The 57,671-nt window shown below is 69.0% G+C and carries 54 protein-coding genes (2 of these 54 cut by a window edge); 24 read left to right on the top strand and 30 right to left on the bottom strand.

Annotated elements, in window-relative coordinates; translation table 11 throughout:
- The 3 genes in view from EXE57_RS16995 to EXE57_RS16985 are tightly spaced (each overlapping or abutting the next) and all read left to right on the top strand, a layout consistent with a single transcriptional unit that may run on beyond the window.
- Positions 1-479, top strand: partial view of a CitMHS family transporter gene (locus tag EXE57_RS16995; protein WP_135079553.1) — the 3' end only. Its footprint begins 961 nt before the window's first position; only the last 479 of its 1,440 coding nucleotides appear in the window; the start codon falls outside the window, past its left edge; its stop codon occupies positions 477-479.
- Positions 476-1,801, top strand: a complete 1,326-nt coding sequence (locus EXE57_RS16990; protein WP_208542895.1) for an acyclic terpene utilization AtuA family protein — start codon at positions 476-478, stop codon at positions 1,799-1,801. The genes EXE57_RS16995 and EXE57_RS16990 overlap by 4 nt, the downstream gene beginning before the upstream one ends.
- Positions 1,802-2,113 (top strand): AtuA-related protein, encoded by a 312-nt coding sequence (locus tag EXE57_RS16985; protein ID WP_135079549.1) that lies wholly within the window; start codon positions 1,802-1,804, stop codon positions 2,111-2,113.
- A gap of 7 nt (positions 2,114-2,120) precedes the next feature.
- On the opposite strand, the gene prfB is transcribed toward EXE57_RS16985, so the two are convergent.
- The 3 genes from prfB to EXE57_RS16970 all read right to left on the bottom strand — a co-directional run bounded on the left by prfB (position 2,121) and on the right by EXE57_RS16970 (position 5,334).
- The gene (gene prfB / locus EXE57_RS16980) at positions 2,121-3,242 is read right to left on the bottom strand and encodes a peptide chain release factor 2 (protein WP_135079547.1); all 1,122 of its coding nucleotides are present in this window, start codon (positions 3,240-3,242) and stop codon (positions 2,121-2,123) included.
- Positions 3,243-3,312: 70 nt separating this feature from the next.
- The gene (locus tag EXE57_RS16975; RefSeq protein WP_208542894.1) at positions 3,313-3,768 is read right to left on the bottom strand and encodes a CAP domain-containing protein; all 456 of its coding nucleotides are present in this window, start codon (positions 3,766-3,768) and stop codon (positions 3,313-3,315) included.
- Between the two features lie 69 nt (positions 3,769-3,837).
- Positions 3,838-5,334, bottom strand: coding sequence for an MDR family MFS transporter (locus EXE57_RS16970; protein WP_244246882.1), 1,497 nt, complete (start codon positions 5,332-5,334; stop codon positions 3,838-3,840).
- Positions 5,335-5,538: 204 nt separating this feature from the next.
- Between EXE57_RS16970 and EXE57_RS16965 the strand changes: the two genes are divergently transcribed.
- The 4 genes from EXE57_RS16965 to EXE57_RS16950 all read left to right on the top strand — a co-directional run bounded on the left by EXE57_RS16965 (position 5,539) and on the right by EXE57_RS16950 (position 10,621).
- Positions 5,539-6,273 carry a class I SAM-dependent methyltransferase gene (locus EXE57_RS16965; protein ID WP_167305955.1) on the top strand — a complete coding sequence of 245 codons (735 nt, stop codon included), beginning with the start codon at positions 5,539-5,541 and terminating at the stop codon, positions 6,271-6,273.
- A gap of 22 nt (positions 6,274-6,295) precedes the next feature.
- The gene (locus EXE57_RS16960; RefSeq protein ID WP_135079540.1) at positions 6,296-7,930 is read left to right on the top strand and encodes an esterase/lipase family protein; all 1,635 of its coding nucleotides are present in this window, start codon (positions 6,296-6,298) and stop codon (positions 7,928-7,930) included.
- 103 nt (positions 7,931-8,033) lie between these two features.
- Positions 8,034-9,197, top strand: a complete 1,164-nt coding sequence (locus tag EXE57_RS16955) for an NAD(P)/FAD-dependent oxidoreductase (RefSeq protein WP_135079538.1) — start codon at positions 8,034-8,036, stop codon at positions 9,195-9,197.
- Between the two features lie 11 nt (positions 9,198-9,208).
- Entirely contained in the window at positions 9,209-10,621 is a 1,413-nt protein-coding gene (locus EXE57_RS16950) for an amidase (protein WP_135079536.1), read from the top strand.
- Positions 10,622-10,682: 61 nt separating this feature from the next.
- Here EXE57_RS16950 and EXE57_RS16945 read toward each other — a convergent pair whose 3' ends face one another.
- The 7 genes from EXE57_RS16945 to EXE57_RS16915 are packed head-to-tail and all read right to left on the bottom strand — an operon-like array spanning position 10,683 to position 14,212.
- A complete protein-coding gene (locus EXE57_RS16945; protein ID WP_135079534.1) occupies positions 10,683-11,138 on the bottom strand; it encodes a pilus assembly protein TadG-related protein in 456 nt (151 codons plus the stop codon).
- Positions 11,138-11,575 (bottom strand): hypothetical protein, encoded by a 438-nt coding sequence (locus EXE57_RS16940; protein ID WP_135079532.1) that lies wholly within the window; start codon positions 11,573-11,575, stop codon positions 11,138-11,140. The genes EXE57_RS16945 and EXE57_RS16940 overlap by 1 nt, the downstream gene beginning before the upstream one ends.
- Complete coding sequence (locus EXE57_RS16935) at positions 11,572-11,961, bottom strand: TadE/TadG family type IV pilus assembly protein (RefSeq protein ID WP_135079530.1); 390 nt, start codon at positions 11,959-11,961, stop codon at positions 11,572-11,574. The genes EXE57_RS16940 and EXE57_RS16935 overlap by 4 nt, the downstream gene beginning before the upstream one ends.
- 2 nt (positions 11,962-11,963) lie before the next feature.
- Positions 11,964-12,158, bottom strand: coding sequence for a hypothetical protein (locus tag EXE57_RS16930; protein ID WP_135079528.1), 195 nt, complete (start codon positions 12,156-12,158; stop codon positions 11,964-11,966).
- Positions 12,159-12,177: 19 nt separating this feature from the next.
- Complete coding sequence (locus EXE57_RS16925; RefSeq protein ID WP_135079526.1) at positions 12,178-13,119, bottom strand: type II secretion system F family protein; 942 nt, start codon at positions 13,117-13,119, stop codon at positions 12,178-12,180.
- Positions 13,116-13,967, bottom strand: a complete 852-nt coding sequence (locus tag EXE57_RS16920) for a type II secretion system F family protein (protein WP_135079524.1) — start codon at positions 13,965-13,967, stop codon at positions 13,116-13,118. Before EXE57_RS16920 ends, EXE57_RS16925 begins: the two co-directional genes overlap by 4 nt.
- Complete coding sequence (locus EXE57_RS16915; RefSeq protein ID WP_167305954.1) at positions 13,967-14,212, bottom strand: hypothetical protein; 246 nt, start codon at positions 14,210-14,212, stop codon at positions 13,967-13,969. Before EXE57_RS16915 ends, EXE57_RS16920 begins: the two co-directional genes overlap by 1 nt.
- 190 nt (positions 14,213-14,402) lie before the next feature.
- On the opposite strand from EXE57_RS16915, the gene EXE57_RS16910 reads away from it, so the two are divergent.
- Both EXE57_RS16910 and EXE57_RS16905 read left to right on the top strand, forming a co-directional pair.
- Positions 14,403-15,878 (top strand): recombinase family protein, encoded by a 1,476-nt coding sequence (locus EXE57_RS16910; protein ID WP_167305953.1) that lies wholly within the window; start codon positions 14,403-14,405, stop codon positions 15,876-15,878.
- A 202-nt stretch (positions 15,879-16,080) separates the two neighbouring features.
- Positions 16,081-16,314, top strand: a complete 234-nt coding sequence (locus EXE57_RS16905) for a hypothetical protein (protein WP_135079518.1) — start codon at positions 16,081-16,083, stop codon at positions 16,312-16,314.
- A 602-nt stretch (positions 16,315-16,916) separates the two neighbouring features.
- Here the strand turns inward: EXE57_RS16905 and EXE57_RS16900 are convergent.
- Positions 16,917-17,564 (bottom strand): hypothetical protein, encoded by a 648-nt coding sequence (locus tag EXE57_RS16900; RefSeq protein ID WP_135079516.1) that lies wholly within the window; start codon positions 17,562-17,564, stop codon positions 16,917-16,919.
- 149 nt (positions 17,565-17,713) lie between these two features.
- On the opposite strand from EXE57_RS16900, the gene EXE57_RS16895 reads away from it, so the two are divergent.
- The 3 genes from EXE57_RS16895 to EXE57_RS16885 all read left to right on the top strand — a co-directional run bounded on the left by EXE57_RS16895 (position 17,714) and on the right by EXE57_RS16885 (position 19,939).
- Positions 17,714-18,205 (top strand): TIR domain-containing protein, encoded by a 492-nt coding sequence (locus tag EXE57_RS16895; RefSeq protein WP_135079514.1) that lies wholly within the window; start codon positions 17,714-17,716, stop codon positions 18,203-18,205.
- Complete coding sequence (locus tag EXE57_RS16890) at positions 18,202-19,143, top strand: HIT family protein (protein WP_167305952.1); 942 nt, start codon at positions 18,202-18,204, stop codon at positions 19,141-19,143. The genes EXE57_RS16895 and EXE57_RS16890 overlap by 4 nt, the downstream gene beginning before the upstream one ends.
- A 100-nt stretch (positions 19,144-19,243) precedes the next feature.
- Complete coding sequence (locus tag EXE57_RS16885) at positions 19,244-19,939, top strand: DUF3800 domain-containing protein (RefSeq protein ID WP_135079510.1); 696 nt, start codon at positions 19,244-19,246, stop codon at positions 19,937-19,939.
- Between the two features lie 373 nt (positions 19,940-20,312).
- Here the strand turns inward: EXE57_RS16885 and EXE57_RS16880 are convergent, their stop codons facing one another.
- The 3 genes from EXE57_RS16880 to EXE57_RS20450 form a co-directional block, all read right to left on the bottom strand.
- Entirely contained in the window at positions 20,313-21,542 is a 1,230-nt protein-coding gene (locus tag EXE57_RS16880) for a site-specific integrase (RefSeq protein ID WP_135079508.1), read from the bottom strand.
- Positions 21,542-23,065, bottom strand: a complete 1,524-nt coding sequence (locus EXE57_RS16875) for a hypothetical protein (RefSeq protein ID WP_135079506.1) — start codon at positions 23,063-23,065, stop codon at positions 21,542-21,544. The genes EXE57_RS16880 and EXE57_RS16875 overlap by 1 nt, the downstream gene beginning before the upstream one ends.
- A 160-nt stretch (positions 23,066-23,225) precedes the next feature.
- Positions 23,226-23,576, bottom strand: coding sequence for an SWIM zinc finger family protein (locus EXE57_RS20450; RefSeq protein WP_425271690.1), 351 nt, complete (start codon positions 23,574-23,576; stop codon positions 23,226-23,228).
- A 258-nt stretch (positions 23,577-23,834) separates the two neighbouring features.
- Between EXE57_RS20450 and EXE57_RS16870 the strand changes: the two genes are divergently transcribed.
- From EXE57_RS16870 to EXE57_RS16860, 3 genes are all read left to right on the top strand, one after another.
- On the top strand, positions 23,835-25,733 hold the full coding sequence (locus EXE57_RS16870; RefSeq protein WP_135079504.1) for an AAA family ATPase: 1,899 nt from the start codon (positions 23,835-23,837) through the stop codon (positions 25,731-25,733).
- Between the two features lie 23 nt (positions 25,734-25,756).
- Positions 25,757-26,650: a S1 family peptidase gene (locus EXE57_RS16865; protein WP_167305951.1), complete on the top strand. Its 894-nt coding sequence runs from the start codon at positions 25,757-25,759 to the stop codon at positions 26,648-26,650.
- Between the two features lie 325 nt (positions 26,651-26,975).
- The gene (locus EXE57_RS16860) at positions 26,976-28,121 is read left to right on the top strand and encodes a hypothetical protein (RefSeq protein ID WP_135079500.1); all 1,146 of its coding nucleotides are present in this window, start codon (positions 26,976-26,978) and stop codon (positions 28,119-28,121) included.
- Between the two features lie 692 nt (positions 28,122-28,813).
- Here EXE57_RS16860 and EXE57_RS16855 read toward each other — a convergent pair.
- On the bottom strand, positions 28,814-29,707 hold the full coding sequence (locus EXE57_RS16855; protein WP_135079497.1) for a hypothetical protein: 894 nt from the start codon (positions 29,705-29,707) through the stop codon (positions 28,814-28,816).
- Between the two features lie 1,055 nt (positions 29,708-30,762).
- Between EXE57_RS16855 and EXE57_RS16845 the strand changes: the two genes are divergently transcribed.
- Entirely contained in the window at positions 30,763-31,761 is a 999-nt protein-coding gene (locus EXE57_RS16845; RefSeq protein ID WP_135079495.1) for a DUF4238 domain-containing protein, read from the top strand.
- A gap of 15 nt (positions 31,762-31,776) precedes the next feature.
- Here EXE57_RS16845 and EXE57_RS16840 read toward each other — a convergent pair whose 3' ends face one another.
- Entirely contained in the window at positions 31,777-33,234 is a 1,458-nt protein-coding gene (locus tag EXE57_RS16840) for a YopA family protein (protein WP_135079493.1), read from the bottom strand.
- Between the two features lie 299 nt (positions 33,235-33,533).
- Here EXE57_RS16840 and EXE57_RS16835 point away from each other — a divergent pair, with 299 nt between their 5' ends.
- From EXE57_RS16835 to EXE57_RS16825, 3 genes are all read left to right on the top strand, one after another.
- Positions 33,534-33,839: a hypothetical protein gene (locus EXE57_RS16835; RefSeq protein WP_135079491.1), complete on the top strand. Its 306-nt coding sequence runs from the start codon at positions 33,534-33,536 to the stop codon at positions 33,837-33,839.
- A complete protein-coding gene (locus EXE57_RS16830) occupies positions 33,836-34,084 on the top strand; it encodes a hypothetical protein (protein WP_135079489.1) in 249 nt (82 codons plus the stop codon). The genes EXE57_RS16835 and EXE57_RS16830 overlap by 4 nt, the downstream gene beginning before the upstream one ends.
- Positions 34,085-34,430: 346 nt before the next feature.
- A complete protein-coding gene (locus EXE57_RS16825) occupies positions 34,431-35,090 on the top strand; it encodes a hypothetical protein (RefSeq protein WP_135079487.1) in 660 nt (219 codons plus the stop codon).
- An 890-nt stretch (positions 35,091-35,980) separates the two neighbouring features.
- Here the strand turns inward: EXE57_RS16825 and EXE57_RS16820 are convergent.
- Complete coding sequence (locus EXE57_RS16820) at positions 35,981-36,451, bottom strand: very short patch repair endonuclease (RefSeq protein WP_135079485.1); 471 nt, start codon at positions 36,449-36,451, stop codon at positions 35,981-35,983.
- Between the two features lie 115 nt (positions 36,452-36,566).
- Here EXE57_RS16820 and EXE57_RS16815 point away from each other — a divergent pair, with 115 nt between their 5' ends.
- Positions 36,567-37,568: a DNA cytosine methyltransferase gene (locus tag EXE57_RS16815; RefSeq protein WP_135079483.1), complete on the top strand. Its 1,002-nt coding sequence runs from the start codon at positions 36,567-36,569 to the stop codon at positions 37,566-37,568.
- A 373-nt stretch (positions 37,569-37,941) separates the two neighbouring features.
- On the opposite strand, the gene EXE57_RS16810 is transcribed toward EXE57_RS16815, so the two are convergent.
- Both EXE57_RS16810 and EXE57_RS16805 read right to left on the bottom strand, forming a co-directional pair.
- Positions 37,942-38,736, bottom strand: coding sequence for an NgoMIV family type II restriction endonuclease (locus tag EXE57_RS16810; RefSeq protein WP_135079481.1), 795 nt, complete (start codon positions 38,734-38,736; stop codon positions 37,942-37,944).
- The gene (locus tag EXE57_RS16805) at positions 38,733-39,590 is read right to left on the bottom strand and encodes an HNH endonuclease (RefSeq protein ID WP_135079479.1); all 858 of its coding nucleotides are present in this window, start codon (positions 39,588-39,590) and stop codon (positions 38,733-38,735) included. The genes EXE57_RS16810 and EXE57_RS16805 overlap by 4 nt, the downstream gene beginning before the upstream one ends.
- 84 nt (positions 39,591-39,674) lie before the next feature.
- Here EXE57_RS16805 and EXE57_RS16800 point away from each other — a divergent pair, with 84 nt between their 5' ends.
- Positions 39,675-40,076: a hypothetical protein gene (locus EXE57_RS16800; RefSeq protein ID WP_135079477.1), complete on the top strand. Its 402-nt coding sequence runs from the start codon at positions 39,675-39,677 to the stop codon at positions 40,074-40,076.
- Between the two features lie 346 nt (positions 40,077-40,422).
- Here EXE57_RS16800 and EXE57_RS16795 read toward each other — a convergent pair whose 3' ends face one another.
- The 4 genes from EXE57_RS16795 to EXE57_RS16780 are packed head-to-tail and all read right to left on the bottom strand — an operon-like array spanning position 40,423 to position 48,334.
- Positions 40,423-41,484 (bottom strand): Wadjet anti-phage system protein JetD domain-containing protein, encoded by a 1,062-nt coding sequence (locus EXE57_RS16795; RefSeq protein WP_135079475.1) that lies wholly within the window; start codon positions 41,482-41,484, stop codon positions 40,423-40,425.
- Positions 41,481-45,968 carry a hypothetical protein gene (locus EXE57_RS16790; RefSeq protein WP_135079473.1) on the bottom strand — a complete coding sequence of 1,496 codons (4,488 nt, stop codon included), beginning with the start codon at positions 45,966-45,968 and terminating at the stop codon, positions 41,481-41,483. Before EXE57_RS16790 ends, EXE57_RS16795 begins: the two co-directional genes overlap by 4 nt.
- A gap of 3 nt (positions 45,969-45,971) precedes the next feature.
- Entirely contained in the window at positions 45,972-46,832 is an 861-nt protein-coding gene (locus tag EXE57_RS16785; RefSeq protein WP_208542893.1) for a hypothetical protein, read from the bottom strand.
- Positions 46,829-48,334, bottom strand: a complete 1,506-nt coding sequence (locus EXE57_RS16780; protein WP_208542892.1) for a hypothetical protein — start codon at positions 48,332-48,334, stop codon at positions 46,829-46,831. Before EXE57_RS16780 ends, EXE57_RS16785 begins: the two co-directional genes overlap by 4 nt.
- A 312-nt stretch (positions 48,335-48,646) precedes the next feature.
- Between EXE57_RS16780 and EXE57_RS19845 the strand changes: the two genes are divergently transcribed.
- Positions 48,647-48,814, top strand: coding sequence for a hypothetical protein (locus tag EXE57_RS19845; protein ID WP_167305950.1), 168 nt, complete (start codon positions 48,647-48,649; stop codon positions 48,812-48,814).
- A 108-nt stretch (positions 48,815-48,922) separates the two neighbouring features.
- Here the strand turns inward: EXE57_RS19845 and EXE57_RS16775 are convergent, their stop codons facing one another.
- The gene (locus EXE57_RS16775) at positions 48,923-50,119 is read right to left on the bottom strand and encodes a TadA family conjugal transfer-associated ATPase (protein ID WP_244246881.1); all 1,197 of its coding nucleotides are present in this window, start codon (positions 50,117-50,119) and stop codon (positions 48,923-48,925) included.
- 101 nt (positions 50,120-50,220) lie between these two features.
- Positions 50,221-51,612, bottom strand: coding sequence for a M1 family metallopeptidase (locus EXE57_RS16770; protein ID WP_208542891.1), 1,392 nt, complete (start codon positions 51,610-51,612; stop codon positions 50,221-50,223).
- A gap of 293 nt (positions 51,613-51,905) precedes the next feature.
- On the opposite strand from EXE57_RS16770, the gene EXE57_RS16765 reads away from it, so the two are divergent.
- Complete coding sequence (locus EXE57_RS16765) at positions 51,906-52,427, top strand: hypothetical protein (RefSeq protein ID WP_135079467.1); 522 nt, start codon at positions 51,906-51,908, stop codon at positions 52,425-52,427.
- A gap of 323 nt (positions 52,428-52,750) precedes the next feature.
- Positions 52,751-53,230, top strand: coding sequence for a PKD domain-containing protein (locus EXE57_RS16760; RefSeq protein WP_135079465.1), 480 nt, complete (start codon positions 52,751-52,753; stop codon positions 53,228-53,230).
- 154 nt (positions 53,231-53,384) lie between these two features.
- On the opposite strand, the gene EXE57_RS16755 is transcribed toward EXE57_RS16760, so the two are convergent.
- The 5 genes from EXE57_RS16755 to ligD form a co-directional block, all read right to left on the bottom strand.
- Positions 53,385-54,593: a thiolase family protein gene (locus EXE57_RS16755; RefSeq protein ID WP_244246880.1), complete on the bottom strand. Its 1,209-nt coding sequence runs from the start codon at positions 54,591-54,593 to the stop codon at positions 53,385-53,387.
- Between the two features lie 70 nt (positions 54,594-54,663).
- The gene (locus EXE57_RS16750; protein ID WP_135079462.1) at positions 54,664-55,839 is read right to left on the bottom strand and encodes a sensor histidine kinase; all 1,176 of its coding nucleotides are present in this window, start codon (positions 55,837-55,839) and stop codon (positions 54,664-54,666) included.
- Entirely contained in the window at positions 55,832-56,521 is a 690-nt protein-coding gene (locus EXE57_RS16745; RefSeq protein WP_167305949.1) for a response regulator transcription factor, read from the bottom strand. Before EXE57_RS16745 ends, EXE57_RS16750 begins: the two co-directional genes overlap by 8 nt.
- 67 nt (positions 56,522-56,588) lie before the next feature.
- A complete protein-coding gene (locus tag EXE57_RS16740; protein ID WP_135079458.1) occupies positions 56,589-57,143 on the bottom strand; it encodes a S26 family signal peptidase in 555 nt (184 codons plus the stop codon).
- A 274-nt stretch (positions 57,144-57,417) separates the two neighbouring features.
- Positions 57,418-57,671: the final stretch of a non-homologous end-joining DNA ligase gene (ligD, locus tag EXE57_RS16735; RefSeq protein ID WP_135079456.1), read on the bottom strand. The gene runs 652 nt beyond the window's last position; 254 of the gene's 906 nt are visible here — the last part of the coding sequence; its start codon lies off the right edge, out of view; it ends in the stop codon at positions 57,418-57,420.

Genomic DNA, 57,671 nt, shown 5'->3' with positions numbered 1-57,671 from the left:
GGCGGATCGAGGCCCACTCCAAGGGAGCGATGCTGATGGCCACGACGCTGCTGGCGGCCGGCGTCTTCCTCGGGATCCTCGAGGGGAGCGGCATGATCGAGGCGATGGCCGACACCGCTGTCTCGGCCCTCCCCGGTCAGGCAGCCCCGGCCCTGCCGCTGCTCGCCGGCGTCCTGGGAGTCCCGCTGAGCCTGGTCTTCGGCCCGGACGCCTACTACTTCGGAGTGCTGCCGGTCCTCATCGGCATCGGCGAGCAGTTCGGGGTCTCCGGCGTGGACATCGCGCAGGCCTCGCTCCTCGGCGAGGAGACCGTCGGCTTCCCGATCAGCCCGCTCACCGGATCGTTCTTCCTCCTCGTCGGCCTCGGCGGGGTGGACATCGGCCGCCACATCCGCCACCTGATCGGGTGGGCCTGGCTGGTCAGCCTCGTCATGCTGGCGGCCGCCGTCGTCACCGGCGCGGTGCCGCTGTGGGCGTGAGCGTCCGGCTCGGGGCCGGGGCCGGCTTCGCCGGCGACCGGATCGACCCGGCCGTGGACCTGGTGACCCACGGCGACCTCGACCACCTGGTCTTCGAGTGCCTCGGCGAGCGCACCGTCGCCGCCGGGCACGCCCGCCGCATGGCAGACCCCGCGACCGGTCACGACCCACTGCTCGGGCGACGGCTGAGTGCGGTGCTCCCGACCGCACACGAGAAGGGCACCACGATCATCACCAACTCCGGTGCGGCCAACCCGGTGGCCGGCGGCGAGCTGGCCCGCAGGATCGCCGACCGGGCGGGCGTCCCCAGCAGGATCGCGGTGGTGACCGGGGACGACGTGCTCGAGGTCGTACGTGACCTCGACCCGGTTCTGTGGGAGACCGGTCGTCCCCTCTCCTCCGAGACGGCCGAGCTGATCTCCGCCAACGCCTACCTCGGGTCCGACGTGATCGTGGAGGCGCTCGAGACGGGCGCCGACGTCGTCGTCGCGGGTCGCGTCGCCGACCCCTCGCTCTACGTGGCTCCGCTCGTCCACGCCCACGGCTGGGCCGCCGACGAGTGGGACCGCCTCGGCGCCGGGACGATGGTCGGGCACCTGCTCGAGTGCGCCGGCCAGCTCACGGGAGGCTACTTCGCCGACCCCGTCACCCAGCCGGTCCCCGGGCTGGCTCGCCTCGGCTTCCCCTTCGCCGACGTCGACCCGGACGGCAGCGCCGTCCTCGGCAAGACGACGACGAGCGGCGGCCGCCTGGACCCCCGGACCTGCGCCGCCCAGCTGCTCTACGAGGTCGGCGACCCCGGCGCCTACCTCACTCCCGACGTCACCGCCGACTTCTCGGCCGCGCAGCTGGTCAGCGCGGGTCCGGACCGGGTGGCCCTCTCCGGAGGTGCGGGCACTCCCCGACCCGAGCAGCTCAAGGTCACCGTCGGCTTCCGCGACGGGTGGCTCGGCGAGGGCCAGATCAGCTATGCGGGGCCCAGGGCGGTGGCCAGGGCCGAGCTCGCGGCCGAGGTCGTCCGGGAACGGCTCGTCACGGTCCACGGGCTGCAGGAGGACACGGTGACGGTGGAGCTGATCGGCGCGGGAGCCGCCTTCCGCGGCTGGGCACTCGCCCGCGACGCGCCGGAGGTCCGGCTCCGGGTGTCCGCCCACACCCCTCGCGAGGAGGCGGCCCACGCGGTGGGGTGGGAGGTCGAGTCCCTCTACACGAATGGCCCGGCAGGGGGCGGTGGCGCCCGGAGCACGCACCACGAGCTGGTCTCCATCCGGTCGTGCCTGATGCCCAGGGTCGCCGTGACCCCGCGAGTGGAGGTGGTCTGAGTGAGCACGGTGGTGGACGACCTGGCCGACGTGCGGGCCGGGGACAAGGGCGACACGCTCATCCTGGCGGTGCTGCCGCGCGACGGGGACGCCTACGCGACCCTGCTCACGCACCTGACCCCGGACCGCGTGGCAGCACACTTCGGTGACCTCCCGGCGTCCGGGGTCGTACGCCGGGAGCTGCCCGGCCTGCCCGCCCTCGTCCTGGTGCTGTCAGGGGTGCTCGAGGGAGGCGTGACGGGATCCACCGTGCTGGACGGTCACGGCAAGACCCTCAGCCACCACCTGCTCGGGCTCGAGCTGGTGGACTGAACCGCACTCAGGCGTCGGCGGCGGCCTTGTCGGCGCCCCGGCGCCAGCGGATGCCGGCCTCGAGGAAGTCGTCGATCTCGCCGTCGAAGACCGAGGCCGGGTTGCCGGACTCGTAGCCGGTCCGCAGGTCCTTGACGATCTGGTACGGGTTGAGGACGTAGTTGCGCATCTGGTCGCCCCACGACGCCTGCACGTCGCCCTTGAGCTCCTTGAGCTGCGCCTCCTCCTCGGCCTTCTTCAGCGCCAGGAGCTTGGCCTTGAGCACCACCATGGCGCTGGCCTTGTTCTGGAGCTGCGACTTCTCGTTCTGGCAGCTCACCACGACCCCGGTCGGGATGTGGGTCAGCCGGACGGCGGAGTCGGTGGTGTTGACCGACTGGCCGCCCGGGCCACCCGAGCGGTAGACGTCGACGCGGACGTCCTCGTCGGGGACCTCGATCTCGTCGGTCTGCTCGAGCACCGGCACCACCTCGACAGCGGCGAAGCTCGTCTGCCGGCGACCCTGGTTGTCGAAGGGGCTGATCCGCACCAGCCGGTGGGTCCCGGCCTCGACGCTGAGCGTGCCGTAGGCGTACGGCGCGTGGATCGCGAAGGTGGCCGACTTGAGGCCGGCCTCCTCGGCGTAGGAGGTGTCGAAGACCTCGACGGAGTACTTGTGCTGCTCGGCCCAGCGCGTGTACATCCGCATCAGCATCTCGGCGAAGTCGGCCGCGTCGACGCCGCCGGCCCCGGAGCGGATCGTCACGAGCGCCTCGCGGGCGTCGTACTCGCCGCTGAGCAGGGTCCGGATCTCGAGGCTCTCGACCGCCTTCTTGATCTTGCCGAGCTCACGCTCGGCGTCGACCAGGGTCTCCTCGTCGTTCTCCTCGCGACCGAGCTCCACCATGAGCTCGAGGTCCTCGATCCGGCCGTGGAGGGCGGTGAAGCGGTCGAGCTCGCCCTGGAGCAGCGAGAGCCGGCCCGTCACGCGGGTCGCGTTGTCCTGGTCGTCCCAGAGGTCGGGTGCGGCGACCTGCTCACCGAGGTCGGCGATCTCGGCGCGCATGGCGTCGAGGTCGAGCACCTGGCCGATGGTCTTCATCGTCGCCTGGAGCTGCTTGATCTCGGAGTCGTAGTCGGGGCCTGCCACGAGGAGCAAGGCTACCGTCGGGGCGGATGGGTCGCCCCATCGGCGGGGTGGAGCGCCGCGGGCGCCGGGCTCAGCGGCGGCCGAACACCTGCGCGGCGTACCACTGGCCGTCGTCGCTGCGGCGGGCCGCCATCCCCAGCAGGCGGAAGCGCGGCTCGAGGATGTTGGCGCGGTGGCCGGGCGAGTTCATCCAGCCGCGGACCACGGCGCGACCGGTGGCGTAGCCGTAGGCCACGTTCTCGCCGGCCATCGTGAGGTTGCACCGGTTCATGACGCGGCCGAGGTCCTGGTGGAACATCCGCTCCTGGTTGGCCATCCGGGTCGCCTGCCGGCGCGCGAAACGCTGCACGCAGACGCTCTTGCGGAGCCGGGCGTGGTCGTGGTCGACGCGCTTGGCGTTGGTCGAGCTCCGCGCCTGGTCCTGGTAGCGGCCGGGCGTCTGGGCCTGCGCGGAGGCGGGCACCAGCGACACGAGGAGGGCGAGCAGGACCGACGCGAGGACGGTCCGGGACGTGAGGGTACGCAACGGGGGGCTCCTATCGGGGGGCGGAGGAGTCCCTCGAGGGTAGCGCCGGGTCCGGATCGGCGCGAGGTTTCACGCCAGGGTGGGGTCGCCCTCCGACACCTCGAGGGTCTCGTCGCCCCCGCCGGCGGCGTCCTCGTCCTCGCTCGGCGCCCGCGCCGGGAGGAGCAGCACGAGGCCGACCACGACCACGGAGATCAGGGCCGCGGCCCCGAAGGCCCACTGGACGCCCCCGACGAAGGCCGCGCTCGGAGCAGCGCCCGCGTCGAGCAGGGCGTTGGTGCGCGACGACAGCACGGTCACCGAGACGGCGGTGCCGATCGCGGCGGAGACCTGCTGGGTGGTGCCGAGGAAGGACGAGCCGTGGGAGTAGAGGTGCGGTGGCAGGGCACCGAGGCTGAGGGTGAAGACCGGCGTGAACAGCGCGGCCAGGCTCACCATCAGCAGCACGTGCGCGCCCAGCACCAGGGCGTACGGCGTGGTCTCGCCGACCCTGCTCAGCACGGCCAGCCCCGCGACGACCCCGATCGCTCCGGGGACGACGAGGGGCCGGGCACCGACCCGGTCGAACACGCGGCCCACGCGGGGGCCGAGCAGGCCCATCGCGATGCCGCCGGGGGCGACCAGCAGACCCGTCTGGAGCGGGCTCAGGCCACGCAGCTCCTGCAGGTACAGGGGCAGCAGGATCATCGCGCCCATCATCGCCAGGAACGACACGGACTGGACGGTGACGCCGACGGCGTAGGTGCGGTGGCTCAGGACCCGCAGGTCGAGCAGGGGGGTGTCACGCCGCTGGAGCAGGCGCTGCCGGAGCAGGAAGATGCCGACCACGACCAGGCCCGCACCGACCAGCGCGGGCGCCGGGACCGTCGAGCCGCTCTCGGCCCCGATCTGGCTCAGCCCGTAGACGAGCGTGCCGAAGCCGAGCGCGGCCAGGACGACGCTGGGCACGTCCAGCCGCGCCGGGCGGGTCTCCCCCACGTCGGTGAGCTTGCGCAGCGAGAACCAGGTGATCAGGGCGGCGACCGGCAGCACCAGGCCGAAGAGCCAGCGCCACGAGGCGAACTGCAGCACGACGCCGGACACCGCCGGGCCGAGCGCGGGCGCGACCGAGATCGCGAGCGACACGTTGCCCATCACCCGACCGCGGTCGTGGACGGGCACGATCGTCATCAGGGTCGTCATCAGCAGCGGCAGCATCACGGCGGTGCCGGCCGCCTGCACGATGCGTCCGGCGACGAGCACCCCGAAGGTGGGGGCGAGCGCCGACACCAGGGTGCCGAGGAGGAAGACGCCCATGGCGGTCCGGAACGCCTGCCGGGTGGTCACGCGCTGCAGGAACCAGCCGGTCACGGGGATGACCACGGCCATCGTCAGCATGAAGGCGGTCGAGAGCCACTGCGCGCTGCGCGCGGAGACGTCGAGCTCGACCATCAGCCGCGGGATCGCGTTGACCATGATCGTCTCGTTGAGGATCACCACGAAGGTCGCAAGCACCAGCCAGCGCAGCACGGCGTACGGCGACTCCACCGGGCGCTCGGTGGTGGACGTCGGGCTGTGCTCGGGCACGGGTGCTCCCAGGGGATCGGACTCGCAGGTGGTGGACATGCCGGTGAAGACCGGGCCTTCGTCGACAACTCATCGGATCACGCAGGGATTCCCCCGGGCCACCGGATTTCCCGACCCGTTGCGCGGACGCGCCCGCGGCGGGACCATCGTCGGTACGGGTCATGGGGACCGCGGTCCGGGTTGGAGCGGTCGAGGGGGTGCCCCGTGGAGGAGACCACGGAGATCACGACCACCGCCGTCGTGGTGCGCCCGCCCCGCGGCCCGCTCGGCGGCCTGGCCCGCTGGGCGGCGACCGACTGCCGCCCGGGGTCCGTCGTGCTGAGCATCGGCGCCGGCGAGAACTGGTCGGGGTCGTTGCGACCGCTGCTGCGACGGGAGCCGTACGTCGTGGGCGTGGACCCCGACGCAGCGATCGAGCGCAACCGCTCGCTCGCCGAGCGGCACCGGACGACGCTGGAGGAGTACGCGTCCGAGGCAGAGGGGCGCTTCGACCTGGCGATCGCGATCTACGTCCTCGAGCACGTGGCCGACCCCGCAGCGTTCACGACTGCCTGCGCCCGGGTCCTGAAGCCGGGCGGGACCCTGTTCGCCCTGACCCCGAACGTCGAGCACTACTTCGGCGCGACCACCTGGGCGCTCTCGCGGCTCGGGGTCGCCGACCGGCTGCTCGAGCAGCTGCACGGGCACGACGACGGCCATCACCACCACCACGAGCACTTCCGCACCGAGTACCGCCTCAACTCGATGCGCCGCCTGGCCCGCCACCTCGGCGCGAGCGGGTTCCGCGAGGTGGAGTTCCGCTGCTTCGACGACACCGCCCGCTACGCCTGGTACCTCCCCAAGGGGGTCGGCTGGTTCGCGCCCGCCTGGAGCCGGCTCGCGTACGCCGTGGGGTCGCCGCACCTGATGGGGCACCTGTCCTTTCGGGCCGTCCGATGAACCGTCCGATGAAGGAGCCGACATGAACGACACCGTGGAGATCGCCGCCCGACCCCTGATCCTGGTCCGCGGCTTCGGCGGGCTCGACGTGAGCGCCGAGCAGAGCAGCGCCTACCAGGGCTACAACGACGGCACCGTCTATCCCGGGCGCCGCGGCGACAACTACATCTACGAGGGCTTCCTGCTGCGGGCGCTCAAGGCCGAGCGGCACCGCTACACCGACGCCACCAACGTGATCGGCTACTACGCCGACGACGTCGGCGCCCCCGACGACCTCGACGGCTTCGACCCCGGGGACGCGAGCGGACGGGTGGTCATCGACCCCGCCATCGCCCGGCGGGTGCTCCGCGAGGCGGCGCGCGGCACGATCTGGGTCTACCGCTACTACGACCTGACGCCGCGGTCGCTGGCGACGTACGGCCGGCAGATGGTCCGGCTGATCACCCTGATCCGGCGGGCGCTCGAGAAGCAGGAGCCGGGCAGCTTCACCGGCGTCGACGTCGTCGCCCACAGCATGGGCGGGCTGGTGGTCCGGGAGGCGCTGCTGGCGATGGAGGCGGACCGGGCCGGGTCGGCGCAGGAGCTGGTGCACAAGGTGGTCACGCTCGGGACGCCCCACCGGGGCATCGCCTTCCAGCGACTGCCGGACTGGCTGCTGCGCGCCCTGCCCGGTGCCAAGGAGGGCGCTGACGAGCTGAGCTCCTTCGACCCGCGCAGCACCCGGTTCCTCGAGGTGGCCAAGGCGTTCCCGGTCGAGCGGATCCTCACCGTCGTCGGCACCAACCACAAGAGCTACGGGGTCGCGGGCTCCTCGCTGCTCAACCGGGTCTCCACGCTGCTCGACGAGGGGTCGCTGGCCACCAACCGCAGCGACGGGCTGGTCAAGCAGGCCTCGGCCCAGCTGCCGGGCGCGCCGCGGACCTTCGTCCACAAGTGCCACGGCGGGCAGGACTCGCTGGTGACCTCGCGCGAGGCGTACGAGATCACGATGCGGTTCCTCCACGGCACCCACCGGATCCGGCTGTGGCTGGACGAGGCGAAGGTGCAGCGCGGCCAGGACTGGTTCGGCCGCAGCGAGTTCTACCTCGGGGTCACGATCAAGCCGCGCTTCGTCGACTTCGAGCTCTTCCACCAGAGCAGCGAGGCCGAGAACTGCTACGGGCCGTTCCGCGACGCGGCGCTGACCGACGGGCCGCCCGACCTCGCGACCGAGCTCAGCAAGCCGCTCGCCGACCAGGGCGACGCGACCACCGGCTGGGCCGGCGCCAACCGGCTGATCTGGGAGGGCTGGGTCGACGGCCACCAGAAGCCGGACACGAAGGCGCCCGGGCTGGTCTTCCGCCTCGACGTGTCGGTGACCGAGCGCGACACCCGTGGGGTGGGCTTCTCCGACAACGTCATCTTCCGCAAGCAGTACTACGTCCAGGCGTTCCCCGGCACCGAGCCGGAGCTCTTCCTCCACACCGGCGAGCAGTACGTCGGCGGCAGCCAGCCGCCGACGCGCGACCAGCTGGCCGCGCTGGCGGCCGAGCAGGAGTCCGACGCCGCCTCGGCCGCCGTACGCCACCTCGAGCGGACCTCCAGCGGCGACTGGCTCTTCGAGGTGGAGGGCACGGGCTTCGAGGGGATCCTGCGGGTGGCCATCGACCGGGCGTGAGTCCGCCCGGTCGAGACCGGCGCACCTGCCCATTGACCTGCCCCGTCGGCGCGGAGGACCCTCGGAGAGCGCCTCCCCGTCGGGAGGCCGGGGGGAGGCAACCGTGGCGGCAGCACCACTCCGCGTCGTCATCCTGGGCGCCGGCTTCGGCGGGCTCGAGGTGGCCACGCGGCTCTCGGCCGCGCTGGGGTCGGAGGTCGACGTACGCCTCGTCGACCGCAGCGACGGCTTCGTCTTCGGCTTCTCCAAGCTCGACGTCATGTTCGGGCGGACCACGGCCGATCACGTGCACCTGGCGTACGCCGACCTCGCCCACCCGGGCGTGACGCTGGTCCGGGACGAGGTGGTCGCGATCGACCCGGTCGGCCACGTCGTCACGCTCGGCTCGGGCACGCTCGAGGCGGATGTCCTCGTGGTGGCGCTGGGCGCCGACCTCGACCCGGCGGCCACGCCCGGCCTGACCGACGGCGGCCACGAGTTCTACTCGGTCGCGGGCGCGATCGAGGCGGGCCAGGCGCTGCAGCGGTTCGAGGGCGGGCGGGTCGTGGTCGCGGTGACCTCGACGCCGTTCAAGTGCCCGCCGGCACCGAGCGAGACGGCGCTGATGGTTCACGACTTCCTGACCGGGCGCGGGCTGCGCGAGCGGTCGGAGATCGAGCTCGTGATGCCGCTCCCCCGCCCGATCCCGCCGTCGCCGCAGGCGTCGGAGGCGGTGCTCGAGGCGTTCGCGGAGCGCGGCATCGGCTTCCGTCCGGGGGCGATGGTCCGGTCGGTCGAGGACCGCGGTCGCCGGCTGGTCTGCTCCGACGGCGACACGCTCGACTGCGACCTGCTGCTGGCGGTGCCGAAGCACCGGGCGCCGGCCGTGGTCGTGGCGAGCGGGCTGGCCGAGGACGGCTGGGTCCCGGTGGACCCGCAGACGCTGCGGACCCGCTTCGCCGGGGTCTACGCAGTGGGCGACGTGACCAGCGTGGGGACGCCGAAGGCAGGCGTCTTCGCGGAGGGGCAGGCCGCGGTCGTGGCCGAGCAGATCATCCGGGAGCGGGCCCTGACCACGTCGAGCGCCGGCTACGACGGCCGCGGCATCTGCTACATGGAGCTCGGCGGGGGCCGGATCGGCAAGGTCGACGTCACCTTCACGCCCGGCGAGGCACCGCACGGGACCCTGGAGGGTCCGTCGCTGGCGCTGGCCGCCGACAAGCGGGCCTTCGGGACGGACCGGGCGCTGCGGTGGTTCGGGCGGGACTGGACGCCGGTCGGCGAGTGACGGCGCCCGAGATGGATACGAACGCCGGCCCCGTGCTCGAGACTGCTGACGCGGTTCGGGCCAAGCGCGCGAGAGCGACTGAGGCCGTCGAAGAGGCGCTCCGACGAATCGAACGGCTCAACCCGGCCCTCAACGCCGTCATCGGCCTCCGAGCCGAGGAGGCGCTCGCAGAGGCCCAGGCGCTCGACCGGTCCACGCCGACCGGACGGCTGGCCGGGGTTCCCGTCCTGGTGAAGGATCTGGAGGATGTCGCGGGAATGTCGACCCGCAAAGGTTCCGTCCTGCTCGCCGACGCCGCCCCGGCCGACCGCGACGGACTGGCACCAGCTCGTCTTCGTGCCGAGGGTGCGATCGTCGTGGGCAAGACGGCGTTACCGGAGTTCGCATGCGCGGGCTTCACGGCCAGCCTGCTCACCGGAGTGACACGCAACCCGTGGGCGCTCGACTACTCGCCCGGGGGCTCGAGCGGAGGATCGGCCGCAGCCCTGTCAGCGGGAATGGTGCCGATCGCGACCGCTACCGACGGCGCTGGCTCGATCAGACAACCAGCTGCGCTCTGCGGGCTCGTCGGGATCAAGCCCACCCACAACATGGTCGCGCGACGACCGGTGCCCGACTGGATCGACCTGAACACCGACGGCCCGTTCGCCACCACCGTGGCGGATCTGCGGCTGCTTCTCGATGTCCTCTCCGGACATGAGCCCGGTGACCCCGACGTCGCTCCCGGACAAGGGATACGAGGGGGCAGCCCGCACCCCCTCCTGCCGGCTCGGCTCTTCCTGGGGACGGGATTCGGCGACGGCCTCCCGCTCCCGAGATCCGTCGCGGCCGCATTCGACCAGGCCTCGGCGGCGTTCGCTGAACTGTGTGGGTGCCCGGTCGAGCACCTTGGCGTCGGCCAACCGATCGACCGCGACGAGCTGGTCGATGTCTGGGACACGCTCGTTGGCGCCGAGCACGTCTCCGCGCTCGGGCGCGACTGGGTGGAGTCCGGGCTCGACCGCATGCACCCGACGTCCCAGGACTTCCTCGGCGACGCTTTGACGATCGGTATCGACGAGTACCTCGCGGCCAGGCGACGACGCTTCGACTTTTCAAGAGTCGTCGACGACCTGCTCGGCGAGGACCGTCTCCTCGTCACCCCCACCGTCGGCGTCTCGGGACTGCTCGCCGACGACGGAGAGCCCCACCCCAGCGACCCCGATGGCCAGATCCGGGAGAACTTCTACGTGAACTTCCTGCAGAACCTCACTGGCCACCCAGCCATCACACTTCCCGCCGGCCGGTGCGGGGCCATGCCGTTCGGTCTCCAGGTCACCGGCCCCAGGTACAGCGACGCCTGGCTGCTCGACCTGGCCGCCCTCTGGGAGGCGGAGCACCCCTGGCCTCGCACGGCCCCGGGATACGAGCCCTTCCACCTCTGAGTCCACCCCGATCAGTCTCGACGGCGCCTCTCCCTGCTCATGTGCCAGCGAGCTCTCCCGGTCAGTCGAGCAGCACGGTCGCCGACGCGCTGGCCGAGACCGGGGCTGTCTGCGGCGCTCCCGGGAAGGTGAGCGGCAGGTCGAGCGGCGCCTGCACCCGTACGACCACGCTGTCGTCGGCCGGGTCAAGGGAGACGGCGTAGCGCAGGCCCGGGAACTCGGCGTACGCACCGGTCTCGCGCAGGTGGTCGGCGACCGCCGCGGCGGCCAGGGCGCGGGCCTGGTCGAGGCGCGGCTCGTCCCGGATGCCGTCGGTGTAGAGGTCGGGCTCGTTGCGCGACCCGGCGTCGGCCCCGGCGAGGGCCGCGCCGTCGGCGACGGTGGCGAGACCCTGGCGCTGGAGGTACGCCGCGGTCGCGTCGACCACGACCGCCACCATCATCATCAGGACCACGGCCAGTCCGACGATCAGCAGGCTGGTCTGGCCGCGCTCGTCAGGGATCCTCTGATGACCCATCACAGGTCCCGGAACTGCCCGACGGGCACGGTGTGGGTCGAGTCGAGCGCGAAACCCGGCGCGTCGCCGCCGAGGATGCCGGGGAGCAGCGGCAGGTCGACGCGGGTCCAGACCCGGACGGTGATCACGGCGCCGGCGAGGTGGCAGTCGCCGCTGCCGCAGTTGATGTCGAACCGGAACGCCCGTCCCTCCCCGCCCTGGTCGTCGAGCGCCTGCCGGATCGCCGCCCGCGCCCTGACCTCGCCGGCAGGGTCGGTCTCGGCGAGCGAGTAGGCACGGGCCGCCGACCGCGCCGCGCTGGTGACCGCGAAGGCACCTCGCTGCACCTCGAAGACCGAGAGCACGATCCAGATCACCGGGACGAGCAACAGGATGCCGAGCCACACCAGCTCGACCAGCGCGGTGCCGTCCTCGCCGCGGCTGCGACACGTCCTCACGGCGACTCCTCCACCGCGTGGGCGACCACCTCGACCGGGACACCCGGCCCGGCCAGTCCGAGCGGCGGCACCGTCGCGCGCACCCGCACCTCGACCGTCGGTTGCCCGTCCAGCGACACCAGGCGTACGTCGACGTCGCGCGCGAAGCGGCCCGCGAGCACGTCGTCGACCTGCTCGCGGGTGCGCGCTCGCCCGTCGGCCAGGTCCTGGTCGAGGGCGGCTGCGTGGCGGGCGCCCTCCGCAGCGGCGGAGGAGAGCGTGTTGCGGACCATCAGCACCAGCCCCAGCTGCAGGATCCCGAGGAAGAGCGGGACCAGCACCACCAGGACCAGCACGAAGTCGACGACCGCGGCCCCGCGCGACGAGCGGCGGCTGGGAGGGGTCACGGTCAGCCGACGCTGCGCAGCGCCGCCCGCAACATCGACCTCAGCTCGCTTCCGGCCACCTGGCTGATGATGGCCACCAGGCCGACGGTCATCACCGTGATCAGTACCCAGCCGGGCACGTCACCCCGGTCGCCGCGGCCACGGGGTGCGGTGAGCCCGACGTACAGGCGGGTCATCAGGAGGGTCAGCTGCTGCATGGTTCCTCTTCCGTTGGGGTCATGGTGTGGTCATGGACAAGCCGACGACGCCGGGCCAGAAGGCGAAGAAGACGGTGACGGGGAGCACCAGGAAGACGACGGGGACGAGCATCAGCACCTCTTTGCGAGCTGCGACCTCGATCAGCTCGCGGCGCCCGGCCTCGCGCACGTCCGCGGCCTGCGCGTGGAGCACGTCGGCCAGCGGTGTCCCCCGCTCGACCGAGACCGCGATGCCCTGGGCGAAGCGCGCGACGATCGGCTGCGAGGTCGAGGCGGCCCACGCGTCGAAGGCGTCGCCGAGCGGCTCGCCGGTGCGGATGTCGCCCAGGACGCGGGCGAGGTCGCGGGAGAGCTCTCCGCCGCTGCGTCGTACGACCCGGTCGAGGGCGGCGACCGGCCCCTCACCTGCCGCGACGGCGAGCGCGAGCAGCTCGGCCACCGTCGGGAACTCGCGGAGGATCCGCCGCTCCCGCTCCCGCACCTGACCGGTCAGGTGGTAGTCGCGACCGATCACCCCGAGGGCGAAGCCGACCAGGCAGAGCACCAGCGACGAGACCACGCCGGCACCACCGCCGAGGCCGTCGAGCAGGGCGTAGCCCGCGGTCAGGCCGAAGCCGACCAGCCCCCACACCACCTGCTGCACCCGGAAGTCGGCCACCGTGAGGTCGAGGCCGGCGCCGTCGAGCCGCCGGCGCACCGAGGCAGCCCCACCGAGGACCCGCTCCACCCACCCGGCGAGCGTGCTCAGCGGCGGGCCGAAGACACCGACGGCCGCCGGGAGCGGGGAGTACGTCGACGTCACGGCCCCGGCCGGTCGGTCGAAGCCGGCCAGGTCGTGGAGGTAGGGCAGCACGCGGATCGACAGCTGGGGGCGGCGGATCGCATGGAGCCGCGCGACCACGAGCAGCACCCCGGCCGCGGCGACCAGGCCAAGCACCGCACCCCACCAGCCTGCCGTCACGTCAGGATCCGCCGTTCCGCGGGCAGCCGCCCGATCCGCATCATCAGCCGGTAGGCGACCAGGCAGGTCACCGCCCCGGCGACCAGGACGACCACGCCGCCCACCGAGTCGTAGCGCTTGATGACGTCGGACTGGGCGGTCATGAAGAGCAGCACCACCCACGGTGCCGCCACCGCCATCCGGGCACCGTTGATCGCCCAGGCCTGCCGAGCCTCCATCTCCGAACGGGTCCGCGCCTCGTCGCGGAGGTAGCCCGACAGGTTGCGCAGCAGCCGGCCGAGCTCGCCGCCGCCGACCTCGCGGGCGATACGGAGGCCCTCGACGACGCGGTCGCCGACCGGGTCGGCGAGCCGTGCCTTGAGCCGGTCGAGGCTCTCGCCGAACCGGCCGCTGAGCTGGTAGTCGGTCGCGAACGCCTGGAAGGCCGGCCGCAGCGGCTCCGGTCCACGGGTGCCGAGGTTGCCGAGCGCCTCGGGCAGGGAGAGCCCGGCGCGGACCGCGGACGCGAGGTTGTCGACCGCCTCCGGCCAGAGGTCGGCGAGCTCGCGCGAGCGCCTGCGGGCGCGGGCGGCGACGACGGTCACGGGGAGGCTGCCGGCCAGCACGGCGAAGCAGAGCGCGACCGGCGGTGTCCGGGACACGACCTGGACGAGGAGCCCGACCGCCAGCGCGAGGATGAGGCACATCGCGACGAAACCGGGCGCGCTCACCTGGCTCAGACCCGCGGCGGCGAGCGTACGCCGGAGCGGCCCCGGACCGGTGGCGTTGCGGGGACGGCGGGGCAGGAAGAACGCCGACCAGACGAGCATCAGCCCGATGCCGACGCCCAGCCCCACCACCGCGCCCATCAGAGAGCGCCCTCGAGGACCTGGTGGATGTCGATGCCGAGGTGGGCGAACCGGTCGAGGCGAGGCGGCATCCCGTGCGCCCGCTGCAGCTCGCCGTCGACGCGCTCGAAGATCGACTCGGTCTCGATCACGTCGGCCTCGACCCGACCCGGCACGGCCACGATCTCCTGCACCCGGCGTACGCCCTGCTCGTCGAGGGAGAGGTGGACGACGAGGTCGACCGACGACGCGACCGTGGGCACCACGAACCGGGTGCGTTCCGCAAGACACCCGGGTGTCTCGATGAAGGCTCGAATCCTCGTGCGTTCGTCAGGACCCCGAATCGGACCCAACTACGCCGATAGAGGTGTCATGCGAACCAACCGCCGCCGCGCCAACCAGCCCACCGCTCTCCGTCTCGTCGGGTACGAGCGGGTCTCCCGAGCACGAGACGAGATGGAGTCTCCTGAGATTCAGCGCCGGGTGAACCGAGAGTGGGCAGCCCGCCTCGGACACACCCTCGTCACCGAAGTCACCGACCCCGACGCCACGGGCCGCAACTTCAACCGCGACGTTCAACGCGCCATTGAGATGGTCGAGACCGGGCAGGCTGACGGAATCCTCGTCTACAAGTTCTCGCGCTTCGGACGTGACAACGCGGGATTCCAGATGAACCTCGGACGCATCATCAAGGCCGGTGGCGACCTGTACTCCTCCACGGAGGAAGTGGATGCCACCACCGCTGCCGGGGCTCTGTCCCGAGACATGCTCGCCGCGATTGCCTCGTTCGAGTCCAACCGCTTCAGCGAGCAGTGGAAGGACTCCCAGGACCTTCGGCTCGACCGGGGCCTGCCACACACCGGCGACCCTCGATTCGGCTACATCCACCACAAGTGCCGGTCACAGGCCGTCACGGCAGCGGGCTGGCGCATCCGTAACGCGAAGGACCCGGAGTGTCGGCCGCACGGCGACTGCCGCGAGGAGTACCGCATCGACCCCGAAACCGGGCCGGTGCTCGCAGAGATGTACAAGCGCTACATCAAGGGCCAATCGCTGGTCGACATCGCCAACTGGCTCATCGAGGAGGGCGTGCCGACGACCCGTGACGGTGTCTGGCGGGCCTCGCTGGTCGGTGACCTACTCGATTCAGGGTTCGGCGCGGGTCGGCTCCGCACCGGTGGACGGGGCCTGCCCTCAGACAACAACACCGTCGAGTTGCACCAGGGCGCACAGGAAGCCGTCATCAAGCCCAAGGAGTGGAGCCAGTACATGGCCCGACGGCGCGACAGGCGCGGCAATCAGTCGGCCGTTCGAATGAAGTGGCCGCTGTCCGGGATCACGGTCTGTGGCCGGTGCGGAAATGGGATGACCTGCACCACCGGCGGCCCCTCCGGCCAGCAGATTCGCGGCTACATCATGCGCTGCATCAAGGCTCAAGACTCCAAGACCTGCAAGGGCGTCTGGCGGGTGACCAGGGACGTGGAGGAGGCGCTCCTCGGCGAACTCGACGCACTCGCCGCAGAACTAGAGGCCGCTGGCCGACGAGCAGCCCGAACCGTTCGTGAACAGCGCACCGACCAGAGCGCGCGGATGCGCCGTGTCCAGGCCGACCTCAAGAAGGCTAGGGATGGGCGTAGGCGACTCATGGACGCCCTCGTCGCCGGGGTCTACACGCTTGATGAGGTAGCCGAGAAGCGAGCAGAACTCGATCAGAAGGTGGCCGCGCTGGAGGTGGAGATGTCCGGTGCGGAAGCACCCGTGCGTGTGTGGACCCCGCCGCAGATCCGGTCGCTCCGGCAGGACTGGCCTCGGTTGCCGCTCGACGCCCGGCGAGAGATGGTCCGCCTCCTGGTGGACAAGATCATCGTTCATCCGGACAAGCGCATCGAGGTGTTCCTGTCTCCGGCGCTGACCGGAAAGGCAGCGGCCTAGCAGGTCCTGGCCCGGTCTTCCGGGTCGCAGGTGCATCGAGTGCCCACGCCCAGCCTGTCGCTGGCGCGTGGGCACTCTGGCATGTGAGCCGTGGGGTCGTGCGGATGCCGGGTCCGCTCGGTGTCGGCAAGGTATTCGTGGCGGGGCGGCAGCATGCCCGGACGCTAGAGATGCGCACCGACAGCAGCCTTACGCTGGAGGGGTGTGCAAACCCGACCAGCAGCCTGATGGTGTCCCGGTTGACCCGGTGACCGGCCTGCCTGCCCTCACCCTCGGCGTGCCGATCACATCCGCCGACGTAGACCAGGCCATCGCCGACGACGAGACCATGGAGACGTTCGTCGTGGGACGACCGGCTCCACGAACTTCTCGCCCGGCCCGACATCTGGGCTGGTGTAGCGAAGTTGAGGCAAAGCGCGCGCGGGATGCCGACTGACCCACGCGTCCCGCTGACACGTCGACGTGTCCGGGCTGGCCGTTAGCGTCCCCGTGTGCCCTCCACAGGCGGCGGGCCAACCACATCGGCTCCCCCGCCACCCCGGGTGGCGACACAGCCGAAGCAGCACAGAGAGGGAGTCACCCTGAGCGCCGCGACGGCGCGGGGACGGGTGACTCCCTCAACTGCTGCTTTGGCCCTCAGGGGCCATTTCGCCACACCTCGCCGACCACCCAGTCCCCAAGGGGTCGGGGTACCCGGCCGATAGACACTCACTCGGCGGCGGTCGTCGACGCCCTCCCCGCTCACACCTCGCCGAAGGCCCGGTCCGGATCAACGTCGAATGTCGGGTACGCGTCGCCATCGTGCGCAGGCGACGGACGGACGTAACAGGGAGGTCGTCCTGGCATGCATCGACAGCCTTCGAGGAGCACCTGGCCATGTCGTCGCTGACCCGTGGTAGACGATGGCTTCCAACCACGGCCGGATGCGAAGCACACGCCCGGCGCTTCATCGCCGAGGCTGACCCGCTCGTCACCACCGCTGAAGTCCTGGGTCCGGCCATCACACCGAGCGACGTCGCCGTCGTGGGTGTCTCTACTTCAGAAGGTGGGTTGCGCAACTGTTCCGGCGAGATTGGGAGCCTGCCAGCCTTGGTCGTGGAGTCGGCGGAGGACCTCGTGGGCGAGTGCCGTGATGTCGGCGGGTGCTTCGGTCCATGCGGGCGCGCTGCGCCACAGGAGCGTGTTGGGGTCGCCCGGGGCCATGAGCGTGTAACACAGGCTGGTGCCGGTGTCGGGGTCACTGAGCCAGATTGGGTCACGTGGGGTCCATGGGCGGCCCGGCGGGATGCCGAAGATCGTCGGACTCTGGTAGTCGATGCCATGCTCGGGCCGATGGAGTTGGTCGCTAGTCGAGTCGATAATGGTCCGGCCCGGCCACCCGGGAATGCGGACTTGCGCGACGAGATGCCCGGGCCAGCCGTCATCATCCGCTGTCGGCGCAATGCCGACACTCCACGCTGATGACGGCCATGCGTCCATCGGGACACCCTGGTCCACGAGCCCCCGTGCCTCCGCGTTGAAGGCGATGGCGTGGACCGCAACCGGTCGAGCAGAGAGTCCCATTAGCCCGAGGACCTCGACTGTGAGGCGAGTCGACCTGATGCAGGAGTTGGGGCGCTCCAGCAGCGTCAGAGTGGCGGCTCTAACCATGGCTGCAGCGTCGTAGAGCCAGTCGTCGTCGCTCACATTGCGCGAGTCTAGGTGCTCATCCTGGTTTGGCACGGGATCTTTCGGACATGCCGATGAGCGGTGGCTGCTCACTGCCCCGAACTGTCTGCGCTTCGTGGCAGCATTTGGAGAGTTCAGTCCAGGGCCAGCGAACAGGGGAATGCCACATGGCCAAGAAGGTCTTTCTGAGTTTCCATTACGACGGTGACGTGACGCGCTGTCAGCGCATCCGGAACATCGGCGCGATTGAGGAGGACCGGGAAGAGGTCAGCGCCCAGCGATGGGAGGCGATCAAGGGGGACGGCGACCAGGCGGTCAAGAACTGGATCGCGAGGGAGATGGCCGGCAAGGACGCGGTCGTCGTGCTGGTCGGCGGTGGGACTGCTTCACGCAAGTGGGTCAAGTACGAGATCGAGAAGGCGTGGCAGGACAAGAAGCCTCTCGTCGGCATCCGTGTGCACGGGATGCTGGACCTGCAGGGCAACAAGGGGTCCTACGGCGACGACCCTTTCGGCAAGGTCTTTGACAGTGACGGCACGCCGCTCAGCCGCTATGTCTCCCTCCACAACCCCAGCGGAGCCGACAGCAAGGCTGTGTACGCCACCATCCGGGACAATTTTGAGTCCTGGGTAAACGGTGCGGTCAAGCGGTCCTGGTGAGTCCGAGTCGCGAGCCGAGGTGCGCCTTCTGCGACATCATCGCGGGGGACGCCCCGGCTCGGGTCGTCTCGCGGGGACGCGGTGTCACGGTGTTCTTGCCGGATGAACCGGCGACCCGTGGGCACGTTCTGTTGGTCCCCGACGATCACGTCTCCGACATCTGGGCTCTGTCTCAGGGAGCGGCCCGAACTCTAGCCTCGGAGGTCCTACGCGTTGCTGGCGCTGCCCGCGACGCCATGCAGCCCGAGGGTCTCAACGTGATCCAGTCCAATGGGCCGGCGGCCACTCAGACCGTCAACCACCTGCACGTGCACGTCCTGCCTCGATGGGCGAATGATGCCGTCGACGACTTCTGGCCATCCCCGAACCCCACGTGGTCGACAGCAGAACTCGATGGGATGCGGTCGGCCCTTGAAGCCGCCGTGGCGGCGTCCAAGCCTGCCGGGTATGACATGACCAGCGAGCAGGACCGGGAAGATCGGCGCAAGCATCTCGACCTAATTTCGGGAGCCATCGCGCGGATGGCGGCCTCGTCAGCCGCAGCGAAGGGATGGTCGGTCACGCTCGCTGGCGCTGCATTCGGAGTAGCCCTAGTGAGAGAAAGTTGGCCGTTCATAGCACTCGGCATCCTGGTCCTCGTGTCGTTTGCCGCTCTTGATGCCAGATACCTCAACGCCGAGCGTCATGCCCGAAAGGTCTACAACTCGATTGCCGACGACAACACGGTTGTCCCGTTGTCGATGAAGGGGCTAGCCACCCAGGGTCGCCCCCCACGGTGGTGGTGGCCGAATCACTTCCGTAATTGGTCCATCTGGCTCTTCTATGCTCCGCTCGCCGTCGTCGGCGGCGTGCTCTTGGTCATCGCACTGATTGCGGGTCCGGCAGCGCACCCTGCGGATACGAAGTCGCCCAGAGAGACGCCTAGTCAGAGGCCGTAATCGCGTCCGGGTCCGGGGGGTCTGGCAGGGTGGACATCCGTGCGGAATCACCGCACCTGCGCCGTTCAGGCTTGCGCTCGGGGGAGTGATCCAAGTGCCGATGAAGTACCTGTTCGCCGACGAGAGCGGCAACTTCGACTTCCGATGCCACATCGCGAACTCCGGTCCCACTCGGTACTTCGCCGTCGGCACCCTCATGATGGAGGGCAAGGAGAACGTGCAGCGGCTCCGTGGAGATCTGCTTGCCCTTCGTGATGAGTTGGTGATGAACGGCACAGCGCATGACGGGCCCTTCCACTGCACCACTGACTCACAGGCCGTCCGCGATGCCGTGTTCGAGGTGTTGCAGAGCCACGAGTACAAGATCGACGTGACCCTGCTGGAGAAGGCTAAAGCCCTGCCCCGCACCCGAACCACCGACCAGCAGTTCTACAAGTACGCGTGGTTCTACCACTTCAAGTGGTTCTCAGGGCGGTACTTCGGTCCGGCCGACGACCTCCTGGTTGTGTCCGCAACGCTGGGCACGAAGAAGACGCGAGCAGCGTTTCGTGGTGCCGTCGAGGACGTTGTGCAGCAGTGCTGCAACTGGAAGGTGAACAAGCGCTTCGGCCACTGGGACGCGGCTTCGGACCCGTGCCTGCAAGCGGTCGACTACACCTTGTGGGCGGTGATGCGTGACGCCGAACGCGGCGACAAACGGTCGCGAGTGTTGATCGAAGACAAGATCGCAAGCGTCTACGACTTGTGGTCCGTGGGCCGGAACTACCACTACGGGCCGAACGCAGTCACCGCCTGAAATGCGTTGAACCCGCATCAACTAGGACTTGGAGTCCAGAGCCCAGGGGCTCTTCTCGTCAGTGCGGGTTCACGGACATGTAAGCACAGATGGCGTCGTCGTGGGGAGTCATTAATCAGCGTGTTGAGCCCCTGGCCGCAAACCCCGATCGCCTCGCATCCGCCCATGCCGGTGACAGGATGACCTTCGCGCTGGCACGGGACTAAACCTTCACCAATGAACGCCTGCGACGGGCCGCCGACACCGAACCTGATCAGCATCTCCAAACCGCCGGGTTATGGCCTTGGCCCCAGGCCACGCCAGGGTGGCGGGTTCCAGAAGGGGAGCGCGAAGGCCGTTCGGAGAGCGATTCGATGCGCGGCGACTGAGACGGCTAAAGGCCGAGCCGTCCTGCGACGTTGCCATCGGCTAGAAGGTTCTCGCGCCGCTCATGGCGTTGGACCGAGCCAAGCGAAAGCAGGTCTGCGTGGGCCGCGATCGAATATGAGCGGACGTCGTTGCGGATAGCCGTACGCATCATCCCCGTGCGCAGCGAAGTCCACACGAACCGGCCAGACAGCCCCGCTTCCTCCGTGCGTTGGTGCACCACCCGGTTCAGACCGCTCTCTCGGATGCCCTTGGAGAAGATCACCCTGAAGTTGGTCGCGTGGAAGGCGAGGCCGTCGGGGTCCAGGAGGCCGTGCTCGTCCAGAAGTTCTAGCCACGCTGTCCATGCGTTTGCCGCGTCGTATGCCGGGTCAGGTGCGGAGGGCAGGTAGGTCAGCCTTATGCGTCCAGCGATCGCCAGTACAAGTCCGCGTCCGTGAAACTCGACATCTCGCTGACGCAGGGTCATTGCTTCGCTCGTCCTCAGTCCAGCCAGGTAGCCGATCAGCAGGAGCGCTTGGTCTCGGACCTGAGCGGGTGTGGGGGCCAGTGGATCAGCGACAGTGAGACGGGAGCGGAGCCATTGAATGTCGATGGGGCGTCCTTCGACTCCGAAGACGTATTGGCCGCCGCCAAGCGCACGGAGTGCACGCACAGCGGCCACAAGACACCGCGGATCGCTTGGAGTCGCCTCCACGGTGTACGTGGTTGTGGTGTCTGCGCCGCGACCGATCTTCGAGGTCACCCGGATGTCGATTCCCTGTCGAGTGAGGTGGATGTCAGCCCAGCGCAACCTCGCGAGCGCAGTGGCGGGGATGTTGGTGGCTTCGACCGTCAGATGCGCGGCGAGAGCGCGCTGCTGGTCCGGGTTGAGCACCCGACAGGCGTCGACCGACGCGTGCATTAGTTCGAGATAGAGGGGGTCGTAGTGGCTGTGCCGTTCGCCCACCGGCTTGTTGGCGAGAAGACCTCGCAGAAACAGGCGAACATCGGGGTCCTGTAGCCACGGACGGAGTCCGAGTAGTCGGCGATCTAGGTCGAGCAGTCGAAGTCGCTCGCGCATCTGTCGCCCGGACAAGTCCTGGTCAGCCAGGGCGGCCAGGTACAACGTCACGGCTTCCGGAGACTCGTCGAGACTCAACCGAGCCCGGAAGGTGACGAACGCGGCGGACTCCTGACGGGCTCGTTCCACACGCGCAGGAGTCACCGACCCGGCGAGTCGCTCTTCACGGCCCATCAAAGCCCCATCTGGGCCGTCGGATTGTTGCGGAACGGATCGTCGGTCGCGATGTACCGGATCAAGGAGTCGAGCGTTGCGTGGCGGCTGCCCTTCGCGATGTCCTCCAGTCGAAGGCCCAGGTCTGCTGCGGTCGAGATGAAACCTCGGCGCAGTGAGCGACCAGACCATCGGCCCGGAACCCCAGCCTCGGCCATTCGGGAGCGGATGGCGACCGTGACAGCGGTCGTGGTGAGCGGCTCTGTGCCGATGCGCCCGGCGCGGCCTACTACGGTGAAGCAAGCGCCCTCGTTCAGGTAGTCCGTCCCGAGTTGCCGCTCCATCCGGTCCCGCCAGGCGAGCAAGGCGGCGACAGGATCGGTGGTCGACGATTGCCCGCATGGAATGCCAACGTCGACGCCCTCTCCATCGCGGTCGGTCTTCGACCGTCTCAGCCGCAGGACCATTCCGGTGTCGACGAGCGTAACCTCGGGCCAGCGGAAACCTACGAGATCAGGTCGCCTGAACGCGCCCGCGAACCCCACCAAGATGAGGGCCTTGTCACGCAGGACGGCGGGTCGTGTTTCGCCGAGCAACGCGATGGCGTCGTCGATAGCGGCCTTCCTGCCGTCTCGGCCGAGCGAGTCGAGGCGCGCCTTACGGATCCGATAAACGTCGCGCGCTGTCCACGGTCGGTCGTCGCGACCGCCGGATGGGTTAGTCCGGCCAATTGCCCAAGGACTGGTGTTGCCACCCAGATCACGCCAGGCGCGCAGTGCACGGACGCCGCATCGCCCCGGGTCGCGGTGGGCGTCTATCCGCACCGTTCGGTCCGAGCGGTCTGCCCGAACCGCCCGCAGGTGAAGGCTCGCTCGCTTCTCTGTAAGTCTCACATCTGGCCACTGGAGGCGGGCCATCTCTCCGTCGCCGACACCCGCGCGGTGGAGGGACAGCAAGGCCCGGTCACGGACTTCGATGGGGTCGGATCCGATCGAGTCGAGGTAGCGGCAGACTTCCCGCAGTGGGCCGATCTTCAGTGCGCTGATCTCGCCCTGGGGGTCGCGCGGCGCAACCGCCTTCCGCATCGTGCGCAGGAACATCGTCATAGCGGGATCGTCGCCCGGAGGCATGAGGCCAGCCTCAACATGGAGGCGGTTGATGGCAGCCATATGGGAGCGGAGTGTCCCTAATGCCGCCCTGCCGTCCCCCAGCGCATCGGAGAGGTACAGCATGACTACCTCTGGCGGCGAGTCGAGTGGTTCGAATCCTTTCGCTTCGCACCACTCCACGAATCGCTTCCAGCGCCGTGCGTAGTCCTTACGAGTCTGGTCCGCAATGCTCTCGGAGAATAGTCGTGCAGTGCGCGAGATCAGTGCATCCAGTTCGTCTTGCGGCTCGCCGACCTGACCGCCCAGGAACGCGGCCACTCTCGCTTCGCGGAGTCGGACGGAGAGCGAAGCCGCGCTTCCTGCCAAACCGGTGGGGCGAGGCAATTGCCGACGCGGCCGCTTTGCATTGGGTGGCCACTGGACGTAGTCAGTCACCCGAGGATCTTGCCGCGGCAGGGCAGTCCGGCGGAAGCGGTCCATCCTGATCACGACGGACCGCCGCGGTCCGTGGCACCACGTTAGGCGGCCCGTTCGGCCCGCCAGAAAGTTCACCCGATCGATTACCCGGCCCCTAACGACAACGCGCCACCGGCTCTCATCGAGTCTCTGCACTAGGAACCGCGAGGGCCTCTTCGCGGGAACGGAGTGCCTCGCGGGCGTCCCAATCCGGGACTACACAGAGGCTGTCTTTCCGACTGCACTGCGCGCAGGTGTCCCCCTGTCTGCGTACCCACGCGCGTCCGGCGTCGTAGCGCACCGCGCGGAGGTGCGTGGTGCCGCAGCCGTCGCAGTACACCTGGCTGCCGCCGAGAGTGTGCTCGGTGATGTGACGGCACCGGTTGCGGTAGGTGAAACCGGGGCAGGTGCACGCGGTGGGCAGGCCGTTACTCAACGTGAGGTTGTAGACCGCGTCGGTTGTGCGGCTGGGGGTAGCCAGAACAGGCATGGCGAGAGTCCTTGTCTCTCAGATGATCGGGGTGGTGACCCCGCCTACGCCCGACGTATCGGCCGCCTGATCGGGCGTTTGTACCGCCAATCGCCTGCTGCGCTCGGACAGCCACTGCCACAAGACCGGCTAGGTGCGGGATGACTCCACCGCGTGGCCGCGGCGCACCGCGGGCCCGGACGGTGTCGGCGACCCTGCCTACACTGAGCACCGCCTAAGGTCCGCGTGACCCACGACACATCCACATGGGGGAAAGACATGCGCCTCACCCGGTTCCGGGTCCGAAAGTTTCGGAACATCGTCGACAGCGGCGACATCACCGTGGACTCGGACGTCACCTGCCTCGTCGGCATGAACGAAGCGGGCAAGACGGCAGTGCTCGCGGCCCTGCACCGGCTCAACCCGGTGGACGGCGCAACCTTCAACACCCAACAGGACTACCCCCGGTGGCTCCTCACCAAGGACCGCAAGGCCGAGGCCATATCCAAGGCGAGGCCCATCGAGGCCGACTTCGCCCTGAGCGACGACGAGAAAAAGGCGATCTCCGACAAGTTCGGAGACGGCGTCCTAACGGGCGACTCCATCACGGTCTACCGGAAGTATGACAAGGACACCACGTGGTGGGTTGTCTCGGCCGATGAGGCCAAGGCGGTTAGGGGCTTTGTGGCCGCGCTAGACCTGCCCGAGGAGGTCGCCAAGGAACTGACGAGCACCACTACCTTCGAGGACCTCCGTGGCCGCATTACCGCCCTGTCCGAGGGTGCCGATGAGACGCTCACCGCCGCACTTTCCAGCACCACCACGGCGCTCGACGGGCACGTTGCCAACGGGAAGAGCATCAGCGACGCGATAATCACCCTCCTAGACGTACCCACGTTCTTCTACTTCGGCGAATACAGCGTGCTCGAAGGCAGGATCGACCTGCTCCGGCTCTCCAAGGGTGGAGCCGAGGAGACTGCCTCAACCTCCGACCAGACCGCCCGATCGCTTCTCGCCCTCGCGGACACAACCCCCACCGCACTCTGCAGCGACGACTACGAGGACCGTCGCGCAGAACTGGAGGCCGTGAGCAACGACCTCACGGAGCAGGTCTTCGAATACTGGAAGCAGAACCCCAGCCTCCGGGTCCGGTTCGACATCGACCGGAAGATCGGCACCGACCCTCAGGGGCGACCCCACATCACTCAGAACATCCTCGACATCCGGGTCGAGGACACCAGGCACTTCTTCACCAACAACTTCTCCCAGCGCTCCAGCGGTTTCCGCTGGTTCTTCTCGTTCCTCGCCGCCTTCACCGAGTTCGAGTCGCGTAACGACAACTTCGTCATCCTTCTCGACGAGCCCGGCCTCACCCTTCACGGACGCGCACAGGCGGACTTCCTCCGCTTCATCAACGAGCGTCTCGCCCCGGCCGCACAGGTGCTCTACACGACCCACTCGCCGTTCATGGTGGAGACAGACCAGATCGAGCGCGTGCGCATCGTGGAGGACAAGGGACCGAAGGAGGGCGCTGTCGTGAGCCGGGAAGTGCTGTCGGTTGACGCCGACAGCCTCTTCCCGCTTCAAGCAGCGCTCGGCTACGACGTGGCGCAGCATCTGTTCATCGGCAACAGCAACCTGCTCGTCGAGGGCCCCAGCGACTTCCTCTATCTCGACCTGATCAGCAGGAAACTCGCCGATGAGGACCGCACATCGCTCGACGAGCACTGGAGGATCCTCCCCGCTGGGAGCGCCTCCAACATCCCCGCCTTCGTAGCGCTCATCGGTCGCGAACTGGAGGTGACGGTCCTCGTGGACTCCGGAACAGAGGGTGCGGGACGCCTCGACGCGGCTATGGAGGCAGGACGCCTGAGCAAGGACAGGTTGATCCGGGTCGGCGACATCATCTCGGCAAAACACGCCGACATCGAGGACCTCTTCACGGTCTCCGACTACCTCGCGCTCTACAACAACGCGTTCAACCGGCGCGTCAAGGAGGACGACCTCCCGCCCGGTGACCGGATCGTCCACCGGCTCCAGCAACTCCACGAAAAGTACGACCACTACAAGCCCGCCGAGGTTCTGCTCCGCGACCCGAAGAAGATCGACGGCCTGAGCGCCGAGACGCTCGCCAACTTCCAAGCGCTGATCGAACGCATCAACGGCACCCAACAGTGACTGCAGCCCTCAGAATCGGCGACGTGGCGATCCGCCAAGGAGAACTCCACGAGTTCACCGAGTACCAAGACATCCAGCGAGCCGTCCTCCCAGTGCTGGCAGTTCAGGACGGCACGGTGAAGGGCTTGGGTACCGCAGTCTGCATAGGCCCCGGATGGTTCGTGACCGCCAAGCACGTCATCGACGAGCACTACAACAACCACGCGACCAACCCAGACGAGGGTTCCGGCCTCTACGTGTACCTCCAGACAGACCAGCACCCGCCGTCGGAACCCGAGGCGATCTTTGGGGCGCTCCTTGAGGTCAGTGCGATCAACCTGCACACCGAAACGGACCTCGCCACCATGTCGACGCAACTTCCCGGGCAGACCTCCGACTGGCTTCGCCACCTCCCCTTGGCCCTTCGAATGCCCGACGTAGGCGAACCGGTGATGTTCGTCGGCTACCCCGGCACCAAGGTGGAGTTCGAGAAGCCCGAAGACGAAAACCCGATCCTCACGATCGAGCCCCACCCCACGGTCAGCGTTGGCGAAGTGCTCTCACAGGAACCCATCAGGCGGTTCCAGAAGTACCGAGGGTCACCTGGATTCGAGTCCGATGCACCAGGTCCGTGGGGTACGTCGGGGGGAGCCGTCCTCGACGCGGAGGGCCAGGTGGTCGGCTTCCTCAGCAGTTCGATGGACTTGGGCGGAGACCCTCCAGCCTCAAGCACCTACGCCGCCGCTGTCGGGCCGGTCTTGGAGTTGAACGTCATGGTCCCCAGCGCAGCGAGCAGCGACGAAGGCGGCGAGGTGGCTCAAGTCGCCCACCTAGTAATGCACGACCACATCGATTGCGACGTGTACCCGACCTTCGACGTAGATCCCGACGGCAACGCTTTCTACCGAGTATCCGAGCCAAGCACCGAGAACCTCTAACTGATGTAGAACGTCGATCGGCATCGACGAGTGTCCGTTTGGCGTCTGAAGCGGCAGGGCGCACACCAACAGGCGGGACACACAGAGCGGCCCCCGGGTAGCCATCCGGGGGCCGCGTTTCACGTCCGGCGGGGAGATGAGGACCCGCAACTGGTCGCGCTGCTCTCACTGCGTCTATCGGCTGGCCTATTCCGACGCTTGACCTGTTTGCAGAACCTTGACAACGGGGGTACACGCGCCCGATTTCTGCGCCGATAGAGGAGATGCAACAGCCACCGCACCGACTAGCCCCCGGTGTTTCCCCGCAAGAGATGAGCCCCCTGAGATGTCTGCTCCTGCTACCCCCGACGATCGGTTCGACTTCGACCGCAACCGGTACGAGCGACGCGCATTGACCTACTACACCGGCCTCCACACGGACGTACACACCACACCCGCCGAGGACCTCCTCGCCGACCCGGAACTGGCACCGGCGTTCGTCGGCTGGCTCGACGGCATGGCCCGCCTGTTCCCTGACGCGGGGCCGTGGAACAGGCCCGAGCAGAGCCTGTTCGCGCCGTTCACCGGCACCCCCGACGCAGCCCTAGTGACCACCGAGACCGAGGCTGCGCAGGTCATCCAAATGCCCATACAGGCCGCCATAGGCACGCCCGCCGGGAATCCGCCAAGGACCGAGCCGGAGACGGCCTGGGTGGACCTGCACACCCGCGTCCACGTCGACGTGTTCCGCCGGTACCGCCCCGAATGGGCCTTGCGCATCGTTGCCGCCCGTCGCCTCATCAGCGACACAGGCGACATCTACGCCACCCCCACCTTCCTCGCCACCATCATGGGCGCGAAGGACGCCAAGACGGTCCGCCGCTGGTTTCGTGAGGGCCGGTTCGGCGACGACCTGGTGGTCAAGAAGGTCGAGTGGCGCGAGAACAAGAAGGGCGTCATGACCGAGTATTGGGCGCTAGAGGTGCGGCCCATCAACCTCGTGGACAAGGTGGACGAGCACGGCAAGCCGGTCCTCAAGGCCGACGGCACCCCAGCGAAGACCGTCGCCACCCCCAAGGACCGATTCGTGAGGGTCCCTCACAACTGGTACTGGCAGGACCCCGCGACCGTCAAGAACGGCAGCACGTGGGTGCGCCGGACAGACGTTACGCCGGGAGCCGCGTGGGTGGCGGCGGTGCTGCTCATCAAGGCAGCAGGCCGTGGCGGCTACCAGGGCGGCGTCACGCACATCGCCAAGGAGTTCGGCATGAGCAAGTCTCAGTGGGACGTGCACGCCAAGGTGGCAGAGGAGCAGGGCCTCTACACGACCCCCGGAAGCCGGTCTGGGCGCGGAGCCGCCTACCGGAAGCCGATGACGGTCCCGACGAAGAACACGACGGTGGAGACGCGGCGGCCGAACCAGAAGTACGAGAACCCGTGGGCAGATCTGCCCACCCCTGTCGAGCATGACCCAACGGACCCGCCGTTCTGATCATCGCGAACCTCCAAGCGAGAGGCCCTCGCCGAGATCGGTGCGGGCCTCTTCCCGTCCTGCTGACCACCAACCCGGCGGGGACGAAACCGGGCGTTTCGGTGCTGGAACCGGTCGCTTGAGGGACAGAACCGGGCGTTTCGGTGCTGGAATCGGTCGCTTGAGGGACAGAACCGGGCGTACCGGGTACGAAACCGGGGGCCTTAAGAGGAACACACCCAGCAGAGCCCATCACTCGAAGAACCCAACCAGCCAAGAGCCTGTCGAGAAGACTCAACTGAAGTCGACAACCTCAGCAGCGCTGCGCGCGCTGATGCGACATCCCGAGCCAGCGACCCGCCGCGAAGGCGATGCCAACCAGCGTGCCACGAGCCCGGAACGAAGAGGCAAACGAGCCGATTCCGACCGAGCAGCGGTGACACGGGCGACGACGGGAAGCCAGCCGCACATGGCCGCCGGAAGCGGCTCCCCGCCCGCTGTGGTCCATCACGCCAATGACCGCCGCAGCGAGCAGGGAGCCGTCTCCCCATGTGGCGAACACGCCGTGGCGTCAGCGACTGACTGGACTCGCTGGTCAGCCTTATGGGCATGTCCATCCCCCGCTCAGGGACGCTACGGATGATCACGGACAGGACGTTGGACGCGACAACGCCCGCGCCCTCTCGCCAGGGCACGGGCGTTGGCGCGTGGGGTTAGAGGAAGCAGCCCGTCCCATACAGCGGGGTGAACTTCCGCACCGTCACCCGCTCAGCCAGTTCGGTCCCCCGCTCGTTGGCGGCATTCGCCACGCGGGCCGCGATGCTGCGGGTGGGGCAGTAGTAGATGACCCGGCGGTACTTGCCCGTCGACGCGAACGCCTTCATGACCTCACGCAGATCCGCCACCGTCTTCGCCGTCAACTCGACCTCGACCGCGTTCCTCTCACCCGCAGCGTTCTTGATGATGAGGTCCGGCGCGTGTGTGCGGGGTCCACGTGCCCCCGACAAGGCACCGCCGCGCAGGCTGCCGTTGTCGGTCTCCGTGGCAATCCAGTCAGCGTCCTGAGGTACCTGCGGAACCGGCTCCTTGGCCCTTCGGGCCCGCTCCCGCTCGCTGCGCCACTGCTGGATGTCCGAACGCACCTGGCGGTCGGTGACGACCTCCCAGTCGTCGGCTTCGTGGCGTAGGCCCATCTGGGCGACTGAGAGGGTGTGCAGGAGCGTCGCCAGGGCGGGCCGCTTGTAGGTCAACTCGGTTCCCGCCAGGTCATAGCCTCCACGGGTCGGCACAAGCAGCGCGGGCAGGTTGCGGGGGCGGATGACGTTGGACGGCCCGTCGCTGGTCTCCAGGGCCCCGGCGCGAACCAGCCGGTGCACCTGCTCGTGAATGGTGGAGCGGTGCAGCGCCACTGTCTCGCCGGTGAGGTTGCCGAACATGTCGAGGACTTCTCGGCGAGCCACGGTGTGCTGAAGCATCGGGATGGTCAGGGCACCGTAGCGGCAGGCGCGCTGGAGCAGCAGGATGTCGCGCTCGGTGATGCGCACGCCCTTCTCAGCACGCTTCTTGCGCGGTGCCTTCGCCCTCTCGGGGGTGGGTGTGGTCGTCATAGTTGCGGTCCTCCAGTTGGCGCGGGGTGGGTTGCTGTCTCTCCGGCGCTAACGACCAGTCCTCACCAGCCAGCCCGGCCGTCACCCCTACGGCGACCCATAACCTGGTCGGGGTCATCGTCGAGTTCTCTCGCGCTCCTGGACCCCCTACGAGACGTCCAAACTGACTGGCCGATTCGCGACGGCTCGCCGCCCGTGGGTCGATAGGAACGGGTCATGAGGATGAGGACCACGGGGTTCACGGGACGCAACAGCCTTGGTGCAGTCAACGCCGTGCGCCGACGGGAGCACCGGCAGCAGGGGCGTGAGTGGCGTCGCCGCGCGGCCAAGGAGCGTCGCCAGAAGCGGGCTGCGGCCCGTGACGTCCGCCGTCGTCAGCGTGGCCACCAGACGCTGGTGTGCCGGGTGTTCGGGTGCACCATCACCCCGGCCAGGTCTCGTGTGCAGCATGAGGGGTGGGTAGAGCAGCGGGTGATGTTCCAGTGCCACCGGTGCGGGGTGTTCACGGATGCTGCCGCGCTGGTGGCGCAGGTGTTCCGGTAGTCCGCTCCCTCCTGGCCTCCTCGCCCGGCCTCCTCGCCCGGTCTCCCCCTCCCGCCGGGTCTCCCCCTCCCGCCGGGTCTCCCCCTCCCGCCGGGTCTCCCCCTCCCGCCGGGTCTCCCCCTCCCGCCGGGTCTCCCCCTCCCGCCGGGTCTCCCCCTCCCGCCGGGTCTCCCCCTCCCGCCGGGTCTCCCCCTCCCGCCGGGTCTCCCCCTCCCGCCGGGTCTCCCCCTCCCGCCGGGTCTCCCCCTCCCGCCGGGTCTCCCCCTCCCGCCGGGTCTCCCCCTCCCGCCGGGTCTCCCCCTCCCGTCCGGCCGGGTGTACGCGGGTAGTTAGGCCGTCTGCAGCGGTCGATGACCCTCCCGGTCACTGGGAGGGAGAGAGGGAGGGCGGGAGAGAGGGGAGTCGACTCCCTCCCCGGAGCGCTTCACCGCCGCTTGATTTCAGACATGAGGCGGGGCCAGTCCAGCCCGCGAGTGAGAGGCTTCACGGGTGCCAACGCGTAGCGTCTCGACATGACGCGCCATCACCTCGTGCCGCAGATGTATCTCCGGCTGTTCGCTGATGAGCGGTCACGCATCACGCTTGTCGACCGCGACGACCTCGACCGGGCCTTCAGAACCTCCGTCAAGAAGGCATGCGCGGAAGTGGGGTTCTACGACTGGCGGCCCGACCTGCATCCGGACAGCCCCCCAGTCGACGAAGAGATACTCCACCCGGAGTTTGTTGAGCGATCCCTCTCCGCCTTTGAGAGCCGTGCGGTCAGCCCGATACGGCGCATCCTCTCCTCCGGACAGCCTCCCCACACGAAAGAGGACCGGTATCACCTCACCAATTTCATCGCCTTCCAGATGACGCGCACCCGCCGGTTCCGGGAGGACCTATCAGCAACGGGCACCAAGGCGATGCGCGAGCACCTCAAGTCGACCCTGGATGCGGCGAGCGTGGCGGAGTGGCTGCGAGCGCGGGGTGAGCCGTACTCCCCCGAAGACGTGCGGGAGTTCATCGCAAGCGCTACCGGCGAAGACGGCCCGCGTCTCGTGCCCGACCCGGCTTACGCGATCCAGCAAGCCGTGGGACAGGCACTGACCACCGTCGCCGAGGCGCTCTGGACGCGCCAATGGGCCGTTGCCGCCTTCGACGAGCCACGACTGCTGACCAGCGATGAACCGGTCGTCCTCTGGCACCCCGGCGACGAACCCGTCGGACCAGTCAATGCGCCGATCGTTTGGCTGGCGTTGGGCCGCAGGCACCTCTTGGAGATGCGCGCAGACGATGCGCCTCTACTGGCTCAGGAAGACCGTGCTGCCATCTTCAACGCCGCCGTTGCGACGGGCGCTGATCGCTGGATCATCCACCATCCGCACGACACACGTCTGTTGGCCGAAACGGTTGTAGGGCCACGCTCAGCCTGGGGTGACGAGGTCGTCCGTACGACGCTGACAGAAGACGAGGTTCGAGTGCTCAAGCGGCACAGACGTCTTCCCGTGAACCCGGACACTCCGACCACCTGATGTCCCCCGTGTGGTTCAGGACGTGCCGGACCCCCAGGGAACGTCAACCGCGTCCCCGGCCGATCGGTGCTTTGCACTGCGGGGGATGTAGCGGCCCTGGTAGTCCAGCCACCACAGCATCGCGGCATCGAAGAACCCCATCGCTACGAACCCAGCCTCCGCCCACTCGTAGGTGTCCCACCGCGCGAGCCTGGCGCGCTCGGGATGTGCCACGTCGTTACGCATCTTGACCACGCAACTCAGTCCGTCCGGGGCAGGATTCGCAGCAGTTGCCAACTTCGACTGGACCCCCACGAGGTGCGCGAGGTGACCAGGCACAGCCGTGTCCGCTGCCATGCGGTCCAGCAGGAGCCGAATGGCCTCCTCCGCCGTCAGTGCCTTCCAAGCCTTCTTCGACAGCCTGGCTGGATCCCCTGGAGGGAGAGTCTCGACGAAGTAGGCGAACGACAGCATCAGGAGCCCTGAGACCGGCAGCATCACCTTCATCGTGACCGTCGCCTCGAAGTTCGCCGAGAAGTAGTAGCCCAGCGTCCGCTGGAACACCTCCCACTTCAGAGCGTCGAGCGAGGCCGCATGCCCGCATTGGAACAACTCGGCGAGTTGTGCCGCCGCCCTGGAGGCATCTAGCCAAGGTGTGCTTCCGAGCGGGCGGTCGACCGCGCGTAGTGCGGACCAGCGCGTCCAGACGGGCTTGCCGTTCAGCATCCCGACTGGGAGTGCCACGCTCGTCACCCGCCCAAGAGCGAACGACACGAGGGTCTCAACCACCTCCAACACCCCGACAGCGTCGAGGGGCTCGAAGTCGACACCGTCCAATCGACGGATGCGCCCCACGTGCGTCACCGCGCTTTGACCGCGCCCGCGCGAATGGTCCCGAACCACCTTCGGCGCATGGTCACCCCGCGGCTCGATGCGAAGTTCCCACTCGCCAAGACCAATCTGCACTCGGCCGGGCCGATCGTGGCCGTCGTAGCAGGTGTTCAGGCCGTCGAAGGCAAGCCAGCCGTTCAGCACGAAGAACGTGATCTCGTCGACCGGTCCCGATCCCACGTCGATGGGTGCCGGGTCCCAGGAACGGCGCTCGGTGCCCGCCTTGCGGCTCCACCGCAGATGCGGGGTCTTGGGTGGCTTGGGAACCTCCTTGACGTCCACGGCAACAGTCGGGCGGTCAACCCACTTCGCCGAGCCCCGGCTGCCGTCGAGCGCCATGATGTCCTCGATCGTGACGTTTCGGACGCCGCTCACGTCGACGGTTGGGCGCGGGTCAAGGCTCAGGCTGATGACACCCCGGTAGCGCTTGCCATCGGTCTGGAACTTCCCCCGATACAAGGGGATCACGCCAGTAGCGAGGTCCGGCAGCGGGTAGTAGTGCGAAAGCGCCTTCGGCATCTGATGGATGATCGTGAACTCCTCCCCCGCCTCATTGGTCAGCGTGTGCCGGCAGCCACAATCAGGGTCGGGGGTGCTCGTCATCGCGCCAGTATCGCCCGGCCGCTCGGAGAGCGACCGCCGGGACTGGCCGCCAGGGCGGCACCAGGGTTCCACAAGACCTGCCCACCCGGCTCGGGACGACCAGCCGCTACGAGGCCGCCGGTGCCCCGGACAGCAGCCTGCATCCGATGCGCGCTCCCGACGCGTCCACAGATGTGGACACCCTGCCCAACGTCTGTCGCCGTTCGAGCATCCCGCACAGGCGCACGTGCCCGTTCCTCTGCATGCCCCTGGGCCACTGCCAATGAGGGCGTCGACGCGACCACCTAGGCTCACTCCTCGTGTCCAACATCTATCTCGGGCCTGAAGGTCGACGTGTAGAGGCGATGCTGCCCTACACGGACCCGGAACCGCTCATCGCCTGGCTCAGGTCCAACGGAAGTGCCATGTACAGCACGGCCACTGACGGGCGAGTCGACCACACCTTCAAGGACACCCCCAAGCAAGTGGTGCAAGTGGATTGGGTCGACGCAGACGAGGAACGACTACGAACAGCCCTGCTTGACGAGTGGATCGTCTGGGACGACGAGAACGGCTGGCTGGTCGTCACAGCAAACCAGTTCGCAGAGGAGTACACGCCCGCATGAGCGACCCCAGCCCCCGCTTCGACTACGCAGCCGTCGAGTTGCTCATCGGCTTATCTGGCACCTGGGCAACCGACTGCGGCTGCATGCGCGTCGTGGACCTGCAACAAGATGACATCGAGGACTTCATGTACGAGTGGGCCGGAGGCCGGTACGCCGTCGCGCGCAACGACGACGACACCGTGATCCATCAGGGGCCATCCGCGCAGGATGCGATCGACGAGGCCCTGCATCACAACTGCGGATAAGCAACTCCGGCGAACACGCATGCCCTCGCGCCGTTCCTAGTCACCTCAAGTCTGCTCGTCCTGCTAGGTAGTCCGGCCTGAACGAGCACACCGGTCGGCCTGTGACGCCTGCGAACCGAGGAACGTGTTTCGGGCTCCTCTGGTTTCGTCAGACGCATAACGCACGGCCGGGAGCAGGTAGGCCACGATCACGTGGATCGGCGTAGGCCCCTCTCGCCGCGCGGTTGCCGACGGTGGAAGCGAAGTGAGCAGAACTATGACCCGAAGCCAGTCCCGAGTTCGTGTTCCCGGCACCACCCACGTCCACGATTCTTCGCTACCTATCGACCCCCGCACTATTCGCAGCGTGCTCGACACCTGGTGGGACCTGAAGACCGCTCACGACCTGCGAGCCGCGTCTCGCCGGGTCGGGCGCTACCTCAGCCCCCCTCAGGTGAACGCAGTCATCTTCGAATCCCTCGTGTTTCACGCGTTGAACGCTGGTCTGCTCCGCCGCTACCTGACTCCCGACGTTGGGCCGCTGACCGATCCTCGCTGCCCGGTCAGGTTACGAATGAGGGTCCGCCGGCTCGGACTCCCTCATGAGGACGACATCGCAATCTTCAATCAGCGAGCCCGCAGCGAGGACCCCTACCTCGGGGCCTTCTCAGTGAAGGCATGCATGCGCGGCCGCTTCACGATTACGAAAAGCGACCGGGTCTCGGCCTTTCTGGTGCTGGTGGCACTAGACCGGACGAGCCCGGTCGAAGGCGGCTGGGTGTTGCCTGCCACCGTGGTGCAAGACGCCGACTGGGTTCTAAGCGAGCAGTCCGAGAAGGACAGCATTCCGGCCGTTAGGAAACGCGCAATCGAACTGGGGGCACGCGTCGATGACATCTGCATCATCTTGCTTGAGCACACCCTCCCTCCCTATGACTGCGACATTTGGGCCGTCGACGAGGCGGAGTATCGAGCGGCAGGCGTCGTCGGGTCAGCAGACTCGTGGCTATCCGCATGCGATGAGTGAGAGGCGCTCGCCATGTCGGCGGCCTCGACCAGCAGGTTTCTCAATCGGGATGCCGATACATGTCAGCGAGGAAGCGTCCAAGGCCGAGCGCCCCTCGGCCACGCCTGACCTGGAGCCGCGAGATGACAATGCCCCCCTCCGTAGACGACCTCGGGAGCGCCCCGGCGCGCCCGGTCCGCGCCCCCACGCCACAAACACGCATCCGGGAAGCGGCCCACGCCTGCATGCGGGGAAGCGTCTTCCCTGGAAGTGAGAGTTGCGCCCGCGAGATCGCGGAGATGATCGACCTTCCACCGTTCTCTACCGCCAGAGAGACGGTCACAGCCGTTGACGCAGCCCTCGAAGAATGGACCCAGGCCCGCACGACTGACCCGATTGCTCATGACCTCCACATCGCCGAATCTCTTCGGTGCCCCGACCAAGGCTGGTGCGTTCGATGCTTTCCGAATCCGTACCACCTCGACCCTTTAGCGAGCCTGACAGCCGTGCTCCTGTGCGTGGTAGCGGACCGGGAAGACCTCATCACAACGTGGGTAGATGAGGACGACGAGTCGCTTCATCTACCCGTACTTCCGCTGGACGTCATCGACTTCCTGCTCGCCCTCGGCGGCAAATGGACAAGTGACGACGGATTCGTAACGGTTCGCCGTCTCGACTCGGACTGGCCTGAAGTCGGGATTGTCCATCGTGTGGAAGCCAGCCTTCCGTGCCGCGGCTCGGCAGGGGGCGACCACTGGGACTACGCCGGGGTGCCGGGCCGGGGATTTGAGCGGGCCCTCAAGGAGGCCGGATACCTGATCGCCAATAGGGAGCGATTTCTCAGCACCCATATGAGGACATGTGGTTGGTGCGCGGCCTAAGCCGCTGCACGGCAAGTGCTGCGGCGTAGGTCAGTCAACCGTCAGGGCGTCCTCGACGGCCGCCACCGCCTCGGCGAGCGGCACGTGCTCCCAGATCCTGACCACCTGCCAACCGTGGGTGGTCAGGGTAGCGTCGTATCGGCGGTCCCGTTCAACGTTGCGGGCCAGTTTGGGGCCCCAGTAGCCGGTGTTCTGTGAGGGCGGCTTGCCGTGCTCGGGGCAGCAGTGCCAGAAGCACCCGTCGACGAAGACTGCGACCTTGGCGCGGGTGAACACGATGTCGGGGCGCGGCTTGACCGGGCCCAGGTTCAGGCGGAGGTCCTTTCGGAACCGAAGCCCGCGCCGGTGGAGCGCGGACCGGAGCGCGATCTCGGGCTTGGTGTCGGTTCGCCGGATGGCGGCCATGTTCCGGGACCGGCCCGGCGTGGTCACGTAGGACGACACGCCGGAGACATGCTCATCCCCGCGTTTCCGCAGGTCAGAGGCTATGTCGTCCACCATGTCCCAACCTCCCTGTTTACTGGTCCGCCGTAAGCCAGAATGCCCTTACGGCGGCGCTTCCCCCAAAGGGCCGTCGGAGGGGTCGCACCGCCATGCCTGAGGAGAGCCAAACATCATGACCACGGTCACCGACCTGTCCGTACTGGAGATTTGCGCCGGGGCTGGGGGTCAGTCTCTCGGGCTTGAGCAGGCCGGGTTCGCTCACGCTGCCGCGATCGAGATTGATCCTGATGCGTGCGAGACGCTGCGGCTGAATCGACCGGAGTGGGACGTCATCGAGAAGGACGTTCACGACTTCGACGGCCTGCCGTACAAGGGCGAGATTGACCTGCTCGCCGGAGGCGTGCCGTGCCCGCCGTTCTCGATCGCTGGGAAGCAGTTGGGCGCTGACGACGAGCGCGACCTGTTCCCGCAAGCGATGCGTCTGGTCGAGGAGATCGAGCCCAAGGCAGTGATGCTCGAAAACGTCCGGGGGCTCTCGACCGCCAAGTTCGCCCCGTACCGCCAGAGCATCCTCGACACGCTGGACGAACTCGGCTACCACGCCGACTGGCAGGTCATCAACGCCTCCGAGCACGGCGTCCCGCAGTTGCGGCCCCGGTTCATCCTGGTCGCGGCGAAGAAGGAGTATGGCGAGGAGTTCCACTGGCCGGAGCCGGTGGGCACACCGCCGACCGTCGGGAAGACACTCTTGCCGCTCATGAAGAGCCGCGGCTGGGAAGGTGCCGCTGCGTGGGCCGCGAAGGCGAACGGCATCGGCCCGACCCTCGTGGGCGGGTCCCGTAAACACGGTGGCCCCGACCTGGGCCCGACCCGTGCTCGTGCCGCGTGGCTGAACCTCGGCGTGGACGGCAAGGGTCTCGCGAACGAGATCCCCGACGAGTCGTACCCGGTCGACTACGTCCCCCGGATCACGGTGCAGATGGCTGCCCTCATCCAGGGCTTCCCGGCGGACTGGGTGTTCTCCGGGCGCAAGACCGCTTCCTACCGCCAGGTTGGCAACGCGTTCCCGCCTCCGGTCGCGAAGGCGATCGGCAAGGCCATCCGCAAGCACATCGGCGCGAGCGAGGTCCCGGTTGGCGAGGAGACCTCCGAGCGTCACCTCAGGGCCGTCTGACTTACCCCGGACAACGCGGAAGCCCCGGCCCTCGAACGAGGACCGAGGCTTCTGTTCGTTGGCTCTGGAGGCCAGTGGGCTGCCATTACCCCAGCGCCGAACGCCCAGACCGTCTCCATGAAAAACTGGAAAATGGTTCGGTTGTTGTTTGTCTTCGTCTTCTTACTCTCCCTGTGCTTACCGTTCATAAGCGCCTCCTTGTCTGAGCGACCCCAGGGGGAACGCTCGCTCACGAGGCGAACGGCGGCGAGGATGAGCAGCCCGATGAGGACTCCTGCGTAAGCGCCCCAGGTTCCGAGACCCAGGACCACTGGCACACCACAACCAACGACAGTCCCATTGTACCGGTGACCGCCGACAACGCTGGTGGGTTCTACCAGGCCACCAGAGAGTCAGCGAGCAGGTTGTAGTTCCGTAGGCGGCCCTGCCCGACCACTTCTGCCCATGCGTCCTGCTGGCCCTGGTTGCTGGAGGCCGCGACGGCGGCGGCGAGTTCGTCGAACGCGACGTGGTAGGTGGCGTCCACCTCGCCGGTGCCCCGTGCGATTGAGGCGAGCCGGGTCGGGAGCGGTTCGGCGGTGACGGTGACGAGGTGGGGCTGGCGTCCGCGCCGGTGGCGGATCATCTGCCCGAACTCGTGGCGGATGTTCTGCACCCGGTCGGAGCGGATGGTCCACTTACAGGAGACGGCGGCGTGCATCCACGGGTGGGCGGTGACGGTAGGGGTGCCGTGGAGCCCGACGACCACGTCCGGCTTGATGAGGTAGTCCCGGCCGACGGTGACCCGCAGGTTGGGGTCGGCCCGGATGAGCGCGTCGATGGCGGTCAGGTGGGCGTATTGGGCGTAGTCGGTGATCAGGGCACCCCGGCGGACCTCCCACTGGCGGGCCGGGTCCAGCGACCACAGGTCAGCGTCCAGCGTGGCCCTGACCTGGTTCTCCAGGTGGCTGCCAGGGTTCGAGGGCGGGAGCACCAGCGGCTTGCCGGTCGGGTTCGGAGAGGCGTGATGAGGCGACAGGACGCCGAGGTTGTCCAGCATGCCCGCAGCGAGGGTCAGGGACTCGACGTTGTCGACATCGGCGACATTGGGCACCCAGTTCCAACCGGCCTTGTTCTTGCTGCTCTGCTTCCAGCCGAGCAGTTGGGCAGCGAAAGCCGGTGCCGTCACCCCGTCTGCCCCTCCGTCTTCGCGGCTGCCTTGGCTGCCTTGTTGGCCTTCTCTCGGCGTCTGATCTCAGTGATGATCGGGCCGTCCGGCCAAGGCTCCCAGGACACGCACTTGTAGTAGGTCCTGACACGCGCACCCTCGTTGTGTCGTTTCTGGTGCGGGATCACCCAGCCGAGGGTGCGGAGTTCCCGGAGGCGCTTCTGGTAGTCCTCCTGGTACGCCTGCGCGGACGCGACGATGCCGATCAACTCGGTGTAGACCCACTCACCCTCGAACGCCTTGAGCAGTTCACCGATGCGCCGGTGCACCTCCTCGTGGTTGATGGCGGTGCGAATCTCCTCGGCGTGGGCGTCGTAGGTCGCGAACCATGCCTTCTTCCCGCCGTTGCAGTCCTCGCACAGGGGCTGCAGGTTCTCGATCTCATCCCCACCATCCCACTCCTGCGGGACCTTGTGATCGACGACCAACTTCACTTCGTCTTCCAGCGGGGTCTTCCCGCACTGAGCGCAACGCTGAGGGGCCAGGACCTGGGCTCGAATCTTCTTGCTGATCTTGGGTCCGGTCTTCCGAGGCCCTCCGGGTCTCCAGCCTTTCAGCACGTACCGGTGCTCACGGCCGTTCTGGACGGTCGGGAGGTCGAATCCGCGCTCACGGAGGGACCGGACCCGCCGGTCGGTCTGGGAGTGGCTCTCGCCGACCTTGTTGGCCATGTAGGCGCGAATCTCAACCATGGTCGGCGGGTTAGCCCTACGGCGATGGAGGAACTCGTAGATGTCCCGCGTGGCGGCATCGGTGACCAGAGCAGCGAGTTCGTCGCTCCCTGGTTCCGGAAGTGGCTGCTGGTCCCCGTCCACTCGCCGAAAACTACCTGGGTATACGTCCCGTCAAGTGCTGATTCGTCCAAACCGGCTGTCGGTGTCGCAAGGCATCATGGGCGCGTGCAAGCAAGCAAAGAACTCCTCGACCACGCCGGTGGCGCATGGGACGCGTCCCTGAACCACTACTCGACCGGCGGCAACTGCATGGCCACCACCCAGCAGATCGACGAGGCCGTCTACGTGGTCGGACAGGACGACTTCAACGTCGCCAAGAACACCCTCGACGAGTGGGCCGGAATCGAGGACCAGCCCAACCCGCCCTTCATGGAATGCGACGACGCGGTCCAGGCATGGGAACTGCTCCGGCTGCTCCGCGAGGACTGCCTCGTGTGGCAGTGCGGCGGCTGCGACGCCTGGATCTTCACCTCCAACCGCCCCCGCATCGGGCTGCTCCAGTGCTCCACCTGCAACGACGGCGGTGTTGACTTCCGGCACGCGGACCGTCACGGCGGCGAGGGCTGACCCACTTGTCGGTGGGTCGCGGCACAATGAACACTGGTTGACGCCAGCACCGGAAGCCACTGACAGGGCAGCCGGTGCACAGAACGGCCCGGGGCCGGTGTTCATGGGGCCAGGCCGTTCGTGTTCGCACCCCTTCGTTGCAAGCGGCGTGGATGCGCGCCAACTACCTACGCGGCAATCGGCTCGTCCTCAACGGCTTCGCTGGCCCGGTGCTGGTGCATCCAGTTCTCCGATGTCCTTCGGCTTGGTCACCCCAGCAGCCTCGGCGAAGCCACAGCGGTGCGGTCAGCCTGCGCGGCGACACGCTCGGCCGCAGCCGCGCGGCCCTGCGGGTGATGCTTCGGTGCTAAAGAAGCCTCCGCCATTCATGACGCTCGGTCAGGTGGCCGAGCCCAGTGTCCTCCTGTGCAACGCGGCGTCCACTCACCAGCAGGCCGTGCGCGCGTGCGCGCAGGTGCTCGGGCAGCCATCGGGTGGTCTCGGCGGCGGTGGAGGCGCTGGTGCGCGTCGTGGCTTGCTCTTGTCCGACGGTCAGCAGGGCTTGGTACAGCCCGACGGCTGGCTCCACGGGCGGGAGCCCTTCGGCAGTGGCGGTGCGGGAGGCGCTCGCGGGGATTTGCAGGCCACGGAGGTCAAGGTCGCCGTAGTACAGAACTCGCTGAACCGGGTGGGGCAGGAGCGGGATTGAGAGAACGGAGGCTTCAAACCCGCCGCCGCTCCCCCAGCCGACGATGCCGACGTTGCCGGGGCGGTCGGTGAGCACGTGGCAGAGCGAGTCGAAGGTGTCGCTGTTCTCGACGACGAGGAGGGTGTCGCCGTCGCCGACACGCTCGTGCGTAAACCGGGGGGCGGCGCGGCGGGCGCGGAGCAGGTCGAGGGTGAGCCGGTCGGGTCCGAACAGGGTCGATCGCAGGAGCCGGTCGAGGGTCTTCTCGTGTCCGAAGATTTCCAGTGACCGTTCCCGCAGCGGCACCACCAGGTCGCTGCGGTTGGTGTGCAGCCAGCGGTTGACCCTCTCAAGGTCGGCCTTCTGGGTGCCGTGGAGGCGCGCTTCGGGGACCCAGGCGAGGGCGGGGTGCCACACGATGCCCATGGTGGGCGCAGGGGTTGGGTCAGCGGCGGGGAGCCGGACGAACCGGGGCAGGTAGGGCTTCTCGGAGCGGTCCCACGAGGGGGTGGCGGGCAGGTTGAGCAGGTCGGCGTCGGCGAGTTCACCGAGGGTGTCGAGGAGGAGTTGGCGGCGGGTTCCGGTCATCCGGGTGGAGGGGTCGGCTTGGTCGAGGATGCGCCACAGTTCGGTGAGGGTGACCTTGCGGCGGGGCCAGTCGGCGAGTGTGTCCACGATGCGTTGGGCTCGCGGCGACAGGTCGCCGGTTGGTGTCCCGGTGGGCTGGTGGGCTGCGGTCACCACGCTGCGCCTTCACCGGCTGCCACCGAGACGGGTGTGCTCGGGGCGGTGGGGTGGTCGGTGGGGCGGCGGAACAGGCGGGCGGCGGCAATCCGTCCGGTGCCGTCGGGGTCGCCGAGCGCGGTGAGGTGGCTGCGGATCTCGTCGTCGACGGTGAGGTACTTTTTGCCGGTGCGCACGTCACGGTCGTTGCGCAGCCGGATGATGAGCGGGAACACCGACAGCGCGTTGAGGTCGAACAGGCCGGTCGTGTAGACCAACTGAACCCCGAGCGCGTGCGCGACACCCAACTGGAGTTCGAGCAGGTATCCGGCGGAGGCCCGTCCGATGGGGTTGTCGAGGAACAGCACTCCGGCGTGGCTGTTGCGGACCCGTCCTCGGTCGTTGGCGCGCAGCGCCGCCATGGTGCAATACAAAATGATGGCGGCGGTGAGCAGTTGCCCGCCGGAAAACACGTCAGCGACCTCGCTGATGCGGACCCGCTCGGCACGCAGCGTGGCGTCGGGCTTGAGCATCTCCACCTTCACCCCGTGCGGGAGAGCGGCGCGGACCCCCTTGATCACGATGGTCATGCCGTCACGCTTGCCGGACCCCTTCTCCCCCGCGACGGCGGTGTCGATGACGGCGGCGAGCCGTTCGTTGAGGGCGGCGGGGTCGGGATCCTTGAACCGGATCCGCAGGAAGTGCTGGCCTGCCCAGTCACCGAGGGTGTCTGGGAGTTCGCTGACCCGTTCGGCGGCCTTGAGGGTGCGCAGCGCGGTTTCGACGTGCCCGCGAAGGTTGAGGATGATCTGGTTGCGGTGCCGGTCGATCTGGGCGAGTTCGTCTTGCAGGGACCGGAGCCGGGGCTTGAGGGCCTCTTCCCAGTCGGGGCCGTGCTCGTAGAGCCGGTCGAGATCGACGGCGAGGATCTGGCGACGGACCGGGGAGTCCACGGACTCGAACCGCTGGTCGGCGGAGTACCGGTGTACCGCCGAGGACGTGGCGCGGATGTCGTTGGTGGCTTGGGTGAGGAACTCGTTGGCCTCGCGCAGCGCCGCTCGGCGGGTGTCGCGGGCGGTGCGGGCGTCGACGAGGGTTCCGGCGTAGGCGGTGGTGGTCTGCTCGTCGATGTCGTCGGGCACGGAGTCCGAGAGGGTGTCCACGAGGTCGGCGAACTGTCCGGCTTCCCGTCCGGTGGTCTCGATGCGGGTGCGCAGGTCGTTGGCGCGTCCACTGATTTCGGCGTACCGGGTGGTGGCGGCCCGCCAGTCCTCGGCGGCACGCCGGGCCAGGTCCTCACCATGCTCGATGTTCTCGGGACGACCATAGGGCTCCAGCGTGGTCTCCTGCGGCGCGTACTCCTCGTACTTGGCGCGCAGCCCACCGACGGTGGTGCCCGCCTCCCGGATGGCCTTGTCCAGGTCGTCGACGACTCGTTGCGCACGTCCGGTGGCGGCGGCGCGGGCGGGCACGTCTCCGCCGTCCGGAGAGGACAGCAGGGTGGTGGCTTCGGTGCGGATGGGCGGCGGGAGGTTCTCGACGGCTCCTTGGGCTTCGGCCTCGGTCTTCTCGATGGCGGACAGGTCGGCGCGCAGGTCGGCTCCGACCTGCACCTTCTCGTAGGCGGTCACGGCGGCCCGGTAGGCGGCTTTGAGGGTCTCGATGGGTTCGGTGGGTGCGGGGCCGGTGGGGTCGAGGTTGCCGCCGCCGGGGGTCTGGGTGATCTCGTGGCGGTGCGCGTCGGCGGTGCGCTTGTGGTCGTCCTGGCGGCGGACCGCTTCCTCCTTCTCGCCCCGGAGCCGTTCGGCGGTCTTGTGGGCGCGCTCGGCGGTGTCGTCGGCGAGGGTGGCGTTCTCGCGGGCAACGCGGACCTCTTCGGTCCAGCCGGGCACATGGGCGTGCTCGTCGGCGAGGGTGGCGAGCCGGTCGGCGCTCTGCCGGGCGGTCTGGGCGGTGCGACGCAGGCCGGGGAGTCGTTTGTCGAGGTCGTCCTCGGCGTCGTTGATGGTGTCGAAGGCCACCTGTGCTGCTTGGTGGTTGTCGGCGGCACGGGCGGCGCGTTCCTCGGCGGCGTCCTGTGCTTCGGCGAGCCGGGTCAGCGTGCCGGGCGGGTAGGTGTCCAACCAGCCGGTGAGCCGGGTGCGCAGCGTCCGGTCGGTTTCGACCTGTTCCTCGATGCCTCGGATCCGGATGCGGCGTTCGGTCTGCGCGTCGGTGAGCCGGAGCCGCTCCTGCTCGGCGAGGTCTTCGTCGTACAGCGCCGGGTTCGGCGGGACCAGGAACGCGAGCCCGGTCGGGGCGGCCACGTCGGTGAGGTGCTCGAAGACGGCGGTGGCCCCAACGGCGACGATCGCCGACGGCAGGAGCCGGGCGTCGGTGAGGACCTGCTGGGCGGCGTCGGTCTGGTCGGGGCTGTTGAGGACGATGCCGTCCACGAGGTGCGGGTAGGTCGTGAGGGCGAGGTCGCGCTCCCCCTCGGGCATCTGGGCCAGGTACTCCCAGCCGGTGTAGCAGGCGATGCCCGCGTCACGCAGGGTGTCACGAACGGTGGTGACCTCGACCGGCGGCGGGAGCAGCCCACCACTACCGAGGGCGTCGAGGACCCGCTGGCCCTCACGGTCGGCGTCGCGGAGCCGGTCACGTTCGGTGTCGGCCTGTTCGATGGCGTCGACGAGCCGTTCCAGCAGCGGGCTGGCATCGGTGTCGAGGAGCACCTCGTCGGTGCCCAGCAGGGCCGCGAACCGGTCTTCGGCAGCCAGTGTGGTGGTGGCGGTGAGCGCTTCGTTGTGGGCTTTGGTGGCATCCTCGAAGGCGCGCGTGGCACCGGCAGCCGCCTTGGCGGCTTCTCGGAGCGTAGTTTCGGCGGCACGGCGCTTGCCGCGCAGCGTCTTGGCCTCGGCGTCGGCGGCGGTGACGGCCTGTTCGGCGGCCTGTGCGGTGGTTTCGGCGTCGGCGGCGGTGGTGTGCAGGTCGGCCCCGGCGGGCAGGAGCCCGGCGCGGACGGCGTCGTCGATGCGGCCCTGCAGGGCGTTGATCTTGTCGGTCACGGCCTTGGCGTGGCCCCGGAACCGTTCGGCGGCCTTGTGGTGCTCGGTCTCCTCGGCGGTGGCCTCGCCGATCTGGGTGGTGAGCGCCTTGGCGTGGGCGTGGGCTTCTTGGGCGGCCTCGTCGGCGGCGTTGGCGGCGACGATCAGGCCGTGCACGAGCCGTTGAGCGGCGGCGTCGCGGGCGGCGAGCGGTCCGGCGGCTTCGGCTTCGCGTTCCCCGATGGTGGCGCGCAGCGCGTTGGCTTCCTCGTGGATCTGCCGGAACCGGAGGAGCACGTCGGTCGAGCGCCACGCGGTCAGGGTGGCAAGTGCGGTGGCGCGGCGCTCTTCGAGGGCCTTCTCGGTGGCGAGTGCTTCGTCGAGGCGGAGCCCGGCGACGATGCGGCGCAGTTCGAGCACGATGCGGTTCAGGCGGCGTTGGTCACGGTCGGCGGCTTCGACCTGTCCTTCGAGGGCTTCCTGCTCATCGAGGAGGACCGCGAGGCGGGCGTCTTCGGCCTTCTGCCGCAGCACGAGGGCGGCGGCGAGCCGGGTGGCGTCGCGGGCGGCTTCGGCTTGGATGTCTTGGGCGGCTTGGTAGTCGCGGGCAGCGGCGGCGAGCGGGGTGAGCCGTTCGAGTGCCCCGGACACGAAGTCGCGTTCGGCGACCACGGCGTCACGTTCGGCGAGCCGGGTGGCGTAGGCGTCCAGCACGTCGGAGAGGGATCGGGGCCCTTCCTTGTCGAGCACGGAGGTGAGCAGCCAGTCGGTGAATGCCTCGTCGGACTTGAAGGAGAACGCGTCGGCGGCCTCGCCCTCTCCGGCGTTCATGCGGCGCTGGTAGGCGAACAACTCCGGGTCCAGTCCGAGGTTGGTCAATTTGGTGGTCCAGTCGCGTTGGTTGTTCTCCCATCCCATCTGCAGGTGCGGCTGGGTGGTTCCGGCCTCGTTGAGCCGGTCGCGGTAGCCGGGCAGCCCGACCAGCCTCCCGTGTTCGGTGAACGGGAGGTCGTCGAGGCCGAACTCTGGGGTGGGCCGGAAGGAGTACCAGGCTTCGGTGAGTCGGGAGGAGTCGGCGGAGACGCGGTGGTCGCGCCAGGCGGAGGCTTTGGCGGTGACGACCAGTTCGCCGGTGTCCACGTGCATCCATTCCAGCGCGACGTGGGACACATCCTCGGCGAGGACGAAGTTCTCCATCGCCTTGGTGTTGGTGGTGCCGACGATCTGCTTCCTGCCGGGCAGCATGACCGAGAAGATCAGTTTGATGAGCACCGACTTGCCGTTGCCGTTCTCGGCGAACAGCACCGAGGCCGGGGCGGGACGGCGGACCACGGTGCGGGTGGTGTCGAACAGGGTGACCGGGGCGACCGGTTTGGCGACGGCTGCACCTACGTCGCGCAGGTCGAGGGTGATGTCTTGGTAGCGGGCGGCCTTGGGTCCGACGGCGTAGAGCCGGACGCGGGACAGTTCGTACATCGCTCAGCCTTCCTCGCCGACGAGGCTCGGCTGGCTAGCCTCGACCGGCTCTGCGCCCGACGCGGCGGACGGTTCTGCGGACCCGGTGGGTCGTGAGATGTTCAGGGTGCCGCGCGGGTCAGTCACGGTGATCACGCCGAGGTCGAGCAGTTCTCGGAACGCGGCGGTGGCGGCAAGTTCGCGGACCTGCACCTGGTACTTCGGGGTGGTGTTGAAGACGCCGGTGGTGTCCTTGGCGCGCTGGGTGAGGAACCCTTGGTCGATGAGGAACCGGACCGCCTTGGTGATCATGCCGCGTGTGGAGTCGGTGGCGAGTCGCCCGTCCTTGGTGGCGGTGGCGGCGGGGCGGCGGGAGTAGGCCCGCCACGCCCGTTCCAGATCGGGGGCGGTGTCGAGCGGGTCGTTGTTCTCCTCGGCCTCTTTGGCGCGCTCTTCGAGGACCCGGCAGGCTTCCCGGATCACCGCGTCCACCTCATCGACGGTGACGGTGCCGACGTAGGTGTCGTTGGCAAGGTCGTCGGGGCGGGGGAAGGCGAGCGCGGCGATGGCGACGTGGGCGAGGCCGTGGATGACCTTGTCGGCGCTGCGTCCGCTCATCGCCGAGCGGCGGGCGTAGTCGTCGAATCGCATCGCGAACACCGACTCCTCGCGCGGGGCGAGCACGATGCCGGTGGCCTTGGAGACGCCGAGCACGGTGACCATGAACCCGTCGGCGACGGCCTTCACCACGTCGGCGAAGGTCTCGTCCTCGTGGTAGCGGACCACCAGGTCGGTGTATTCGAGATCGCGGGCGGGCAGCAACTTGGGGCGCAGCCCGAACGCGATCAGGCGGGCCGCTTCGGTGGTGTCGTCAGTGAGGCTCATCCCTCTCCCCCGTGGTGTGCGGTGACGGTCTCGTCGGTGGTGTGGGTCGGTGGCTCTGCGTCGTCGTGGGGGTCGGCAAGGTCGAGGCTGACCGGGGCGTAAGCGACCAGCAGGTCCGCGCCCGCGAACTGCGGGTCATCGAGTCGGGTGCCGTCATCGATGGCGACCAGCACCCGGTCATCGCCCTGCCGGGCGGCGGTGACGATCTCGGGGCCGAAGGAGTGCAAGACCCGCAGCGCCACCAGATGTGGCAGGTCCGGGTCCAGTTCGCGGGCCTCGTCGAGCAGCCCGGACAGGCGGCGTGGGATGCCGTCCACCGACAGGATCTTGTCCGACTGCTCCCACAAGTACTCGTCGAACACGTCCGGGTCGGTGGCCGGAGCCAACTCGATGTCGGGCAGTTCCTCGCCGAGGTCGTCGCGTTCGATCGGCGGGGTGAGCAGCAGGTAGGTCAGGTCCATCAGCCGGGTCGCCGGGCGCACCGTGATCCCGGTTCCGGCGGTGAAGAACACGCCGGTGACCTGGGCGGCGTCATGCAGCGTGAGGTCGAGGGTGGGGGCGAGGAGTTGTCCGAACAGGTCCACGGTGGCCTTGCGGACCTCGCCGGAGAACTGCTGCCGGTCCTGCTCGGACCGGAACGAGGCCCCGGCCTCTTGGAGGCGGGCCTGCAAGGTGGCGTGGCGGCGCAGGCACTCGCGGACGATGTCGACCAGGTCGGCGGCCTGCTTCTTCCGTATCGGGTCGGTGGCGTCGTCGCGGGTGGTGGTGATGTTGGCGAGGATGGCGTTCTCGGCCTTGGTGCGGCCCTCGATGTGGCTCAGCGCCTCCTCGATCAGGTTGGGGACCTCCTCCACCCAGTCCACGGTGCGCACGTCGCGGCGGGTGGCGTCGAGTTTGCGGCGCAACTGCTCGGCGTACTGGATGGTCCGCCACCGGGCCTGCTCGGCCGCCAACTGGGCGTCGGAGAGCCTGCCGCGTGAGATCAGGTTGGACAGTTTGGTCTCGGCGGCCTCCTGCGCGGACTCCACGTCGGTGTCCAGCGCCCCGACCAGCACGTTGATCGCCTCGTCGGTGGCGCGCAGGTAGATGTCGCCCTCAACGTTGTGGGCCTGTTCCAGCAGCCGGAAGGACCAGACCCGCTTCTCGTAGAGCCCCTGCACGTTGAGGGTCCCGTAGACGGAGGTGAACTCGCGGTTCTGCAACCCGACGTTGATCAGGTTGTCCAGCACCCACCGGGCCACCGAGTCGTGCTCGTCGACGGGCCGGTCGGCGGCTTGGGCGGCCACGAACGGGACCACTCTGCGGATCACCTGCTCGTAGCCGGAGCCGCCGTCGAAGTCCATCGCGATGGTGACCTCGTCGATGACCTTGAGTCCGATCTCTGCCATCTGGTAGATCCCGGCCTCGGCGAAATCGAGCCGGGTCTTGCGGGCGTCGAGGTCGTGCAGCGGCGCGGTGCAGGCGAACGCCTTGAGACGACGCGACATTGCGTCGTCGGGCACCCAATGACCGAGTTGCGGCATGCGAGCACGTTATTCGCTGACTCCGACAACCACAGGGATTGCGCTTATCCGCTGCTGGACCGTCACGGCGGCGAGGGCTGACCCACTTGTCGGTGCCCCGCGGCACAATGAACACTGGTTGACACCAGCACCGGAAGCCACTGACAGGGCAGCCGGTGCACCGGGGACCGAGGCGTTTGACAGGGTCGCGGTACCCGGACAGCCGAACGGCCCGGCTCCTGTGATCAGGGAGCCGGGCCGTTCGCGTGTTGGCACACTGGAGCCATGCGCGTCAGAGGCAGAGTGGACCAGATGGAGCCCGACGAGTGGACCGACGAGGTCGTCGGTCAGGTCACCGAGGTGATCCGGGACCGCGCGGAGCAGTGGGAAGCGCTCGGCATGGAGGCTCCGCCCGTGTATCACGTGGACGCAGTGTTCAAGTTGGTCCTGTTACGGATCATGGCTGACACCGGCTTCTAGCCTCAGGCTGCGGTCGGCTCGTCCTCAGTTGCCTCGCCAGGCCGGTTGACGCGAACCCAGGCCGTGATGTCCTCTGGCTTGGAGGCACCGGCAGCGCGAGCGGCCTGCTCAGCAGTGCGCATGTCCTGCGCGGCGAGTCCCTCGGCCCACAGGCGCGCGACCTGTTCGATGAGGTCCTCGCGCGCCTGTGCGGGCTGGGTTGTGTCCGTGGTTGTGTCGTGCATGCACCCGATATCGGCGTCCTAACACGCAAACCGGGGACGGGCTGGCACGCTTAGCGCGGTGTCCTGGTGAACGCACCACGAAGCGCGCGGAGATGTTCTCGCCGACCAGGAGCGGCAGGGTGCACATCTTGACCAGCGCCTCACGGGCGGAGTTGGCGTGGATGGTGCACATGCCGGGCAGTCCGGCGTTGAGAGCGAGCAGCAGGTCCATGCACTCCTCGGAGCGGACCTCGCCCACGAGCAGCCTGCTGGGCCGCATCCGGAGGCTCTCCTTGACCAGCTGGCGGAGGGTGATCTCGCCGGTTCCTTCGAGCCCGGCCTGCCGGGTCTGCATGGGCACCCAGTCGGGGTGGGGGAAGCGGAGCTCGAAGACCTCCTCCACGCTGACGACGCGCTCACCGCCCGGGATCGCCGCGGACAGGCAGTTGAGCATGGTGGTCTTGCCGGCCTGGGTGCCGCCCGCGACGAGGACGTTGAGCCCGGCTCGTACCGACGCCTCGAGGAAGCGAGCGGCGCGGGGCGGGAGGGAGCCGAGGTCGACCAGGCCCTGCAGGCTGGCCGCGCGCAGCACGAACTTGCGGACGTTGACCGCGGAGAATCCCCTGCTGATCCCTTCGAGGACGACGTGGAGCCGGTGCCCGTCAGGGAGCATCGCGTCCACGAAGGGTCGCGAGATGTCGATCCGCCGCCCGCTGGACTTGAGCATCCGCTCCACGAGCTCCTGCACCTGCCCCGTGCTCAGCACCAGGTTGGTGAGCTCGTGGCGGCCGTTGCGGGCGATGAAGACCCGGCTCGGGTCGTTGATCCAGATCTCCTCGACGGTGGGGTCGTCGAGGAAGGGCTGCAACGGCCCGAAGCCCGACACCCGCGCCACCAGCTCGCCCACCACGGAGTCGACGTCGGCGACCGGGGCCACCGAACCGGTCAGGGAGCGCTGGTCGTGGTCCCGGACCACGGTCTCGGCGATGCGACGGACGAGGGTGGCGTCGCGCTGCGGGTCGACCCCGTCACGGCGGACGAGGTCACGGACACGTTCGTCGAGGGTCGCCACGAGGGCGACGTGCGCGTCGGTCACCGACATCTGGGCCCCCGTCCCGAGTGAGGTTCCTGCCCGGCAACTTACGAGTCTTTACCCGGGAACGGGAGGGGTGGCGGCCGATCTGTGGAGAACCGCGACGTCGGTCACCAGGTCGTGGGCTTCTCCCCGGTGCGCACCCAGACGTCGAAGAACTGCTCGAGGTCCTGCCCCGAGACCTCCTCCATCAGCGTCTGGAAGTCGGCCGTGCTCGCGGTCCCGTCGCTGTAGCGCACCACCCACTGCTGGGCGCCCTCGAGGAAGGCCGCGGCCCCGATCTTCTGCCGCAGCGCGAACAGGGTCGCGGCACCACGGTCGTAGATCGGCCCGAGGAACAGCCCGAACGGTCCCGGGTCGGCGACCACGGTGGTCCAGAACGGGTCGTCGGCCGGGATGGCCATGACCTCGTCGAACGCCTCCTGCGCCGTGCCGTCACCCTGGTCCTCGGCCCAGATCCACGTGGCGTACGTGGCCCAGCCCTCGTTGAGCCAGATGTCGGCCCACCGGAAGGGGCTGACCGCGTTGCCGAACCACTGGTGGGCGAGCTCGTGCATCACCGTGCTCTCGCGTGCCACCCGGGAGTAGACCGGACGCGTCTGGGTCTCCAGCGCGTAGCCCACGGTGTCGTCGTCCACGATCGACCCGAACGAGTTGAACGGGTACGGCCCGAACATCTCCAGGAACTCGATCATCTCGGGCTGCAGGGCGAGGCTGGCGTTGGTCACAGCCAGGTTGCCGGGCGTCAGGGCGTCGTCCACCGCGTCGATGATCGGCAGGCCGCTGGCGGTCTCGGTCCGGCGCAGGTCGTAGTCGCCGACGGAGGCGGTGCTGAGGTAGCTGGCCTGCTGGTCGGGGGCGTCCCACCACCAGGTCGTCCAGCCGTCCTCGGTCCTCGGCTCGCGCGCGGGGAGCCCGTTCGCCACGGCGACCTTGCCCTCGGGAACGGTGATCTCGAAGCGGTACGCGGCCTTGTCGGTGGGGTGGTCGCTCACGGGGTACCAGGTCATCGCACCGTCGGGTTCGTTGACGACCATCGCGCCGTCGCGCGTCGTGACCCAGCCGTAGAGGACGCCCTCGATGTCGGTGGGCCTGGTCGTGGGGCCGCCGTAGTGGACGACCACCGTGACCGTCCGCCCGGCCTTGATCTTGGGGCGGGGCTGGATGACCAGCTCCCACTCCCGGTCGGCGTCCTCCTGCACCTGCCAGAACTTGCGTCCGTCGACCTCGGTGCCGTCGGCGGGCGGGGCGATCTCCTTGGCGGTCTTGCCGTCGATGGTCACGCGGCTGGCGTCGAGACCGCGCAGGTCGAGGTTGAACCGCGCCAGGTCCTGCGTGGCCTCGAGCCGGATCGTCGCCACGCCGTCGAGCTGACCGGTCAGCGGCGCGGGCGCCGCCGCCGGCGGCGTGTAGGTCAGGTCCAGGTCGTAGCTCTGGACGTCGTAGCCGCCGTTGCCCGAGTACGGGAAGTACGGATCACCGGCGCCACTTGCACCGGCCACGAACCGTGGCCCCCCTCCCGGCACCCCGACCGCGACGGCTGGTGCGACGAGCACCGCGATCCCGACCGCTCCTGTGACCAGTGTCCGACGTGTCCTCGACGCAGCGCCCATGACGCCCCCCTTCGTCAGCCCTCGACACTAGCCGTGCAGCGGCCTCACCGGGATCCCCCGATCGGTCCGGTCTGGACGTCTCCCGGCGCCGTCGGGTTCCTCCACAGGCGGGTGCGGAGGGGTGGAGGCGGCCGCGGATCGTGGGTAGGTTCGCGGAGCAGGACCTCTCGGGAAGGCACCAGATGTCACGACGACTCATTGCCGCCGCGATCACCGGCGTGCTGCTGCTGGCCGGCTGCCAGGACGAGCCGCAGCCCCGCTTCGCGGACCCCCCGGACTCACCCTCGCCCTCCGAGTCCGAGACGTCCGCGGTGCCGGAGGCGCAGTCGCCGGAGGAGGTCCTGGACGCCTGGCTAGCCACGTACACCGAGTTCGAAAGCACGGGCGAGCCACAGGCGTTGCGTTCCCTATCGCAGGCCTGCGCTACCTGCGAAGAGGTGATCCGGATCGTGGTGACTGCTCACGACCGCGGCGGTTACCTCAGGTCGGATGGCTGGAGCATCAAGGGGTCGCCGTCCGTGATCTACGAGCGACCCCGAGCGACCGGTCTGAGGGCAGAGGTGGAGGTATCCCCATCTCGATACAAGGCGACGGCCAACAGCCCGGTCGAACGCGGCACGGGAGGCGTCATAACCATGGAGTTCGACCTGGAGCGGACGAATGAAGGCTGGCTCGTTTCAGACTTCACGAGGCTCCCCTCATGATCGTCCAAGTCGCTGCGAGCCTGGCACTCGTCCTTCCCACGGCTCCTGGAGCCGATGCGAGAAGCGAATCGTGCGACGACACTGTCGGCATCACCGTTGCAGCTATTCAATGCGAGACGGACGCGATGGGCGGGGTGGCCACCGCAGCCGTTGGCGGCGCGAATCAGTACCGGTACGAGTACGAGGCCAGGTGCAAGCAAGGGGAACAGTGCGTCCGGACCGAAAGAGTCTGTCGGGACGGCTCCGGATCCGTCGGCGCTTGGTACGTCATCTCCCGCATCAACGTGGAGACGGGGGCGGTGGAGCCATTGGGCATTAGCTGCGTGACTCCAGCAGAGGAGGCAGAGCTCGCCGTCATCACACCGGCCATGGTGCAGCGCGAGTTCCAGCGCCTCTCGTGGCCGGCGGCAAGGCTGGAGGTGCAGCCACCGGACGGGCAGACGCTCATCAACTTCGACACCAACTTCTTCACCCGCACCACCGCGGCCACCACCCAGACCGTCACCCTCCTCGGTCAGGAGGTGACGATCGAGGCGCGGCCGACGTCGTACGCGTGGCAGTTCGGGGACGGCGCGGTGCTCGAGACCAGCAGCCCCGGCAGCCCCTACCCCGACCTCGACGTCACCCACGACTACGCCGACCCGGGGGCGGTCAGCCCGAGCGTGGACACGACCTACGAGGGTCGTTACCGCGTCAACGGCGACGCCTGGCAGACGATCCCCGGGAGCCTCACCGTCAGCGGCGAACCCGTCGACCTGCAGGTCCGCTCGGCCAGCCCCCAGCTGGTCGGGGCCCAGGACTGAGCCGCCGAGTCGGCGTGAACTCGCGGGCTGGTGGTGCCGAGCCGGCTCCGCTTCGCAGAGAACGTGGGTGAGGCAGTGCCGACTCGGAACCATGCGAACACGAGGAAGCGCCCACTCGGCATCTTGCGCGCGCGAGGAAGCGCCGACTCGGCATTCACGACGCGCCGTCCGTCACGTTCTCGAGCACGACCGCCAGCCCCTGGCCGACCCCGATGCAGATCGCGGCAACACCCCACCGTGCACGCTCGGCGACCAGCCGGGCCGCCAGCGTCGACACGACCCGGGCACCCGAGGCGCCGAGCGGGTGGCCGATGGCGATCGCCCCGCCCCAGGCATTGACCAGCCCGCGGTCGGCGAGCCCGCGCTCCAGCCAGGCGTCGACGCACGCCACGCTCTGGACGGCGAAGGCCTCGTTGAGCTCCACCGCCCCGACGTCCGCCCAGCCGATTCCCGCCCGCTGGAGCGCCCGGTTCGCGGCCTCGACCGGAGCGAAGCCGAAGCGCTGCGGCTCCAGGGCGTACGCCGCCCGGCCCGCCACCCGCGCCACCGGGTCGATCCCGAGGCTGCTGCGGGCAGCCTCCGACCCGAGCAGCACCGCCGAGGCGCCGTCGTTGAGGGGCGAGGCGTTTCCCGCGGTGATCGTCCCGTCGGGCCGGAAGACCGGCTTGAGCCCGGCCAACGATGCCGGGCTGCTGTCGGGCCGGATGCCCTCGTCACGGTCCAGGTCGACACCGGGCACGGCGACGACGAGGTCGTCGTAGCGGCCCGCGTCCCACGCCGCCGCGGCCGACACGTGGCTGGCAGCGGCGAACGCGTCCTGCCGGTCCCGCGAGATGCCGAGCTCGTCGGCCAGCAGCTCGTTGGCCTCGCCGAGCGAGACCGTCCACTCCCGGGGCATCCGCTCGTTGACGAGCCGCCAGCCCAGCGTCGTCGAGACCGCGGTCGCGTCGCCGGCCGGGAAGCCGCGGGACGGCTTGGGCAGCACCCACGGCGCGCGCGTCATCGACTCCACGCCGCCGGCGACCACCACGTCGGCGTCGCCGGTCTCGACCGTCCGCGAGCCGGTCATCACCGCGTCGAGGGAGGAGCCGCAGAGCCGGTTGACGGTGGTCCCCGGGACCGAGGTCGGCAGCCCCGCGAGCAGCACCGCCATCCGGCCGACGTTGCGGTTGTCCTCGCCGGCCCCGTTGGCGTTGCCCCAGACGACGTCGCCGATCTCGGCAGGGTCGAGCGAGGGTGCCTTGTCGAGCGCGCCGCGCAGCGCGGTGGCCGCCAGGTCGTCGGGCCGGACACCCGCGAGCGCGCCCCCGAAGCGGCCGAAGGGGGTGCGCGCCGAGGCGTAGACGAAGCAGTCGGTGGTCACGTCGGGTCTCCTCCCACGCCGGCGCGCCGACGGCACCGGGGTGACCACCGTAGAGGTCGCTCGCGCGGGGTCAGCGGCGCGGGAGCAGGATCTCGACGTCGCTGCCCTCGGCGCTCTCCGAGATCCGCCCGCCGTGCGACCGCGCCAGTGCCGTCGCCGCATCGAGGCCCTGCCGGTGGCCGGGGTCGGCGGGCACGAGCCGCGCCCGGACGTGGCCCTCGTCGCCGACGAACACCAGCCGCACCGGACCGCGCCCCAGCTTCACGTCGCTCAGCAGCAGCTCGAGGAGCTGCTCCAGCGGACCGGGCGTCAGCCGCACCGAGAGGTCCCCCTCCACGGCCGCCGTGACCGTACGTCGGCCTGCGAGCTGGTCGGCCCACTGCTGGGCCACCTCGCGGGCCAGCTCCTCCAGCGAGGTCTCGGCCCCCTCCACGAGCGCACCGCTACGGGTCATCGCCACCAGCTGGTCGGCCGAGGCGTTGACCGAGTCGACCCGGTCGATGCACCGACCGGCCGCGTCCTTGACGTCGGCCGGGACGTCGTCGCGCAGGGTGAGGTCCTCCAGCTCCATCCGCAGCGAGGTCAGCGGGGTGCGCAGCTCGTGGCTCGCGTGCTCGGCGAACTCGCGCTCCCGCGAGACCCGCGCCTCCAGCTGGGCGGCGCTCACCTCCAGCGCGCGACTGATCGCGCGCGCCTCCGGCACCCGGGTGCGCGGCAGGGACAGGTCGAACCGACCCCGACCCAGGGCGGCGGCCGCGACCGCGAGCTGCTGGAAGGGCGCCGAGAGCCGGATCGCCATCCACCAGCCCGCGAGTCCGGCGAGGAGAGCGACGAGCAGGCCCAGCGTCACCACCGACCAGGGGTCCCGGACGAAGGTCTCGAGGGCACCGCCGGTCTGCGTGCTCAAGGTGATCGTCCCGGCCGGTGACTGCCGGGAGGCCGAGACCACCTCACCCTCGCCCTCCCCGAACGCCGGGCCGGTGACGGTCATCTCCACGCCGTCGCGCGCGACGAAGTCGAGCTGCATGTCGGCGCCGACCAGGCGCTCGAGCAGCTCCTCGGTGACCGGCTCCCGGGCGCGCCGCCGCTCGAGCATCACGGCCGACAGCAGGCTGGTGTCCTGGCGCACCTGGGCGAGGGCCGCGTCGCGCAGCACCTCCTGCAGGGCGATCAGGCGGAGTCCTCCCGCGAGCAGCAGGACGGCGACGGCGAGCGCGACGAAGGCGGCGGCGAGCCGCTCACGCATCGTCGGGCCCCTCGAGGCGGAATCCCACCCCGCGGACCGCGACCACGCGCTCGCTCACCCCTGCACCCTCCAGCTTGCTGCGAAGCCGGCCGATCGTGACGTCGAGGGTCTTGGTGGAGCCGTACCAGTTGGCGTCCCACACCTCGGCCATCAGCCGGTCGCGGGAGACCACCTTGCCGCGGTGGGCGACCAGGATGTCGAGGACGTCGAACTCCTTGCCGGTCAGCGACACCTCGGTGTCGCCGTAGAAGGCACGCCGGGCGTCGTGGTCGACCGCGATCTCGGTCCGTCCCGACCCACCGTCCTCCCCTCCGGCCTGGCCGGTACGCCGCAGCAGCGCCCGGACCCGGGCCTGGAGCTCGGCGAGGCCGAACGGCTTGGCGAGGTAGTCGTCGGCGCCGTAGTCGAGCCCGACCACCCGGTCGAGCTCGCCGGCGCGGGCCGTCACGATCATGATCGCGCCCGTGAAGCCCTCCTTGCGGGCCCGCTGGCAGACCTCGAGCCCGTCGATGTCGGGCAGTCCGAGGTCGAGGATCACCACGTCCGCGAAGGTGCTGCGCATCTGCTCCAGCGCCTTCGTCCCGCTGTCGATCCACTCGACGTCGTACCCCTCGCGCTCGAGCGTGCGGACGAGCGGGAACGCGATGTCCTCCTCGTCCTCCACGATCAAGACCCTTGCCATGCGGTCGAGCATAGGCCCACGTGGTGCGTCGTACGGCTCATCCCGCGAACGCGCCGCGAGCGGGTCCTCAGGCGACGGCCGGCGCACGGTCCCGCCCGGGGCTCGTCACCACACGTTCACGTCCGGCCTGACGACGGGCGAGCACCGAGACCGCCACCGCGGCGCAGGAGAGAAGCAGCGCCACCACGGCCCAGGTGAGCCACGGCATCAGCAGCTGCGGGTAGCCGGCGAGCGGGAGCGCGAAGACGACCCGCACCGGCTCGGCCGTGTTGCCCTGCAGCACCCACGGGTCGGGGTCGAGGACGGCGTCACCGCGCGTCCAGACCTGCCCGCCGTCGATCGCGACGACGCGCCGGGTGACCATCTCCCGACTGCCGGGAGGCGGCGCACGGAAGCTGATCACGTCGCCCACCGCGAGTCCCTCGACGGCGCGGACCGGGCGGCCGAAGACCAGCGAGCCGCGGTCGAGGCTGCCGGCCATGGTGTCGTCGGCGACCGGGTCCTGGCTCAGGCCGAGCGCGGCCGGGACGAGCAGCCCGACCGCCATCAGGATCGTGACCAACCACAGCCGCGCTCCCCAGCGCCGCCAACGGTGCGACCGAGGTCGCGTGGTGATCTCCATCGGAACGGGTCCCCCAGGTGTCGTCGAAGCAGATGAGCCGGGTGGCCACCGGACTCCCCCCAATCCGGCAGCCACCCAGACCCAAGCCTGTCGTTCGGGTCGGTCTCGCCCCCTCCACGAGACCGACCATCACCTTGATCGCACGTCCCCGAAAAGCTTCATCCTGCGAACGGGACGTGTCCCACGTTAGGACGTTCGCGACCACATCGGGCCCACCCTCCGTGCACGATCGGTGCACAGATCGGTAACCCGCCGGCGCGTCGCCGGGCCGCTGTCAGCGGGAGAGGCCGGTGAGCAGGTCGCCGTGGTCGGCGACGCGGTCGAGGACCTCCTCGAACCGGAGCTGCTCGAGGGCCAGCGGGTCCTCCGCGCCGGCCTCCACCTCGTCCCAGGTGACGGGGGTCGCGACCCAGGGCTTGTCGCGACCCCGGAGGGAGTACGGCGACAGCGTGGTCTTGGAGCCGGCGTTCTGCGACCAGTCGAGGAACACCTTGCCCGAGCGCCGCGCCTTGGTCATGGTCGCGGTGA

It is taken from the genome of Nocardioides euryhalodurans, from assembly GCF_004564375.1.
Lineage (GTDB): Bacteria > Actinomycetota > Actinomycetes > Propionibacteriales > Nocardioidaceae > Nocardioides > Nocardioides euryhalodurans.
The sequence above is the reverse complement of the archived record's forward strand: the minus strand, read 5'-3'. Positions and strand labels throughout refer to the sequence as shown.

Coding starts and splice junctions, on each gene's coding strand:
- EXE57_RS16960 (WP_135079540.1), top strand. CDS start 6,296: ATGAACGACACCGTGGAGATCGCCGCCCGACCCCTGATCCTGGTCCGC.
- EXE57_RS16950 (WP_135079536.1), top strand. CDS start 9,209: ATGGATACGAACGCCGGCCCCGTGCTCGAGACTGCTGACGCGGTTCGG.
- EXE57_RS16945 (WP_135079534.1), bottom strand. CDS start 11,138: ATGGGTCATCAGAGGATCCCTGACGAGCGCGGCCAGACCAGCCTGCTG.
- EXE57_RS16930 (WP_135079528.1), bottom strand. CDS start 12,158: ATGCAGCAGCTGACCCTCCTGATGACCCGCCTGTACGTCGGGCTCACC.
- EXE57_RS16920 (WP_135079524.1), bottom strand. CDS start 13,967: ATGGGCGCGGTGGTGGGGCTGGGCGTCGGCATCGGGCTGATGCTCGTC.
- EXE57_RS16910 (WP_167305953.1), top strand. CDS start 14,403: ATGGAGTCTCCTGAGATTCAGCGCCGGGTGAACCGAGAGTGGGCAGCC.
- EXE57_RS16895 (WP_135079514.1), top strand. CDS start 17,714: ATGGCCAAGAAGGTCTTTCTGAGTTTCCATTACGACGGTGACGTGACG.
- EXE57_RS16885 (WP_135079510.1), top strand. CDS start 19,244: ATGAAGTACCTGTTCGCCGACGAGAGCGGCAACTTCGACTTCCGATGC.
- EXE57_RS16880 (WP_135079508.1), bottom strand. CDS start 21,542: ATGGGCCGTGAAGAGCGACTCGCCGGGTCGGTGACTCCTGCGCGTGTG.
- EXE57_RS20450 (WP_425271690.1), bottom strand. CDS start 23,576: ATGCCTGTTCTGGCTACCCCCAGCCGCACAACCGACGCGGTCTACAAC.
- EXE57_RS16870 (WP_135079504.1), top strand. CDS start 23,835: ATGCGCCTCACCCGGTTCCGGGTCCGAAAGTTTCGGAACATCGTCGAC.
- EXE57_RS16860 (WP_135079500.1), top strand. CDS start 26,976: ATGTCTGCTCCTGCTACCCCCGACGATCGGTTCGACTTCGACCGCAAC.
- EXE57_RS16855 (WP_135079497.1), bottom strand. CDS start 29,707: ATGACGACCACACCCACCCCCGAGAGGGCGAAGGCACCGCGCAAGAAG.
- EXE57_RS16845 (WP_135079495.1), top strand. CDS start 30,763: ATGACGCGCCATCACCTCGTGCCGCAGATGTATCTCCGGCTGTTCGCT.
- EXE57_RS16840 (WP_135079493.1), bottom strand. CDS start 33,234: ATGACGAGCACCCCCGACCCTGATTGTGGCTGCCGGCACACGCTGACC.
- EXE57_RS16830 (WP_135079489.1), top strand. CDS start 33,836: ATGAGCGACCCCAGCCCCCGCTTCGACTACGCAGCCGTCGAGTTGCTC.
- EXE57_RS16820 (WP_135079485.1), bottom strand. CDS start 36,451: ATGGTGGACGACATAGCCTCTGACCTGCGGAAACGCGGGGATGAGCAT.
- EXE57_RS16815 (WP_135079483.1), top strand. CDS start 36,567: ATGACCACGGTCACCGACCTGTCCGTACTGGAGATTTGCGCCGGGGCT.
- EXE57_RS16790 (WP_135079473.1), bottom strand. CDS start 45,968: ATGTACGAACTGTCCCGCGTCCGGCTCTACGCCGTCGGACCCAAGGCC.
- EXE57_RS16785 (WP_208542893.1), bottom strand. CDS start 46,832: ATGAGCCTCACTGACGACACCACCGAAGCGGCCCGCCTGATCGCGTTC.
- EXE57_RS19845 (WP_167305950.1), top strand. CDS start 48,647: ATGGAGCCCGACGAGTGGACCGACGAGGTCGTCGGTCAGGTCACCGAG.
- EXE57_RS16775 (WP_244246881.1), bottom strand. CDS start 50,119: ATGTCGGTGACCGACGCGCACGTCGCCCTCGTGGCGACCCTCGACGAA.
- EXE57_RS16765 (WP_135079467.1), top strand. CDS start 51,906: ATGTCACGACGACTCATTGCCGCCGCGATCACCGGCGTGCTGCTGCTG.
- EXE57_RS16750 (WP_135079462.1), bottom strand. CDS start 55,839: ATGCGTGAGCGGCTCGCCGCCGCCTTCGTCGCGCTCGCCGTCGCCGTC.
- EXE57_RS16745 (WP_167305949.1), bottom strand. CDS start 56,521: ATGGCAAGGGTCTTGATCGTGGAGGACGAGGAGGACATCGCGTTCCCG.
- EXE57_RS16740 (WP_135079458.1), bottom strand. CDS start 57,143: ATGGAGATCACCACGCGACCTCGGTCGCACCGTTGGCGGCGCTGGGGA.